This window comes from Pseudonocardia kujensis (assembly GCF_021283305.1).
In the GTDB taxonomy this organism is placed as follows: Bacteria; Actinomycetota; Actinomycetes; order Mycobacteriales; family Pseudonocardiaceae; genus Pseudonocardia; species Pseudonocardia kujensis.
The window spans coordinates 1-57,671 of the sequence record NZ_JAJSOK010000012.1; the positions used below are offsets into that span (position 1 = coordinate 1).

52 protein-coding genes and 1 pseudogene (1 of these 53 running past the window's edge) are annotated in these 57,671 nt (G+C 74.1%); 31 read left to right on the plus strand and 22 right to left on the minus strand.

The window, feature by feature from the left end:
• Positions 1-990, minus strand: a 990-nt coding sequence (locus LWC35_RS11035; protein WP_232869967.1) for an ABC transporter substrate-binding protein, incomplete at its 3' end; no start/stop codon positions are given.
• A 135-nt stretch (positions 991-1,125) separates the two neighbouring features.
• Between LWC35_RS11035 and LWC35_RS11040 the strand changes: the two genes are divergently transcribed.
• Positions 1,126-1,608 carry a MurR/RpiR family transcriptional regulator gene (locus tag LWC35_RS11040; protein WP_232869968.1) on the plus strand — a complete coding sequence of 161 codons (483 nt, stop codon included), beginning with the start codon at positions 1,126-1,128 and terminating at the stop codon, positions 1,606-1,608.
• Positions 1,609-1,618: 10 nt separating this feature from the next.
• Here the strand turns inward: LWC35_RS11040 and LWC35_RS11045 are convergent, their stop codons facing one another.
• Positions 1,619-2,557 carry a LysR family transcriptional regulator gene (locus LWC35_RS11045; protein ID WP_232869969.1) on the minus strand — a complete coding sequence of 313 codons (939 nt, stop codon included), beginning with the start codon at positions 2,555-2,557 and terminating at the stop codon, positions 1,619-1,621.
• 88 nt (positions 2,558-2,645) lie between these two features.
• On the opposite strand from LWC35_RS11045, the gene LWC35_RS11050 reads away from it, so the two are divergent.
• The 6 genes from LWC35_RS11050 to LWC35_RS11075 all read left to right on the plus strand — a co-directional run bounded on the left by LWC35_RS11050 (position 2,646) and on the right by LWC35_RS11075 (position 9,808).
• Complete coding sequence (locus LWC35_RS11050) at positions 2,646-3,374, plus strand: succinate dehydrogenase cytochrome b subunit (protein WP_232869970.1); 729 nt, start codon at positions 2,646-2,648, stop codon at positions 3,372-3,374.
• Between the two features lies 1 nt (position 3,375).
• The gene (locus tag LWC35_RS11055) at positions 3,376-5,319 is read left to right on the plus strand and encodes a fumarate reductase/succinate dehydrogenase flavoprotein subunit (RefSeq protein ID WP_232869971.1); all 1,944 of its coding nucleotides are present in this window, start codon (positions 3,376-3,378) and stop codon (positions 5,317-5,319) included.
• Positions 5,316-6,074 carry a succinate dehydrogenase/fumarate reductase iron-sulfur subunit gene (locus LWC35_RS11060; protein ID WP_232869972.1) on the plus strand — a complete coding sequence of 253 codons (759 nt, stop codon included), beginning with the start codon at positions 5,316-5,318 and terminating at the stop codon, positions 6,072-6,074. The genes LWC35_RS11055 and LWC35_RS11060 overlap by 4 nt, the downstream gene beginning before the upstream one ends.
• A gap of 223 nt (positions 6,075-6,297) precedes the next feature.
• Complete coding sequence (gene sdhC, locus LWC35_RS11065) at positions 6,298-7,110, plus strand: succinate dehydrogenase subunit SdhC (protein ID WP_232869973.1); 813 nt, start codon at positions 6,298-6,300, stop codon at positions 7,108-7,110.
• 5 nt (positions 7,111-7,115) lie between these two features.
• Positions 7,116-9,065: a fumarate reductase/succinate dehydrogenase flavoprotein subunit gene (locus tag LWC35_RS11070; protein WP_232869974.1), complete on the plus strand. Its 1,950-nt coding sequence runs from the start codon at positions 7,116-7,118 to the stop codon at positions 9,063-9,065.
• Positions 9,062-9,808: a succinate dehydrogenase/fumarate reductase iron-sulfur subunit gene (locus LWC35_RS11075; protein ID WP_232869975.1), complete on the plus strand. Its 747-nt coding sequence runs from the start codon at positions 9,062-9,064 to the stop codon at positions 9,806-9,808. Before LWC35_RS11070 ends, LWC35_RS11075 begins: the two co-directional genes overlap by 4 nt.
• Positions 9,809-9,839: 31 nt before the next feature.
• Here LWC35_RS11075 and LWC35_RS11080 read toward each other — a convergent pair whose 3' ends face one another.
• Together LWC35_RS11080 and LWC35_RS11085 are read right to left on the minus strand one after the other, a co-directional pair.
• Complete coding sequence (locus LWC35_RS11080) at positions 9,840-10,688, minus strand: chitosanase (RefSeq protein WP_232869976.1); 849 nt, start codon at positions 10,686-10,688, stop codon at positions 9,840-9,842.
• A 17-nt stretch (positions 10,689-10,705) separates the two neighbouring features.
• A complete protein-coding gene (locus tag LWC35_RS11085) occupies positions 10,706-11,068 on the minus strand; it encodes a hypothetical protein (RefSeq protein ID WP_232869977.1) in 363 nt (120 codons plus the stop codon).
• Between the two features lie 122 nt (positions 11,069-11,190).
• Here LWC35_RS11085 and LWC35_RS11090 point away from each other — a divergent pair, with 122 nt between their 5' ends.
• Positions 11,191-11,550, plus strand: a complete 360-nt coding sequence (locus LWC35_RS11090; protein WP_232869978.1) for a hypothetical protein — start codon at positions 11,191-11,193, stop codon at positions 11,548-11,550.
• Between the two features lie 115 nt (positions 11,551-11,665).
• Entirely contained in the window at positions 11,666-13,663 is a 1,998-nt protein-coding gene (locus tag LWC35_RS11095) for a S9 family peptidase (RefSeq protein WP_232869979.1), read from the plus strand.
• 20 nt (positions 13,664-13,683) lie between these two features.
• Here the strand turns inward: LWC35_RS11095 and LWC35_RS11100 are convergent, their stop codons facing one another.
• The 4 genes from LWC35_RS11100 to LWC35_RS11115 form a co-directional block, all read right to left on the minus strand.
• Complete coding sequence (locus tag LWC35_RS11100) at positions 13,684-14,502, minus strand: amino acid ABC transporter permease (RefSeq protein ID WP_232870092.1); 819 nt, start codon at positions 14,500-14,502, stop codon at positions 13,684-13,686.
• Positions 14,503-14,674: 172 nt separating this feature from the next.
• Entirely contained in the window at positions 14,675-15,322 is a 648-nt protein-coding gene (locus LWC35_RS11105) for an amino acid ABC transporter permease (protein WP_232869980.1), read from the minus strand.
• Between the two features lie 86 nt (positions 15,323-15,408).
• Complete coding sequence (locus LWC35_RS11110; protein ID WP_232869981.1) at positions 15,409-16,302, minus strand: glutamate ABC transporter substrate-binding protein; 894 nt, start codon at positions 16,300-16,302, stop codon at positions 15,409-15,411.
• Between the two features lie 30 nt (positions 16,303-16,332).
• Complete coding sequence (locus tag LWC35_RS11115; protein WP_232870093.1) at positions 16,333-17,061, minus strand: amino acid ABC transporter ATP-binding protein; 729 nt, start codon at positions 17,059-17,061, stop codon at positions 16,333-16,335.
• A 125-nt stretch (positions 17,062-17,186) separates the two neighbouring features.
• On the opposite strand from LWC35_RS11115, the gene LWC35_RS11120 reads away from it, so the two are divergent.
• From LWC35_RS11120 to LWC35_RS11130, 3 genes and pseudogenes are all read left to right on the plus strand, one after another.
• On the plus strand, positions 17,187-17,852 hold the full coding sequence (locus tag LWC35_RS11120; RefSeq protein ID WP_232869982.1) for a response regulator transcription factor: 666 nt from the start codon (positions 17,187-17,189) through the stop codon (positions 17,850-17,852).
• A gap of 27 nt (positions 17,853-17,879) precedes the next feature.
• Entirely contained in the window at positions 17,880-19,292 is a 1,413-nt protein-coding gene (locus tag LWC35_RS11125) for a sensor histidine kinase (RefSeq protein ID WP_232869983.1), read from the plus strand.
• Positions 19,293-19,349: 57 nt separating this feature from the next.
• Positions 19,350-20,309: pseudogene (locus LWC35_RS11130) on the plus strand (AMP-binding protein); the annotation flags it as partial.
• 1,464 nt (positions 20,310-21,773) lie between these two features.
• On the opposite strand, the gene LWC35_RS11135 reads toward LWC35_RS11130, so the two are convergent.
• From LWC35_RS11135 to LWC35_RS11150, 4 genes are all read right to left on the minus strand, one after another.
• Positions 21,774-22,781, minus strand: coding sequence for an ABC transporter ATP-binding protein (locus tag LWC35_RS11135; protein WP_232869984.1), 1,008 nt, complete (start codon positions 22,779-22,781; stop codon positions 21,774-21,776).
• Positions 22,778-24,319 (minus strand): ABC transporter permease, encoded by a 1,542-nt coding sequence (locus tag LWC35_RS11140; RefSeq protein ID WP_232869985.1) that lies wholly within the window; start codon positions 24,317-24,319, stop codon positions 22,778-22,780. Before LWC35_RS11140 ends, LWC35_RS11135 begins: the two co-directional genes overlap by 4 nt.
• Positions 24,316-25,344: an iron ABC transporter substrate-binding protein gene (locus LWC35_RS11145; RefSeq protein ID WP_232869986.1), complete on the minus strand. Its 1,029-nt coding sequence runs from the start codon at positions 25,342-25,344 to the stop codon at positions 24,316-24,318. The genes LWC35_RS11140 and LWC35_RS11145 overlap by 4 nt, the downstream gene beginning before the upstream one ends.
• A 100-nt stretch (positions 25,345-25,444) precedes the next feature.
• Positions 25,445-26,413, minus strand: coding sequence for a TAXI family TRAP transporter solute-binding subunit (locus LWC35_RS11150; RefSeq protein ID WP_232869987.1), 969 nt, complete (start codon positions 26,411-26,413; stop codon positions 25,445-25,447).
• A gap of 98 nt (positions 26,414-26,511) precedes the next feature.
• Between LWC35_RS11150 and miaB the strand changes: the two genes are divergently transcribed.
• Both miaB and LWC35_RS11160 read left to right on the plus strand, forming a co-directional pair.
• Positions 26,512-27,999 carry a tRNA (N6-isopentenyl adenosine(37)-C2)-methylthiotransferase MiaB gene (gene miaB, locus LWC35_RS11155; protein ID WP_232869988.1) on the plus strand — a complete coding sequence of 496 codons (1,488 nt, stop codon included), beginning with the start codon at positions 26,512-26,514 and terminating at the stop codon, positions 27,997-27,999.
• A 47-nt stretch (positions 28,000-28,046) separates the two neighbouring features.
• On the plus strand, positions 28,047-28,577 hold the full coding sequence (locus tag LWC35_RS11160) for an Rv2732c family membrane protein (RefSeq protein ID WP_232869989.1): 531 nt from the start codon (positions 28,047-28,049) through the stop codon (positions 28,575-28,577).
• A 261-nt stretch (positions 28,578-28,838) separates the two neighbouring features.
• Here the strand turns inward: LWC35_RS11160 and LWC35_RS11165 are convergent, their stop codons facing one another.
• Entirely contained in the window at positions 28,839-30,104 is a 1,266-nt protein-coding gene (locus tag LWC35_RS11165; RefSeq protein WP_232870094.1) for a DUF349 domain-containing protein, read from the minus strand.
• 685 nt (positions 30,105-30,789) lie between these two features.
• Between LWC35_RS11165 and LWC35_RS11170 the strand changes: the two genes are divergently transcribed.
• The 5 genes from LWC35_RS11170 (at position 30,790) to LWC35_RS11190 (ending at position 35,914) form a co-directional block, all read left to right on the plus strand.
• Positions 30,790-31,509, plus strand: a complete 720-nt coding sequence (locus tag LWC35_RS11170) for a class III extradiol dioxygenase subunit B-like domain-containing protein (RefSeq protein ID WP_232869990.1) — start codon at positions 30,790-30,792, stop codon at positions 31,507-31,509.
• Positions 31,506-32,405 carry a tRNA (adenosine(37)-N6)-dimethylallyltransferase MiaA gene (gene miaA / locus LWC35_RS11175; protein ID WP_232869991.1) on the plus strand — a complete coding sequence of 300 codons (900 nt, stop codon included), beginning with the start codon at positions 31,506-31,508 and terminating at the stop codon, positions 32,403-32,405. Before LWC35_RS11170 ends, miaA begins: the two co-directional genes overlap by 4 nt.
• Positions 32,406-32,474: 69 nt before the next feature.
• Positions 32,475-33,305, plus strand: coding sequence for a diaminopimelate epimerase (gene dapF / locus LWC35_RS11180; RefSeq protein ID WP_232869992.1), 831 nt, complete (start codon positions 32,475-32,477; stop codon positions 33,303-33,305).
• Between the two features lie 55 nt (positions 33,306-33,360).
• Entirely contained in the window at positions 33,361-34,881 is a 1,521-nt protein-coding gene (gene hflX, locus LWC35_RS11185) for a GTPase HflX (protein ID WP_232869993.1), read from the plus strand.
• Positions 34,832-35,914: an SMP-30/gluconolactonase/LRE family protein gene (locus tag LWC35_RS11190; protein WP_232869994.1), complete on the plus strand. Its 1,083-nt coding sequence runs from the start codon at positions 34,832-34,834 to the stop codon at positions 35,912-35,914. Before hflX ends, LWC35_RS11190 begins: the two co-directional genes overlap by 50 nt.
• Positions 35,915-35,947: 33 nt before the next feature.
• Here the strand turns inward: LWC35_RS11190 and lexA are convergent, their stop codons facing one another.
• A complete protein-coding gene (gene lexA / locus LWC35_RS11195; protein ID WP_232869995.1) occupies positions 35,948-36,670 on the minus strand; it encodes a transcriptional repressor LexA in 723 nt (240 codons plus the stop codon).
• An 848-nt stretch (positions 36,671-37,518) separates the two neighbouring features.
• Between lexA and LWC35_RS11200 the strand changes: the two genes are divergently transcribed.
• From LWC35_RS11200 to LWC35_RS11215, 4 genes are all read left to right on the plus strand, one after another.
• Entirely contained in the window at positions 37,519-38,052 is a 534-nt protein-coding gene (locus tag LWC35_RS11200) for a hypothetical protein (protein ID WP_232869996.1), read from the plus strand.
• Between the two features lie 594 nt (positions 38,053-38,646).
• The gene (locus LWC35_RS11205; protein WP_232869997.1) at positions 38,647-38,940 is read left to right on the plus strand and encodes a hypothetical protein; all 294 of its coding nucleotides are present in this window, start codon (positions 38,647-38,649) and stop codon (positions 38,938-38,940) included.
• A gap of 554 nt (positions 38,941-39,494) precedes the next feature.
• The gene (nrdR, locus tag LWC35_RS11210) at positions 39,495-39,998 is read left to right on the plus strand and encodes a transcriptional regulator NrdR (RefSeq protein ID WP_232869998.1); all 504 of its coding nucleotides are present in this window, start codon (positions 39,495-39,497) and stop codon (positions 39,996-39,998) included.
• 133 nt (positions 39,999-40,131) lie between these two features.
• Positions 40,132-43,044 (plus strand): vitamin B12-dependent ribonucleotide reductase, encoded by a 2,913-nt coding sequence (locus LWC35_RS11215; protein ID WP_232869999.1) that lies wholly within the window; start codon positions 40,132-40,134, stop codon positions 43,042-43,044.
• Between the two features lie 248 nt (positions 43,045-43,292).
• Here the strand turns inward: LWC35_RS11215 and LWC35_RS11220 are convergent, their stop codons facing one another.
• Positions 43,293-44,297: an alpha/beta fold hydrolase gene (locus LWC35_RS11220; protein ID WP_232870000.1), complete on the minus strand. Its 1,005-nt coding sequence runs from the start codon at positions 44,295-44,297 to the stop codon at positions 43,293-43,295.
• Between the two features lie 100 nt (positions 44,298-44,397).
• Between LWC35_RS11220 and LWC35_RS11225 the strand changes: the two genes are divergently transcribed.
• Positions 44,398-44,856: an NUDIX hydrolase gene (locus LWC35_RS11225; protein ID WP_232870001.1), complete on the plus strand. Its 459-nt coding sequence runs from the start codon at positions 44,398-44,400 to the stop codon at positions 44,854-44,856.
• A gap of 1,647 nt (positions 44,857-46,503) precedes the next feature.
• Here LWC35_RS11225 and LWC35_RS11230 read toward each other — a convergent pair.
• On the minus strand, positions 46,504-47,307 hold the full coding sequence (locus LWC35_RS11230; protein ID WP_232870002.1) for a transglutaminase-like domain-containing protein: 804 nt from the start codon (positions 47,305-47,307) through the stop codon (positions 46,504-46,506).
• Between the two features lie 76 nt (positions 47,308-47,383).
• Here LWC35_RS11230 and LWC35_RS11235 point away from each other — a divergent pair, with 76 nt between their 5' ends.
• Entirely contained in the window at positions 47,384-48,361 is a 978-nt protein-coding gene (locus tag LWC35_RS11235; protein WP_232870003.1) for a pirin family protein, read from the plus strand.
• A gap of 6 nt (positions 48,362-48,367) precedes the next feature.
• On the opposite strand, the gene LWC35_RS11240 is transcribed toward LWC35_RS11235, so the two are convergent.
• Entirely contained in the window at positions 48,368-48,580 is a 213-nt protein-coding gene (locus tag LWC35_RS11240; protein ID WP_232870004.1) for a helix-turn-helix domain-containing protein, read from the minus strand.
• Between the two features lie 235 nt (positions 48,581-48,815).
• On the opposite strand from LWC35_RS11240, the gene LWC35_RS11245 reads away from it, so the two are divergent.
• From LWC35_RS11245 to LWC35_RS11270, 6 genes are all read left to right on the plus strand, one after another.
• On the plus strand, positions 48,816-49,493 hold the full coding sequence (locus tag LWC35_RS11245) for a transglutaminase-like domain-containing protein (protein WP_232870005.1): 678 nt from the start codon (positions 48,816-48,818) through the stop codon (positions 49,491-49,493).
• A 154-nt stretch (positions 49,494-49,647) separates the two neighbouring features.
• The gene (locus tag LWC35_RS11250; protein WP_308194522.1) at positions 49,648-50,595 is read left to right on the plus strand and encodes an MBL fold metallo-hydrolase; all 948 of its coding nucleotides are present in this window, start codon (positions 49,648-49,650) and stop codon (positions 50,593-50,595) included.
• A gap of 68 nt (positions 50,596-50,663) precedes the next feature.
• Entirely contained in the window at positions 50,664-51,566 is a 903-nt protein-coding gene (locus tag LWC35_RS11255) for a hypothetical protein (protein WP_232870006.1), read from the plus strand.
• Between the two features lie 220 nt (positions 51,567-51,786).
• Positions 51,787-52,275: a DUF3145 domain-containing protein gene (locus LWC35_RS11260; RefSeq protein ID WP_232870007.1), complete on the plus strand. Its 489-nt coding sequence runs from the start codon at positions 51,787-51,789 to the stop codon at positions 52,273-52,275.
• A gap of 58 nt (positions 52,276-52,333) precedes the next feature.
• Positions 52,334-52,879, plus strand: a complete 546-nt coding sequence (locus LWC35_RS11265) for a hypothetical protein (protein WP_232870008.1) — start codon at positions 52,334-52,336, stop codon at positions 52,877-52,879.
• Between the two features lie 38 nt (positions 52,880-52,917).
• Complete coding sequence (locus LWC35_RS11270) at positions 52,918-53,379, plus strand: VOC family protein (protein WP_232870009.1); 462 nt, start codon at positions 52,918-52,920, stop codon at positions 53,377-53,379.
• A gap of 24 nt (positions 53,380-53,403) precedes the next feature.
• Here LWC35_RS11270 and LWC35_RS11275 read toward each other — a convergent pair whose 3' ends face one another.
• The 5 genes from LWC35_RS11275 to LWC35_RS11295 all read right to left on the minus strand — a co-directional run.
• A complete protein-coding gene (locus LWC35_RS11275; protein ID WP_232870010.1) occupies positions 53,404-54,642 on the minus strand; it encodes a beta-ketoacyl-[acyl-carrier-protein] synthase family protein in 1,239 nt (412 codons plus the stop codon).
• Positions 54,643-54,690: 48 nt separating this feature from the next.
• A complete protein-coding gene (locus LWC35_RS11280; RefSeq protein WP_037052399.1) occupies positions 54,691-54,933 on the minus strand; it encodes an acyl carrier protein in 243 nt (80 codons plus the stop codon).
• Positions 54,934-54,990: 57 nt separating this feature from the next.
• Positions 54,991-55,977 carry a beta-ketoacyl-ACP synthase III gene (locus LWC35_RS11285; protein ID WP_232870011.1) on the minus strand — a complete coding sequence of 329 codons (987 nt, stop codon included), beginning with the start codon at positions 55,975-55,977 and terminating at the stop codon, positions 54,991-54,993.
• On the minus strand, positions 55,974-56,903 hold the full coding sequence (locus LWC35_RS11290) for an ACP S-malonyltransferase (RefSeq protein ID WP_232870012.1): 930 nt from the start codon (positions 56,901-56,903) through the stop codon (positions 55,974-55,976). The genes LWC35_RS11285 and LWC35_RS11290 overlap by 4 nt, the downstream gene beginning before the upstream one ends.
• Before the next feature lie 151 nt (positions 56,904-57,054).
• On the minus strand, positions 57,055-57,671 hold the 3' portion of the coding sequence (locus tag LWC35_RS11295) for a PucR family transcriptional regulator (protein WP_443690203.1). 613 nt of this gene lie beyond the right edge of the window; only the last 617 of its 1,230 coding nucleotides appear in the window; its start codon lies beyond the right edge, outside the window; it ends in the stop codon at positions 57,055-57,057.

Here is a 57,671-nt window from a genome sequence, read left to right on the forward strand (position 1 = left end):
GGCCAGGTCGTCGAGCACGAGGCTCGCCCCGGTCGGGCCGAGCCCGAGGAACCAGACGCTGTCGTCGACCTGCTGGGCGTGGCCGGCCTGCACCGCGGGGATGCGGGACCACAGGTCGCCGTTGACCACGGCGTTCTCGCCGGTCGTCTCCGGGTCGCCGTAGCTGGAGTAGAAGATCCGGTCGCCCGCCGCCTGGTCGATCCGCTCCTCCGAGATCTCCGTGGCGAGCTCGTCGATGTCCTGCACCGGGGGCCGCGGGAGGCCGACGTCGTGCAGGATCACGCCGATGAACGACAGGTTCCCGTAGAGCCGGAGCCGGCCGGGCATGAACCGGACCAGCGAGATCGTCGGCGGGTCGCCGGCCAGCGCGGCGCGCACCTCGTCGGCGCGGCCCTGGTAGGCGTTGAGCAGGTCGACCGCCTTCTGCTCCTCGCCGAGGGCCGCCGCAGCCAGGCGCAGGTTCTCCTTCCACGGGAAGCCGGGCCGGATGCTCAGCACGGTGGGCGCGATGGCCGCGAGCCGGTCGTAGAGCTGGTCGACGCGCAGCTGGCTGCCGAGGATCAGGTCCGGCTTCAGCGCCGCGACCGCCTCCAGGTTCAGCGGGTCGAGCGTGCCGAGCCGGGCGGCGTCGCGCACCCTCGGCTCGAGGTACGACGGGACCTTGCCGTCGGGGCCGGCCAGGCCGACCGGCGTCACGCCGAGGGCGAGGACGTCGTCGAGCTCCCCGGTGTCCAGGACGACCACCCGGGCCGGCCGGGCCTCGATCCGGGTGGTCCCGCGGGCGTGCGTGACGGTGCGGGGGAACACGCCGGGGCCGACGTCGGCGCCCAGGGCCGCGGTGGCGGCGTCGGCGGTGGAGAACCGGGCGCCGCCGGTGGCGACGTCGACGTTGCCGGAGCTCGTCGGCGACGGCGCGGGCGCGGCGCACGCCGCGACGAGCCCGAACAGGAGCAGGAGCAGCAGCGCGCGGCGCAGGGCGTAGCAGGACATGGGACCTCTCCGTGGTGCGGGGGAGGTGGTGGGTGGTGGGCTGGGCCCGTGCGCGTCGGTCCCGGCCGTCGTCAGTTCGTGAACACTACAGTGAGCCTTGCCTATGCTGAAGTGAGCACGACAGAAGGCGGTGCGATGCCGGACTCGCTCGAGGCCCGGGTGCGGGCGGTGCGACTGACCGAGGCGGAGCAGCGCGTCGTCGACTACGTGCTTGCCCATCCGCGCCAGGCGATCCTGGCGACCGCCGGACAGATCGCGGCGGGCGCCGGCACCAGCGACGCGACGGTCGTGCGGACCGCCCGGGCGCTCGGCTTCGCGGGCCTACCGGAGCTGCGGCAGAGCCTCACCGACCGGGTCGTCGGCGCGACCGGGCCGGCGGCGCAGGTCCGGCGGGTGGCGGCGGACTCCTCGGCGGGGCTGCTCGAACGCGTCTTCGCCGAGGCCGCGGACCGCCTGGCGCGCACGGCCGCGGCGGTGGACGGGGCGGCGTTCGACGCGGCGGTGGCGCTGCTCGCCGGGGGGCCGGCAAGGCCGCCGCCGGCCGGGCAGCCGACGAGGCCACCGCTGGCCGGGCGGCCGACAACGCCGCCGCCGGCCGGGCCGCCGATCGAGCCGTAGACCCGGCTGCTCACTCCTCCGGCCGGTGCAGCACCTGGACGTCGGCGGACAGCCCGCCCGTCGCGGCGACCGAGCCGATGTAGGTCAGCAGGGTGTCGATGAAGGCCTGGGCGGCGTGGGTCGGGGCGATGTCGGTGCGCCGGGCGAGGGCGACCGTGCGGTACAGCGGCGGCGTGAGCACCGTCCGGCGCAGCCGCGGGCGGCCCGCGAACACCAGGTCCGGCACCACGGCGACGCCGGTACCGGCCTCGACGAGCCGGAGAACGGCGTCCATCTCGCCCCCTTCGACGGCGAACTTGGGGGTGACGCCGGCGGCACGGTAGGCGTCGAGCGTGACCTCGCGCAGGTCGTAGCCCTGCCGCACCATGACCAACGAGCGCCGGGACAGCTCGGCGACCGTCATCGACCCGCGGGACGAGGGCGGCCGACCGGAGCGGGGCGAGGCGACGGACAGCCGTTCGCGCAGGAGGGGCAGGGTGTGCAGCGCCGGATCGACACCGGAGGGCGGCACGATCACGAGGGCCACGTCCAGCGCGCCCCGCGCCAGGTCGCGCACCAGCGACTGCGAGCCGTTCTCGGCCAGCTCGAGGTGGATCTCCGGGTGCCGCTCGTGGAAGAGCCGCAGCACGTCGGCGAGCAGGCCGATGCACATCGAGGGCGTGGCGCCGACCCGCACGCGGCCCGTCCGCAACCCGACGAGCTCGGCGACCGAGGTGCGCGCCAGGTCCATGTCGGCGAGCATCCGACGGGCCAGCGGGAGCACCGCCTCGCCCGCGGGGGTCAGCGTGACGAGCTTCCCGCGGTTGACCAGCGGCGCCCCCAGATCGTCCTCCAGCGCCCTGAGCTGGCGGGAGAGTGTGGGCTGGGCTACACCGACGACATCGGCCGCCCGAGTGAAGCTGCGCACGTCGGCGACCGCCACGAAGTACGCAAGCTGCTGAAGTGTCACGTGTATAGCGTACGTGCATAGATCATGCCGATCTCATGCATTGGACGGCCCCCCTCCTGAGTAGTGCACTGGCCGCGTGGCGACACAGGTGTCTGACAGGGGCTCGGCGAAGGCCCCGGCAAGTTCCGCGGCGGCGCCCGCGCGGCCCAAGAGGCCGCGCATCCCCGCCGTCCTCCTCAAGTTCGTGATCGCGGTCAGCTCGGTCCTGCTGGTGCTGTACCTCGTCGTGCACATGCTCGGCAACCTGCAGATCTTCTTCGGGCCCGAGAACATCGACGGCTACGCGGTCTGGATCCGGACGATCCTCGAGCCGTTGCTGGGCAACGAGGGCTTCGTCTGGGTGATCCGGGTCGTCCTCACGGCGGCGGTCGTCGGGCACATCTGGGCCGCGACCGTGCTGGCGCTGCGGGCGAAGAGGGCGCGCCCCGTGAAGTACGCCGCCGGCAACAAGGTGAAGGGCAACTACACGACCCGCACCATGCGCTGGGGCGGCGTGATCGTGCTGCTGTTCATCATCTACCACATCCTCGACCTCACGACCGGGACGCTGAACCCCAACGGCGAGCACCTCGCGGTGTGGGACAACGTCCACGCGGACTTCGCCCCCGGCCGCTGGTACGTGACCATCTGGTACGTGATCGCGCTGCTGGCGATCTTCTTCCACCTGCGCCACGGGTTGTGGAGCGCCGTCCAGACCTTCGGTTGGAACAGCAACAAGCGCGAGCCGATCCTGAAGGCGATCGCCACGGGCTTCTCGGGCCTGCTGATCCTGGGCTTCCTGATCGTCCCGATCTCCGTCACCTTCGGATGGATCTGATATGAGCTACTCCGACTACAGCGTCGGCGCGCCGGTCGTCGACAAGGCCGCCCCCGACGGCCCGATCGAGACGCGGTGGGAGCGCCGCAAGTTCGGCGTCAAGCTGGTCAACCCGGCCAACAAGCGCAAGGTCAAGATCATCGTGGTGGGCACCGGCCTGGCCGGCGGCGCCGCGGCGGCGACCCTGGGCGAGGCCGGCTACCAGGTCACCTCGTTCTGCTACCAGGACAGCCCGCGGCGGGCGCACTCGATCGCCGCGCAGGGCGGCATCAACGCGGCGAAGAACTACCGCAACGACGGGGACAGCGTCTACCGGCTCTTCTACGACACCGTGAAGGGCGGCGACTTCCGTGCCCGGGAGTCGAACGTCCACCGGCTCGCCGAGATCAGCCGCCAGATCATCGACCAGTGCGTGGCGCAGGGCGTGCCGTTCGCCCGCGAGTACGGCGGCCTGCTCGACACCCGCTCGTTCGGCGGCGTGCAGGTCTCCCGCACCTTCTACGCCCGTGGCCAGACGGGCCAGCAGCTGCTGCTGGGCGCCTACCAGGCGCTCGAGCGCCAGGTCAACGCCGGCACCGTCACCATGTACCCGCGCCACGAGATGCTCGAGCTCGTCGTGGTCGAGGGCCGGGCGCGCGGCGTGGTCGTCCGGGACATGGTCACCGGCGAGATCGAGACGCACCTCGCCGACGCGGTGGTGCTCGCGACCGGCGGCTACGGCAACGTCTTCTACCTGTCGACGAACGCCAAGGGCTGCAACGTCACCGCCGCGTGGCGGGCGCACCGCAAGGGCGCGCTGTTCGCCAACCCGTGCTTCACCCAGATCCACCCGACGTGCATCCCGGTCTCCGGCGACCACCAGTCGAAGCTGACCCTGATGTCGGAGTCGCTGCGCAACGACGGCCGGGTGTGGGTGCCGAAGCAGATCGGCGACACCCGCGACCCGCGCGAGATCCCGCACGAGGAGCGCGACTACTTCCTCGAGCGCAAGTACCCGAGCTTCGGCAACCTGGTCCCGCGCGACATCGCGTCCCGCGCGGCCAAGGAGGTCTGCGACGAGAAGCGCGGGGTCGGCCCGTCGGGCCTGGGGGTCTACCTGGACTTCGACGACGCCATCCAGCGGCTCGGCCGCAAGGCCGTCGAGGCCAAGTACGGCAACCTCTTCGAGATGTACGAGCGGATCACCGGGGAGAACCCCTACGAGGTCCCGATGCGCATCTTCCCCGCCGTGCACTACACGATGGGCGGGCTGTGGGTCGACTACGACCTGCAGAGCACCATCCCGGGCCTGTACGTGGCCGGCGAGGCGAACTTCTCCGACCACGGCGCCAACCGGCTCGGCGCGTCCGCGCTGATGCAGGGCCTGTCCGACGGCTACTTCGTCCTCCCGGTCACGATCGGCGACTACCTGGCGTCGAACAAGCTGCCGGAGGTCACGCCCGACGCCCCCGAGGTCGTCGAGGCGGAGAAGGCGGTCCGGGACCGGATCGAGACGCTGCTGTCGATCAACGGCACCCGCACCGTCGACTCGTTCCACCGCGAGCTGGGCCACATCATGTGGGACTACTGCGGCATGGAGCGCACCGAGGACGGCCTGCGCAAGGCGCTGGAGCTGATCCCGGAGCTGCGGCGCGAGTTCTGGAACAACGTGAAGATCCCCGGTACCGGGGCGGAGCTCAACCAGAGCCTGGAGAAGGCCGGCCGCGTGGCCGACTTCCTCGAGCTCGGCGAGCTGATGTGCCTCGACGCCCTGCACCGCAGGGAGTCCTGCGGCGGTCACTTCCGCGGCGAGAGCCAGACCGAGGACGGCGAGGCCCAGCGTGACGACGAGAACTTCTCGTACGCCGCCGCCTGGGAGTACACGGGGCGCGGCTCGGCCCCGGTGCTGCACAAGGAAGAGCTCCTGTTCGAGTACGTCCACCCGACCCAGCGGAGCTACAAGTGAAGGTCAACCTGCGTGTCTGGCGGCAGCGCGACGCCGTCGACAAGGGCCGCATGGTCTCCTACGTCGTCGAGGACGCGAGCGAGGACATGTCGTTCCTCGAGCTGCTCGACGTGCTGAACGAGAAGCTGATCCTCTCGGGCGACGAGCCCGTCGCGTTCGACCACGACTGCCGCGAGGGCATCTGCGGCTCGTGCAGCATGGTCGTCGACGGGCACCCGCACGGGCCGGAGAAGGCCACCACGGTCTGCCAGCTGCACATGCGGAAGTTCAGCGACGGCGCCACCATCACCGTCGAGCCCTTCCGCGCCGGCGCGTTCCCGGTGATCAAGGACCTGGTCGTCGACCGGGGCGCCTTCGACAAGATCATCCAGGCCGGCGGCTACATCTCCGCCAACACCGGCTCGGCCCCGGAGGCGCACTCCACCCCGGTGCCGAAGTCCAACGCCGACCGCTCGTTCGCCGCGGCGAACTGCATCGGCTGCGGCGCCTGCGTGGCGGCCTGCCCGAACGGCTCGGCCTCGCTGTTCCTCGGCGCCAAGCTGACCCACCTCGGCGAGATGCCGCAGGGCCAGCCGGAGCGCTGGGAGCGCGTGGTCAACATGGTCGAGACGCACGACGACGCCGGCTTCGGCGGCTGCACCAACACCGGTGCCTGCGCCACGGCCTGCCCGAAGGAGATCCCGCTCGACGTGATCTCCCAGCTGAACCACGACTACCTCAAGGCGACGGTCGGCGGGCGGCGCAAGAAGGCCTGACACCCGCCCCGGAGCGGTTGGACAACTCCACACGCCGAGCCCGATTCCCCTGGTGGGGGTCGGGCTCGTCGTGCTGCGTGACGAACCCGACACGGACTGTGACGTCCGTCTCGGCTACCCATTTGTTCCCGACCTGACACCCCTCTGCTGTGACCTACGTCGTACGCTCCGCGTGATCCGCACTACAGGCAATGACGCCGGAGAAGACGGGGACTACGACGACGTGTCATCCACCACTGACATCGCCGATCAGCGGGCCGCTGGCCGGGCCCGGATCGCGGCACGGACGCTCCGCACGGACCGCTGGTGGCTCCCACCGTTGCTCAACCTGGTGGGGCTCGGCGCGTGGGTCATCTACGCGACCGTCCGGGCCTTCATGCAGGCGTGGTACTTCGTGCCGGAGTACAACTACCTGACGCCGTTCTACTCACCGTGCGTGTCGTACGGGTGCGTGGAGCAGGCGGCGCACTTCGGCCGCTTCGTGCCGGACGTGCCGTGGCTGCCGTTCGCGCTGGTCTCGCTGCCGTTCCTGCTGCTGTTCCGGCTGACCTGCTACTACTACCGCAAGGCCTACTACCGGGCCTTCTGGGGCAGCCCGCCGGCCTGCGCCGTGGCCGAGCCGCACGGCAAGTACACCGGCGAGACCCGCTTCCCGCTGATCCTGCAGAACCTGCACCGCTACTTCTTCTACATCGCGGCGATCATCTCGATCATCAACACCTACGACGCGATCCGGGCGTTCGTCAAGGCCGACGGCAGCTTCGGGCTGGGCCTGGGCAACATCATCCTGGTCGCGAACGTGGTGCTGCTCTGGGCCTACACGGTGTCGTGCCACTCGTGCCGCAGCATCGTCGGCGGCCGGCTCAACCATTTCTCCCGGCACCCGTTGCGCTACAAGGCCTGGACCTTCGTCACCAGGCTCAACGGCAAGCACATGCAGCTGGCGTGGACCACGCTGGCCAGCCTCGCGATCACGGACGCCTACATCATGTGCGTCTCCGCGGGCTGGATTCCCGACCTGCGGATCGTGGGGTGAACCGGATGACCGACCAGACCGACCGGACCGTCGAGCAGCACAGCTACGACGTCGTCGTCATCGGGGCCGGGGGCGCGGGCCTGCGCGCGGCGATCGAGGCGAGACTCCAGGGCAAGCGGGTCGCGATCATCTCGAAGTCGCTGTTCGGCAAGGCGCACACCGTGATGGCCGAGGGCGGGTGCGCGGCCGCGATGGGCAACGCGAACCCGAACGACAACTGGCAGGTCCACTACCGCGACACCATGCGCGGCGGGAAGTTCCTCAACAACTGGCGGATGGCCGAGCTGCACGCCAAGGAGGCGCCGGACCGCGTCTGGGAGCTCGAGACCTACGGCGCGCTGTTCGACCGCACCAAGGACGGCAAGATCAGCCAGCGCAACTTCGGCGGGCACACCTACCCGCGGCTGGCGCACGTCGGCGACCGGACCGGCCTGGAGCTGATCCGCACGCTGCAGCAGAAGATCGTGTCCCTGCAGCAGGACGACCACAAGGTCACCGGCGACTACCAGGCGAACCTGCGGGTCTTCCACGAGTGCACGATCACCGAGCTGTTCACCACGAGCTCGGGTCCGGGTGCCCCCGAGGAGGACCGTCGGATCGCGGGCTGCTTCGGCTACTTCCGCAACGACGGCCGCTTCGTGCGGTTCGACGCGCCGGCGATCGTGATGGCGACGGGCGGGGTCGGCAAGAGCTACCAGGTCACGTCGAACTCCTGGGAGTACACCGGCGACGGGCACGCCCTGGCCCTGCGCGCCGGCGCGACGCTGATCAACATGGAGTTCCTGCAGTTCCACCCGACGGGCATGGTCTGGCCGCCGTCGGTCAAGGGCATCCTCGTCACCGAGTCGGTCCGCGGCGACGGCGGCGTGCTCCGGAACTCCGAGGGCAAGCGGTTCATGTTCGACTACATCCCGGACGTGTTCAAGGAGCAGTACGCCACCTCCGAGGAGGAGGGCGACCGCTGGTACACCGATCCGGACAACAACCGCCGCCCGCCGGAGCTGCTCCCGCGCGACGAGGTCGCCCGGGCGATCAACTCCGAGGTGAAGGCCGGGCGGGGGAGCCCGCACGGCGGGGTGTTCCTGGACATCGCCTCGCGGCTCAAGCCCGAGGAGATCCTCAAGCGGCTGCCGTCGATGCACCACCAGTTCAAGGAGCTGGCCGACGTCGACATCACCAAGGAGCCGATGGAGGTCGGCCCGACCTGCCACTACGTGATGGGCGGGATCGAGGTCGACCCGGACAGCGGGATGAGCTCGGTGCCGGGCCTGTTCGCGGCCGGGGAGTGCTCGGGCGGCATGCACGGGTCGAACCGGCTGGGCGGCAACTCGCTGTCCGACCTGCTCGTCTTCGGGCGACGGTGCGGGCTGGGCGCGGCGGAGTACGTCGACACCCTGGGCGCGCCGCCGCAGGTCGCGTCCGGCGACGTCGAGGCGGCGATCGAGCGGGCCCTGCTGCCCTTCTCCAGCGCCACCGACGGCGGGGAGAACCCGTTCGTCGTGCAGCTGGAGCTGCAGAAGACCATGCACGAGCTCGTCGGGATCATCCGCAAGGCCGACGAGATGGAGATGGCGCTCAAGAAGCTCGAGGACATCGCGGCCCGCACCCGCACCGTCAGCGTGGAGGGCCACCGGGAGTTCAACCCGGGCTGGCACCTCGCCCTGGACCTGCGGAACATGCTGCTGGTCTCGCTGTGCGTGGGGAAGGCGGCGCTCGAGCGGCAGGAGAGCCGCGGCGGGCACACCCGGGACGACTTCCCGGTGATGGACTCCGACTGGCGGCACGTCCTGCTGGTCTGCCGGGGGCTCGGCGAGGACGACGTGGAGCTGACCCGCAAGGAGCAGGTACCCATGCGGCCGGAGCTGTTCGACCTCTTCGAGCTCGACGAACTGAAGAAGTACTACACCGGCGAGGAGCTCGGCGGCCACCGGGCCGGCCAGGGGGAGACCGCATGAGCCACTGGCACCACTTCAGGGTCTGGCGGGGCGACGCCGACGGCGGCGAGCTCGTCGACTACCCGGTGGAGGTCAACGAGGGCGAGGTCGTCCTCGACATCATCCACCGGCTGCAGCAGACCGAGGCGGGCGATCTCGCCGTGCGGTGGAACTGCAAGGCGGGCAAGTGCGGCTCGTGTTCGGCGGAGATCAACGGCCGGCCGCGGCTGATGTGCATGACGCGCATGTCGACCTTCGCCGACGACGAGGTCGTCACCGTGACGCCGCTGCGCACGTTCCCGGTGATCCGGGACCTGGTCACGGACGTCGAGTACAACTACGTCAAGGCCCGCGAGGTGCCCGCCTTCGCCCCGCCGGCCGGCGTGGCGCCCGGCGAGTACCGGATGCAGCAGGTCGACGTGGAGCGGAGCCAGGAGTTCCGCAAGTGCATCGAGTGCTACCTGTGCCAGAACACCTGCCACGCGGTGCGCGACCACGAGGAGAACAAGGCGGCCTTCTCCGGGCCGCGCTACCTCATGCGGATCGCCGAGCTGGACATGCACCCGCTCGACGCCGCCGACCGCCGCGACCTCGCGCAGGAGGAGCACGGCCTCGGCTACTGCAACATCACCAAGTGCTGCACCGAGGTCTGCCCCGAGCACATCAAGATCACCGACAACGCGATCATCCCGCTGAAGGAGCGGGTGGTGGACCGCAAGTACGACCCGGTGGTCTGGCTGGGCAACAAGCTGTTCCGCCGCTGACCGTCCCGTGGGCCGGCGGCTCCCCGCCGGCTCACGGCCGGGCGCCGCGCGGGTCCGGGTCGGTCGCCATGGTGAAGGCGTCGCCGTAGACCGACCACGAGAACGGGGTGGTCAAGCCGAGGTTCCCGGAGTCGAGGAGCCGGCCGAACATCGCGACCCGCCCGTCCGGTGGGTTGTCGCCCCACTCGGTCAGCACGGCGGAACGGCGGCCGAGGAAGGCGGCCAACCACACCGCCTCCGCGCCGCCGTCGACGGGCCGGGCGCCGGGTGTGCGGGACCGGATGTCGGTGAACGAGCCGTCGCCGGATCCGGCCTCGCCCGGTCCGTGATTGACGAGCGTGTCGTAGTAGAGCGCCCGGCCGAGCGGGCCGAGCCCGTCGGCGACCGCGGCCTCGAGGGCCGGGCGCCAGTAGACCTCGTCGCGGAGGTCCCGCTGGCACCGGCGGAACACCGGGTCGGTGCGCGCCGCCTGCACCCATGCGGTCAGGAAGGCCGGCCCGAGATGCCGGTCGGCGGCGACCGACGCGCCGGCGCCGTCGCGGCCGTAGGCGGCCTGGTCGACGGTCTCCCCGAACTCCGCGCACGCGCGCAGCCCGGGCAGGTACGGCGCCAGCGGGTTGCCGGTGGGCCGCGCGCCGGCGTAGCGCTCGACGAGCTCGAGCATGTCCGATGTCGCGGTGGTGAAGCCGACGAGGCCGCCGGTGTAGCCGCGACCGTCCCGGATGTCCTCGACGTACTCGTACTGGTCCCACCAGGCGACCGTCGAGTTCTCCGCGGTGGACGTCAGCCGGAAGGCCTTCTCGCGGACGACCGCGTCCCCGGCGGCCGGCTGCCCGGCGGCCGGGTCGCCGCCGCGCCCGAAGAGCCGTGACCAGCGCACGACCGCGTCCCGCCGCCCTACAGGCCCACCGAGCGGCGGATCTCCTCGAGCCTGTCCTTGGCCTTCTGCTCCCGCTCGGCGAACCGTTCGTCGGCCGTGCGGACGGCCTCGCTGTCGCCGGTGAGCTCCTGCCAGCCCGCGGCGGTCGCGGCGCGGCCCTCGATCTTGTCCCGGACGTAGTCGAGCGTGGGCACGCCCTGGTCGGTGTAGCCCGTGGCGGGCGGGGTGCCGGGTGCGGGCGGGGCGACGGGCACCGGCGCGGACCCGGTCTCCTCGGTCTCGACGATCTCCGCGTCGATCGGCTCGTCGGCCGCCTGCGGGGCGGCGGATCCGGCGGGTCCGGCGGGTTGGGCGGGGCGTGGGTCGTCGGGCCGGGTCATGTCGGTGCCTCCTGTCCGCGTCGTCCGTCCGCGGTGGAGCCCACGCTACGCGGCCCGCCGGCCCGTCGGATCCGGGTCGACCCCGATCCCGGGCCGGGGGCGGGGGAGGACATCCTTCGGGGGTGACGCGTGCGGTGCGGGAACTGGTGGTGGTCTACGACGTCGCCTGCCCGCACTGCTCCCGCATCGCCCGCGAGCTGCCGGACTGCGTGACCGTGAGGGTCAGGGTGCGGCCCTGCAGCGAGCCGCGGCTGGCGGAGATCTACCCCAACCTGCCCGCGGCGGTCGCGGGCTGTCGCACCCCGGCCGTCGGGGTGCTGCGCACCGACGGGCAGGTGCGCTGGTGGACCGGCATGTCCGGGGCCGTCGGGATCCTGCCCGTCCTGCGACCGGGCGAGCTGCGCCGCGCCGTGGGGCTGCTGCGCACGGCGCTGCGGACGCGGCGCCGTGCCCGGGAGCCCGACGGGCCCGGCGAACCGTGACGGAACGGCACCCCCACGACGGGACACCACCGCGGCCCAGGGGCGCCGCGACACCCCCGCCCCGTTCGCCGCGGGTGATCGCGAACCGTGGGTGCCGGGCACTAGCGTGGTCGACGTGACCTCCGCGCCCGCCGCCTCGCCGACCCCGGGCCACGACGGCCCGCCCGCCGTCCTGCCCTTCGGCTCCTGGCCGACCCCGATCACGTCCGAGCTCGTCGTCGAGGCCTCGGTGCGGCTGTCGGGCGCGCGGACGGACGGCGACGCGGTGATCTGGGCGGAGTCGCGGCCCACCGAGGGCGGTCGCACCCAGCTGGTCCGTCGCGCCCCCGACGGGAGCACCACCGACCTGCTGCCCGAGGGGTTCGACGCGCGCACCGGCGTCCACGAGTACGGCGGCGGCGCCTGGTGGGTGCGGGACGGGGTCGTCTGGTTCGCCAACTGGACCGACCAGCGGCTGTACCGGCTCGCCCCCGGCGGCGCGCCGGAACCGCTCACCCCCGAGCCGGCCTTCCCGCGGGCCGACCGCTACGCGGACGGGTTCGTCACGCGGGACGGCGCCGCGATCCTGGCGATCCGCGAGCGTCACGCGCCGGAGGGCGGCGCCGCGGCGGTCCGCAACGAGATCGTCCGGCTGGCGGCGGACCGGCCGTCGGAGCCCGAGGTCCTGGTCACCGGGCCGGACTTCGTGACCAGCCCGCGCCTGTCGCCCGACGGCGTGCGCCTGGTGTGGATCCAGTGGGACCACCCGTCCATGCCGTGGGACGACACGGTCCTGATGGGGCGCAACCTCGAGACCGGCGACGAGGCGGTCATCGCCGGCGGGCCGGGGGAGTCGGTCTCCGAGCCGCGCTGGCAGGCCGACGGCTCGCTGTGGTTCCTCTCCGACCGCACCGGCTGGTGGAACCTCTACCGCTGGCTGCCCGGGCACGACATCGAGCCGGTCGTGGTGCTCGACGCCGAGATCGGCGTCCCCGGCTGGCAGCTCGGCACCGCGCGCTACGCCGTGCTGCCGGGCGGGCGGGTCGTGTTCGCACGCTGGAGCAAGGGCTACGACGGGTTGGCCGTCCGGGAGCCGGACGGGGAGTTCACCGAGCTCGACCTGCCCTTCTCGGCCGTCGCCTCGGTGGTGCCGTACGGGGTCGGGAGCGTGCTCGTCGTCGCCGGGACGCCCACCGAGGAGCCCGGAGTGCACGTCGTGAGCATCGACGGCGACCTGGAGGCGCTGCACGCGCCTCGCGAGCTCGGCGTCGACGACGGCTTCCTCTCCGTCCCCGAGTCGATCTCCTTCCCGTCGGTGGACGGCGAGGGGGCACCGCGGACCGCGCACGCGCTCTACTACCCACCGGCCAACCCCGACGTCGCCGCGCCGGAGGGTGCCCTGCCCCCGCTGCTCGTCGTGATCCACGGCGGGCCGACCGCCGCGGCCGTGCCGGTGCTGTCGGTGGGCGTGCAGTACTGGACCAGCCGCGGGTTCGGCGTGGTCGACGTCAACTACGGCGGCTCCACCGGCTTCGGCCGCGCCTACCGGGAGCAGCTCAAGGGCGCGTGGGGGATCGTCGACGTCGCGGACTGCCTGGCCGCCGCGCGGTACCTCGCCGCGACGGGGCGGGTCGACGGCGACCGGCTGGCGATCCGCGGCGGCTCGGCCGGCGGGTACACCACCCTTGCCGCGCTCGCCCGCGAGGACACCCCCTTCTCCGCGGGGGCGGACCATTTCGGCGTCGCCGACCTGGAGGCGCTTGCGGCGGACACGCACAAGTTCGAGAGCCGCTACCTCGACGGGCTGGTGGGGCCGTACCCCGCGGCCCGGGAGGTGTACGTGGAGCGCTCGCCGATCCGGCACGTCGAGCTGTTCCACACCCCGCTGATCGTGCTGCAGGGCGCGGAGGACGCGATCGTCCCGCCGAACCAGTCGGAGGCGATCGTCGACGCCCTCCGCGCGCGCCACGTGCCCGTGGCCTACCTGCTGTTCCCGGGGGAGCAGCACGGCTTCCGGCGCTCGGAGAACATCCGCCGCGCCCTCGACGCCGAGCTGAGCTTCTACGCGCAGGTGTTCGGCTTCCCGCTGCCCGAGGCCGAGGGGATCGAGCCGGTGCGGGTGGAGAACCTCTGACGGGTCCTGACGCGGCGGCCTCACAGTGTCGCCGCGTACTCCTCCTCGCGCTCCGCCTCGTCGGCCGCCGCCGCACCGCCCCGCGGGCTCCTGCGCAGCCGCTTCTCCAGCAGCTTGGACAGCCCCGACAGGATCAGGCACATCGCGATGTAGATGACCGCGACCACCATCGCGACCTGCAGGATCGGGGCCCCGAGCTGGCCCTGGCTGCCGAGGAAGCGCGCCTGGTAGAGCAGCTCCTGGTACAGGATGATGAAGCCGAGCGCGGTGTCCTTGAGGACCACGACGAGCTGGCTGAGGATCGTCGGCAGCATCGCGCGCAGCGCCTGCGGCAGCAGCACGTTCGTCATGACCTGCGTCTTGCGCATGCCCAGCGCGTAGGCCGCCTCCGACTGCCCGCGCGGCAGCGCGCGCACGCCCGCCCGGAACACCTCGGCGAGCACCGAGCCGTTGTAGAGCATCAGGCCGAGCACCACGGCCCAGTAGGCCGAGATGTTCACGCCGAGACCGCGCGAGACGCCGAAGAACAGGATGAAGATCAGCACCAGCAGCGGGACGGCGCGGAAGAACTCCACGATCGTCGTCGAGAGCCGGCTGACCCACCGGTGGTCGGACATCCGGCCGGCCGCGAAGACCGCCCCGAACAGCAGTGACAGCACCGCGGCCGCGGCGAACGCCTTCAGCGTGTTCCCCAGCGCGCCGAGCAGCAGGTACTGGATGTTGACGTAGGTGATCCAGCTCCACAGGCGCGCGTCGAACTGCCCGGTGACCGCGAAGCGGTAGACCACGAACCCGATGATCCCCAGCACGACGACGGTGCCGACGACGCCGAGCAGCATGTTGCGGGCCCGGGCCCGGGGCCCGGGGATGTCGTAGAGGACGGCGGCGGTCACGAGGCGCTCCCGGTGTGCGGCGCGGACGGGGCGGGGCGGGGTCGGCTCATCGCGCGGGGACGCGGCGCGCTCGTCGCGCGGGGTCGCGGCGCGCTCGTCGCGCTGGGTCGACGCGCGCTCATCGCGCGGTGCTCCAGCGCCGGTCCAGGTTCCGCTGCAGCAGCGTCAGCGGCACGACCAGGATGAGGAAGCCGACGGCGACCCACAGCAGGCCGACGAAGACGTTGGCACCGCGCTCCGACAGCGCCTGGTAGATCCCGCCGGCCTCGGTGACCGAGAAGCCCGCGGCGATCGTGGTGTTCTTGAGCAGCGCGATCTGGATGTTGGCCAGCGGCGGGACGACGTTGCGCACCGCCTGCGGCAGCACGACCTGCGACAGCGTCTGGTTGAAGGTGAAGCCCAGGGCGCGGGAGGCCTCGGCCTGCCCGACCGGCACCGTGTTGACGCCGGACCGGATGACCTCGCAGACGAAGGCGGCCGTGTAGAGGATCAGGCCGATGCAGGCGCGGGTGAAGTAGGAGAGGTCGTAGATCTCCAGCCTCGGGTACGCGAAGGCGAAGAAGAAGATCACCAGCGTGAGCGGGGTGTTGCGCAGGATGTTGACGTACACCGTGCCGAACGCCCGCAGGATCGGCACGGGACTGACGCGCATCGCCGCCAGGATCGCCCCGAGGATCAGCGAGCCGATCGCCGACACGACGAACAGCTCGATGGTGCCGAGGAAGCCCCGGGCGTAGAGGTCGATGTTGTCCAGCAGGACGTTCACGGGGCCCACCCCTTTCCGGCGGAGCTCTCGGACGGAAGCCGCCGGCCGGGGCGGGCCTGGTCAGGTCCCGCCCCGGCCGGATCGGGTCAGTACCGCTGCAGCGCGGGCGGCGAGGCCGGCGAGCCGGACTTGCCGAGGGTGTTGTCGTAGATCTTCTGCCAGGTGCCGTCGTCGTAGGCGGTCTGCAGGATGTCGTTGATCTTGTTGCGCAGGGCGGCGTCGTCGTGGTTCAGCCCGATGCCGTACGGCTCGGTCGAGAAGGTCTCACCGACGACCTTGAGCTTGTCGGGCTGCTGCGCGGCGTAGCCCTTGAGGATCGCGTCGTCCGTGGTGACGGCGTCGACCTGCTTGGACAGCAGCTGGTCCACGCACTGCGTGTAGGTCTGGAACTCGACGATGTTCTCCGGCTCGGTCAGGCCCTGGTCCCGGACCCGCTGGATCGGCGTCGAGCCGGTCACCGAGCAGACCTTCTTGCCCTTGAGGGTGTCCTTGCCGGTGATCGCGGTCTCGTCGGCGCGGACGAGCAGGCCCTGCCCGGCGACGAAGTACGGGCCGGCGAACGACACGCGCTTCTTGCGGGCGTCGTTGATCGTGTAGGTGCCGACGTAGTAGTCGACCTCGCCGCGGGAGATCGCGTCCTCGCGGGCCGCGGACGGCACCGTCTTGTAGTCGATCTTGTCCGTGCCGAAGCCGAGCTTCGCGGCGACGAGCCGGGCGATCTCGATGTCGAAGCCGGAGTACTCGCCCGTGGTGGCGTCCTTGAAGCCCAGGCCGGGCTGGTCGTCCTTCACGCCGATGACGACGCGGCCACGCTGCTGCATGGCGGCGAACGTCGCCGAGTCGGGGACCTGGACTCCTGCCGCCGGGGCCTCGGAGACCACGGGACCGCCGGAGGAGCCGCCGGGGCTCCCCGACTGTCCGCAGGCGGTCAGGGTGAGGGCGGCCGCGGCCAGCCCCACCACGAGGGCACGCAACTTCATCGGAACTCCTGTCGTTCGAGGGGAGCGGCGTCAGTGGGTGAGGATCTTCCCGAGGAAGTCCTTGGCGCGGTCGCTCGACGGGTTGGTGAAGAAGTCGTCGGGGGTGGAGTCCTCGACGATCTCGCCGTCGGCCATGAAGACCACGCGGTGCGCGGCGCGGCGGGCGAAGCCCATCTCGTGGGTGACCACGAGCATCGTCATGCCGTCCTTGGCGAGACCGGTCATGACGTCGAGGACCTCCTGGACCATCTCGGGGTCCAGCGCGGAGGTCGGCTCGTCGAACAGCATGACCTTCGGGTCCATCGCGAGCGCGCGGGCGATCGCCACGCGCTGCTGCTGGCCGCCGGAGAGCTGCGCCGGGTACTTGTCCTTCTGGTTCGCGATGCCGACGCGCTCGAGCAGCCGGACCGCGTTCTTCTCGGCGGCCGCCTTGTCCTGCTTGCGCACCTTCAGCGGCGCGAGCATGACGTTCTCGAGCACGGTCTTGTGCGCGAACAGGTTGAAGCTCTGGAACACCATCCCGACGTCGGCCCGCAGGCCGGCGAGCGCCTTGCCCTCGGCGGGCAGCGCGCGGCCGTCGAGCTCGATGGTGCCGGAGTCGACCGGCTCCAGCCGGTTGATCGTGCGGCACAGTGTGGACTTGCCGGAGCCCGAGGGGCCCAGCACGACCACCACCTGACCGCGCTCGACCTCCAGGTTGATGTCCTTGAGCACGTGCAGCTCGCCGAAGTGCTTGTCCACCGCGGCCATGCGGATCATGGGGGTGTCGGTCACGGTCGGCCTCCAGGCATGGCGGGACGCTAGGACGATTCGGACAGGCGAGTCCACCACCTTGGGCAACCTTTAGGGTCTCTATCCAGTAACGACCCTCGGAGGGGAACCGCGTGCACATTCTGCTCGTGGAGGACGATGATCGCGTGGCGGCGGCGCTGCGCCCCGCCCTGCACCGGCACGGGATGACCACCACGCGGCTCGAACGCGGCCGTGGGGCGGTCGACCACCTGGCCGGTGTCGACGTCGTTCTCCTCGACCTCGGCCTGCCCGACGCCGACGGGGTCGACGTCTGCCGGGCGATCCGGCAGGCGAGTGACGTCCCCGTCATCGTGGTGACTGCACGGGGGGACGTCGAGGACAGGATCGTCGGCCTGCACTCCGGCGCCGACGACTACGTGGTCAAGCCCTACGACGTCGGCGAGCTGGTGGCGCGGATCCACGCCGTGCAGCGCCGCCGCGGCCCGAGCGAGGCCGAGCCCGCCGACCGGGTCGTCACGACGGACGACGGCGTGGCGATCGACCTCGGCCGGCACACCGTGACCGTCGACGGCACCGAGGTCACGTTGACCCGCAAGGAGTTCCAGGTGCTCGCGCTGCTCGCGGCCGCGCGCGGCACCGTCTGCACCCGCACCCGGATCGTCGCCGAGGTGTGGGGGCGGAGCTGGCCGGGCGCGAACCGGACCCTCGACGTGCACGTGGCGACCCTGCGCACCAAGCTCGGCCGGCCCGAGCTGGTCCAGACGGTGCGCGGCGTCGGGTACCGGCTCGGCGGCTGAGCGGGCCGGGGAGCGGGGGGCCGAGACGTGCGCACCCGGCTGCTCGTCATCGTCTGCGTGCTGGTCGGGCTGCTGGCGCTGGGGCTCGGCGTGCCGCTGGCCGTGTCGAACTCGCGCGCGGCGCAGCAGGAGCTGTTCATCGACCGGCTCACCGACACCATCTACTTCGCCTCGCGCGCGCAGCGCCCGATCACCGAGGACAGCGCGACCGGGCTGGCCGAGGAGCTCGCCCGCTACGACGAGGTCTACGGCGTGGCGGTCACCGTCGTCGACCGGGCCGGGCGGGTCGTCGCGGCCTCCCGGGCGGTGCCGCCGGTCCTCGATGCCGACGGCCAGCAGCGCGTCCAGGTCGCCCTGGCCAGCCGCCGCTCGGCCGCCCCGCCGCTGATCATGCCGTGGGACACCCGCCCGCTGGTGCTGGCCGAACCCGTCCTGGTCGACGGCGAGGTGCGCGGCGCGGCGGTCACGGTGTCCCCGACGGACGCCCTGCGCGCCGCCGAGATCCGGGTCTGGTCGCTGGTCGCGGCGCTGGTGCTGGCGGCGCTCGGGCTCGGTGTGCTGGTCGCGGTGCCGGTGACCCGGTGGATCCTGCGGCCGGTGCGCCGCCTCGACGAGGGCACCGGGCGCGTGACCCGCGCGGTGCTGGCCGGGCGGCCCGCCGCACCGGTGTCCGACGGGTCCGGCCCGCCCGAGCTGCGCCGGCTCACCCTGTCCTTCGACCGCATGGCGGAGTCGGTCGGCCAGGCGCTGTCCACCCAGCGCGCCTTCGTCGCGGACGCGAGTCACCAGCTGCGCAACCCGCTGACCGCGCTGCGCCTGCGGCTGTCCAACCTCGACGGACACGTCGGACGTGAGGCGGCGGAGGAGCACGTCGCCGCGCTGGAGGAGGCCGAGCGGCTCTCCGGGGTGCTCGACGGGCTGCTGGCCCTGGCCCGCGCCGAACGCGACGCCGGGGTCGACCGGGAGGCGGACACCCCGGTCGACGCGGCCGTCGAGGACCGGCTCGACGCCTGGCGCCCGCTCGCCGAGCACACCGGGCTGCGGCTGCTGCGCGGGGGCGTGCGCGGGCTGCGGGTGCGGATGGCGCCCGGCGGCATCGAGACCGTGCTCGACGCGCTGCTCGACAACGCCGTCAAGTTCACCCCGCCCGGCGGCACGGTCACCGTCACGGTGCGGCCCGTGCGCGGCGCGGACCCGCCCCTGGTCGACGTCGCGGTGCTGGACACCGGCCCCGGGATCCCGCCGGAGGAGCTCGAGCGGGCGACCGACCGGTTCTGGCGCTCGCCCGGCCAGAACAACGTCGACGGCTCCGGCCTGGGGCTCGCGATCGCCGCGCGGACCGTCGAGCTCGCAGGCGGGTCGCTCGTGCTGGAGCTGCCGCCGAACGGCGGGCTGAGGGTGGCCGCGCGGCTGCGGCGGGTCCTTCCGCCTGCGCTGTGACGAGGTCCGTCCGTCCGGTGTATTGCCAAGGGCAGGCTCACCACATCTGATGGAAGTATGACCGAAACGCCGGGGTTCGCCCGGGCCCTCGCGCGCCACGGCGGGCGCCCGGCCCTGCTCGTGCCCGGCGGGGAGTGCCTGAGCTACCGGGAGCTGGCGGCGCGGGCCGACGCCCGGGCCGCCGAGCTCGGGACCGGACGCCGGCTCGTCGCGGTGGTGGCCGGCCCCGGCGTCGAGCCGGTCGTCACCTACCTGGCGGCGCTGCGGACCGGTCACGTGCCGCTGCTGGTCGGCGACGACCCCGCGCGCTCCGAGCCGCTGCTCGCGGCGCACGACCCCGCCGTCGTCGTGCGGCCGGAAGGCGACGGCGTGCGGATCGAGGAGCGCGGGACGGGCCCGGAGCTGCACCCGGACCTCGCCCTGCTGCTGCCCACCTCGGGCACCACCGGCTCGCCGAAGCTCGTCCGGTTGTCCGCGCGCAACCTCGCGGCCAACGCCGAATCGATCGCCGGGTACCTGCCGATCCGGCCGGACGACCGGGCGCCGCTCACCCTGCCGCTGCAGTACTGCTACGGGCTCTCGGTCGTCAACAGCAACCTCGCGCGCGGCGCAGCGGTGGTGCTGCCGAGCCGATCGGTCGCCGAACCCGCGTTCTGGACCGAGTTCGCAGAGCTCGGCCTGACCAGCCTGCACGGCGTCCCGTACACGTTCGACCTGCTCGACGCGACGGGCTTCGCCGACCGCCCGCTCCCGTCGCTGCGGTACGTCACGCAGGCCGGCGGGCGGTGGGACCCGGCAGCGGTCGAGCGGTACGCGGCGCTCGGGGCGGAGCGCGGGTGGTCGCTCTACGTCATGTACGGGCAGACCGAGGCCACGGCCCGGATGGCCTACCTTCCGCCGGAGCGGGCGGCGACGGCGCCCTCGGCAGTGGGTGTGGCCGTGCCCGGGGGCACGCTCAGCATCGAGCGGCCGGGCCCGGACGGCGTCGGCGACCTGGTCTACCGCGGCGAGAACGTCATGCTCGGCTATGCGCGCAGCGGCGCCGACCTCGCCCTCGGCCGGACCGTCGATCGGCTCGAGACGGGCGACCGTGCCCGGCTGCGGCCCGACGGCCTGCTCGAGATCACCGGGCGCGCGGCGCGGTTCGTCAAGCCGTTCGGGCTGCGGGTCGACCTCGACGAGGTCGAGCGGATCCTCGCGGCGGCGGCCGTGGCGGGCGCGGCGACCGGCGACGACACCGGCCTGGCCGTCGCGGTGGTCCGCGGCGGCGACGCGACGGCAGTGGCCGACCTGCTCGCGCAGCGGCTCGGGCTGCCGCCGACCGCCGTCCGGGTCACCGAGGTCGACGCGCTCCCTCGGCTGCCCAACGGCAAGGTCGACCTCGCCGCGGTCGCCGCCGCGGCCGCCCCGAAGCAGGCGTCCGAGGGCACCGATCCGGTACGCCGGGCCTTCGCGGCGGTCTTCCCGGGCCGCACGATCGCCGACGGGGACACCTTCGTCGGGCTCGGTGGCGACTCGCTGCGGTACGTCCAGACGGCGCTGCGGCTGCAACGCGCGGTCGGTGCGCTGCCCCCGGACTGGCCGGAGCGCACGGTGGCGGACCTCGTCGCGCTCGCCGCGCCCGGTCGCGCGTCGCGGCGGTGGCTGCCGGTGGAGACCCCGGTCGTCCTGCGGGCGGTGGCGATCGTGCTGATCGTGGGCTCGCACGTGGGGCTGTTCCGGCTGCTGGGCGGCTCGCACGTGCTGCTGGCCGCGGCGGGGTGGGCGTTCGCGCGGTTCGCCCTGGCCCCGCCCCGGCCGTCGCGGACGATCCTGCGCACCGCCGGCCGGATCGCCGGACCGAGCGCGCTGTGGGTGGCCTGGCGCGCGACCGTCGCCGACGACGTCGACTGGTACAACACGCTGCTGCTCAACTACGTGGTCGACCCGGAGGCGTGGGGGTACTGGTTCGTCGAGACGCTGCCGCAGATCCTGCTGCTGATGGCGCTGCTGTTCGCGGTCCCCGCGGTACGGACGCTCGACCGGAGCCGGCCGTTCGCCCTGCCCGCGGCCGTGTACCTCGCCGGGTTGCTCGGCCGGTTCGTCGACGACGGCGCCAACGCCTTCTCCCTGCGCCAGATGAGCGTGCACACCGTGATCTGGCTGTTCGCGCTGGGCTGGGCCGCGCAGCGTGCCGCGACCGTGCGGCAGCGCGCCGCGGTGCTCGCCGGGCTCGCGGTCGCCGTGCCGATGATGTTCGCCCACGAGCCGCACCGGGCGGCCGTGGTGGCCGTCGGCACGGCGCTGCTGCTGGTGCCGACGCTGCCGGTGCCGCGGCCGCTCGTGCGGCTGTGCGGACTGCTCGCCGGAGCGTCGCTGGCGATCTACCTGACCCACTACGCGGTCATGACGGCGGTGACCGGGCTGCCGACGGCGCTCGTCGTGCTCGCCTGCCTGGTCGTCGGCGTCGTCGTGCAGGAGGCCCTCGGTCGGGCGGCCGCGTCAGTCCGGGTAGAAGCGCACCGGTCCGCGGACCTGCAGGCTCACCTCGCTGCCCGGCTCCGGGGTCTCCGGTTCGGCCGTGCGGCAGCGCAGCGTGGTGCCGCCGAGCTCGACGAGCACGGTGGCGTCGTGCCCGTGGAAGATCACCTCCCGGACGCGCGCCGGCCCGCCGGGGCGTAGCCGCAGCTGCTCGGGCCGGACCAGGAGCCGGCCGGGGCCGTCCGCGGCCGCCACCGGCAGCGCGCCCAGCACCGTCTCCGCGCAGCCGGCACGGGCGACCGCCGGCAGGACCACCGCCTCGCCGACGAAGGTGCCCACGCCGACGTCGGCCGGCGTGCCGTAGATCTCCCGCGGCGGGGCGACCTGCACGATCCGGCCGTCGCGCAGCAGCGCGACGAGGTCGGCGACGCCGAGCGCCTCCTGCTGGTCGTGCGTGACCAGGACCGCGGTGGTGCCGGCGGCCCGCAGCGCGGCGCGGACCTGCTCGCGGACCTCGGCCCGCAGCCCGGCGTCGAGGGCGCTGAAGGGCTCGTCGAGCAGCACCAGGGCGGGGTCCGGGGCGAGGGCCCGGGCCAGCGCGACCCGCTGCTGTTGGCCCCCGGAGAGCTCCTGCGGCATGCGGTCGGCGAGGTCGGCGAGCCCGACCAGGTCCAGCAGCTCGCGCACCCGGGGGCCGCGGCGGGCGGCCCGGTCGAGCCCGAACCCGACGTTCGCGGCCACCGACAGGTGCGCGAACAGCGACCCGTCCTGGGGGACCAGTCCGACGCGACGGCGCTCCGGCGGAACCTCGACGCCCGGCCCGGCGACGACGCGGTCCCCGAGCCGGATCTCGCCGGCGTCGAGCGGGTGGAAGCCGGCCACACAGCGCAGCAGGGTCGTCTTGCCGCTGCCGGAGCCGCCGAGCACCGCCACCAGCGCGCCCGCGGGGACCGCCAGGTCCACCCCGTGCAGGACCCGCACGCCGGGATGGCCCGCGTGCACGCCCGCGACCGCGAGCCCGGCGCTCACCGGTGCACCGCCCGGTCGAGCAGCGCCGCCGCGACCGCCGAGACCAGCACGAGCACCACGGCGTACGGCGCCGCGGCCGCGAACGCGCCCGCCCCGGTGTGGCTCCACAGCTGCACCGCGAGGGTGTCCGTGCCGGTCGGCCGCAGCATCAGGGTCACCGGCAGCTCCTTGACCACGGTGAGGAACACGAGCGCCGCGCCGGCGACCGTGCCGGGCAGCGCCCGGGGGAGGGTGACGCGCGCGAACGCCGTTGCGCGGCCGCAGCCGAGCGAGCGGGCGACCTCCTCGTGACCCACGGGCGCGGCCGCGACCGCGGTCCGGACGGCGCCGACCGCCAGTGGGAGGAACAGCACGGCGTACCCGACGACGAGCAGCGGCAGTTCCTGGTAGATCTCCGGGACCAGCCGGATCCCGACGAAGACCAGGGCGAGCCCGACCGTCACGCCGGGCAGCGCGTGCCCGGCGTAGGCCGCGGTCTCGACGGCGGTGACCATGCGGCCGCGGTGCCGGGCGGCGAGGATCCCCACCGGCAGCGCGAGCAGGGTGGTCAGGGCCGCGCCGAGCCCGGCGACCTGCAGGGTCGCCCCCGCGGCGCTCCCGAGCGCGGGCCAGTCGACCCCGGCCGACGTGCCCGCCACGGTCCAGCGCAGCAGGCTCACCGCGGGCACCCCGAGCGCCGCGGCGGCGACGGCCACCACCGCCAGCAGCGCGACCGGCCGCCAGGCGCCCAGTCGCACCGGCACCGGCGGGCGCGGGGTGCCGCGGCCGACCCAGCCGGCGGCGCGACCGCGGGCGCGGAACTCACCCCAGGTCAACAGCGCGGCGAGGACCACGAGGACGCAGCCGAGCACCGCCGCGGGCGTGCGGTCGAAGGTGGCCCGGTAGCTCGTGTAGATGCCGAGCGTGAAGGTCTCGTAGCGCATCAGCGAGACCGCGCCGAAGTCGCTGAGCACGTAGAGCGCGACGAGCAGCCCGGCCGCCGCCGCCGTCGGGCGGACCCGGCGCAGCGTGACCGCCAGCAGGACCCGGCCCGGGCCGCGGCCGAGCGAGCGGGCGACCTCCTCCAGGCCGCCGTCGGACACGAGCAGCGCGGCCGCGACCGGCAGCAGCACGTACGGGTAGCTGACCAGGGTGAGCACCAGGAACGCGCCGGGGAAGCCCGCCAGCCCGGGCCACTCCGCGATCCACGTGAATCCGGCGACGTACGACGGGACGGCCAGCGGCAGCGCCAGGACCGCGGCCCACACCCGGCGGCCGGGCAGGTCGGTGCGGGCCACCAGCCAGGCCAGCCCGCAGCCGAGGACGAGGCAGGCCGCCGTGACCGAGCCCGCGAGCAGCACGCTGCGGGTCAGCAGCTCGCCGGTCCGCGGCCGGGCCAGGATCCCGGCAACCGTGCCGGGACCCGCCTCCAGGGCACGGACGCCGAGATAGAGCAGCGGGACGCAGGCCAGTACGCCGGTGACCGCGGCGCCGGCGAGCAGGGCCCGGGGCGCGGCCCCCGCCCGGGGGGCGGACCGCGTCGGCGGGGGCGCGGTCACGCCAGACCGGTCTCCTGCAGCAGCGTCAGCGACTGCTGCAGCGACGCGAGATCGGACAGGTCGATGTCCGGCGGCTGCAGCTGGTCGAGCGGCCGCAGCGTGTGCCGGGCGGACGTGACCCCCGCGCGGACCGGGTACTCGGCCGTCTCGTCGGCGAAGTACTGCTGGGCCTCGGGGGAGACCAGGAACTCGACGGCGCGACGGGCCATCTCCTGCTGCGCGGTCCCGGCGACCACCCCGGCGCCGGCCACGTTGACCAGGCCGAGCGGGTCCCCGCCCGGGACGTAGTGGACACGGGCCGGGACGGCCTGCTCGCCCACCTCGGCCACGCGCTCGTACCAGTAGTAGTGGTTGGACAGACCGAGGGCGATCTGCCCGGCGTTCACGGCGTCGAGGATCTGGATGTTGTTGTCGAACCGGACCGGCTGGTTCGCCGCGAAGGCCTGCAGCCAGGCCCGGGCACCCTCCTCGCCGCGCAGCACCCGGACCCCTGTCACGAAGGCCTGCCAGGAGGCGTTGGTCGGGGCGTAGCCGATCTTCCCGCGCCACCGCGGGTCGGTCACGTCGTCGAGCGTGGCGGGGAGGTCCGCCTCGGGGACCTGCCGCGGGTCGTAGAACAGCACGCGGGAGCGGGCCGAGGTCGCGACCCAGCTGCCGTCGTCCGCGCGGTAGGCCGCCGGGACGGCGTCGAGGGCCGCGGGCGGCAGCGGCTCCAGGCGGTTCGCGTCGTCGAGCGCGCCGAGGGCGCCCGCGTCCTGGGAGAAGAACACGTCCGCCTCGGTGCCGGCGCCCTCCTCCAGCAGCTGGGCGGCGAGCTCGGCGCTCCCGCCGTAGCGCACCTCGACGGTCCCGCCGACCCGCTCCTCCAGCTTGTCGAGCAGCCCGCCCACGAGCTGCTCGTTGCGGCCCGAGTAGATCGTCAGGTCCGGGGAGCTCCCGCAGGCGGTCAGCGGGGCGACGACGACGACCGCGGCGAGTGCGGCGACGGCGACTCGGACGCAGCGGGGAACGCGGGGGCGCGGCACGGGCGGCTCCTCTGTCGGCGGGCGGTGCCGCCCGGGTGAAAGGGAGCATAGCCTTGTTTGGGACGAACTTTGCCTTCCCTTTACGGGCTGGTTGCCGACGTCACGCGCCCTTGGCGTCGCGGTAGAAGCGCTCGGCGCCGGGGTGGAGCGGGACGGGTTGGGTGCCGATCGCCGCGCGGGCGTCGATGGTCAGGGCGGCCGGGCTCGTCGCGGCGAGCCGGGCCTGCTCGGCGAAGATCGTCCCGACGAGGGCGCCGGCGAGGTCGTCGTCGAGCGAGGCGGGGACCAGGAGCAGGTTCCGCACGAGCAGGGTGGCCACCGGCTCGCCGATGTCGTACGCGGAGGCCGGCACCGTGCCCGAGGAGTACACGGGATAGCGCGCCCGGACCGCCTCGAGCACGTCGGTCAGATCCAGCAACCGGATCGGGGTGGTCGCGGCGAGGTCCGAGACGCCCGCCGTCGGCACGCCGCCGAACCAGAAGAAGGCCTCGATCGTCCCGTCTCGCAGCGCCGCAGTGGAGTCCGACAGGCCGAGTTGGCGGGCGTCGACGTCGCGGTCCGGGTCCACGCCCGCGCTCTCCAGCAGCCGGCGGGACGCGGCGTAGTAGCCCGAGGTCGGCGGCCCGATCGACACCGCGCGTCCGCGCAGGTCCGCGACCCGCCGGGCGGGCGAGTCGCGGCGCACGACGACGTGCAGCGCGTCGTCGTAGATCCGGGCCAGGGCGCGCGGCGCCCGGGGATCGCCGGGGGCGAGGCCGGCCAGCCGTTCCGCGGCCGTGTCGACCTGGCTGAACACGACGTCGGCGGTGCCGCCCGCCAGGCGGTCGAGGTTGTCGACCGAGCCCGCCGTCGTGAGGACCGTCGGTGCGGCGGCGAGGCCGAGATGTTCGCGCCAGACCTCGGCGAGCGTGCCGGCGAGCCGGAAGTACACGCCCGAGGCCACGCCCGCGGCGATCGACAACCGGCGCCCGGAGAAGTCGGAGCCGCAGGCGCCCAGGCCGGGCAGCACGGCGAGGGCGGCGAGCACGCGCAGCACCGTCCGTCGGTCGAACCGGCCCGCGGGCTCCATCGCCGCATCGTGCCGGACCGGCGCCGGTGCTGTCGTCCCGGGCCGCTGCTGTCGTCCCCGGGGCCGGTGCGCCGGCCGGACAGGCATACCCTCGTGGCGTGACCCGCAGCTACACCATCCGCACCTACGGGTGCCAGATGAACGTGCACGACTCCGAGCGGATGGCCGGTCTGCTGGAGTCCGCGGGGTATGCGCGCGCCGAGGACCCGGCGCGGGCCGACGTCGTCGTGTTCAACACGTGCGCCGTCCGCGAGAACGCGGACAACAAGCTCTACGGCAACCTCGGCCACCTGCGCCCGGCCAAGACGGCCAACCCCGACATGCAGATCGCCGTCGGCGGCTGCCTCGCGCAGAAGGACCGGGACACGATCACGAAGAAGGCCCCGTGGGTCGACGTCGTGTTCGGCACGCACAACGTCGGGTCCCTGCCCGCGCTGCTCGAGCGCGCCCGGCACAACCGCGCGGCCGAGGTGGAGATCCTCGAGTCGCTCGAGGTCTTCCCGTCGACGCTGCCCGCGCGCCGCGAGTCCGCCTACGCCGGCTGGGTCTCGATCTCCGTGGGCTGCAACAACACCTGCACCTTCTGCATCGTCCCGTCCCTGCGCGGCAAGGAGCGCGACCGGCGGCCGGGGGACATCCTCGCCGAGGTGCAGGCGCTCGCCGCCGACGGCGTGCTCGAGGTGACCCTGCTGGGGCAGAACGTCAACGCCTACGGCTCGGAGTTCGGCGACCGCGGCGCGTTCGCGAAGCTGCTGCGTTCCTGTGGGACCGTCGAAGGGCTCGAGCGGGTGCGCTTCACCTCGCCGCACCCGCGGGACTTCACCTCGGACGTCATCGCCGCCATGGCCGAGACGCCCAACGTCTGCCCGCAGCTGCACATGCCGCTGCAGTCCGGCTCGGACCGCGTGCTGCGCGCGATGCGGCGGTCCTACCGCTCCGAGCGGTTCCTCGGGATCCTCGACGAGGTGCGGGCCTCGATCCCCGACGCCGCGGTGTCCACCGACATCATCGTCGGCTTCCCGGGCGAGACCGAGGAGGACTTCGCGCAGACCCTCGAGGTGGTGCGCCGCGCCCGGTTCGCGCAGGCCTTCACGTTCCAGTACTCGCAGCGCCCCGGCACCCCGGCGGCCGAGCTGCCCGACCAGCTGCCCAAGGCCGTCGTCCAGGAGCGGTACGAGCGGCTGGTGGCCCTGCAGGAGCAGATCTCCTGGGAGGAGAACCGCGCGCTCGAGGGCCGCGAGGTCGAGGTGCTCGTCAGCACCGGCGAGGGCCGCAAGGACGGCGCCACCCGACGGATGAGCGGGCGGGCCCGGGACGGCCGCCTGGTGCACTTCGCGCCGGGGCGGGACGGCATCCGGGCGGGGGACCTGGTCACCGTGCGGGTCGGCTACGGGGCGCCGCACCACCTCGTCGCCGACGACGGGGTGGTGGACCACCGCCGCACGCGCGCGGGCGACGCGCACGAGGCCGGGCAGCGTCCGGGTTCCTCGCCCGCCCGCCCGGCGCCCACCGGGCTGGGCCTGCCGGGCTTCGGGAAGCCTGCGGCCGAGCCGGTCGCGGTCGGGTGCGGGGCGCAGCAGTCGTGAGCGAGGGAGCGCGGGCGACCGCGCCCGAGGGACGGACGGAGCGGACGATGAGCGACGAGCGGGCCTCGGGCGGGGACCGGCAGGGACCGGGCGCCGGCCGGGCGCCGTGGGACCGGGAGGCCGATCCCCGGCTGTCGGCCCTGGAGACCGAGCTCGCCGGGGTGGCCCGGCGGGTGGAGCGGAAGATCGACCCGGGGGTGGCCGCGCTGGTCGCCGCGATCGGCACGCTCGCCGTCGTCGGGGCGCTGCTGCTGCCCTGGGTGGCCGGCGCCACGGGTTGGCAGCTGTTGGTCGGTGCGGAGTCGGCCGGCCCGCTGCCGCGGCTGTTCACCTTCACCGCCACCGCGTTCGGCCTGGTCACCTCGGCACTCGCGCTGACCACCCGCTACTGGGCCTTGGCCTGGGTCTCCGCGGTCGGCTGCGGGATCTCGCTGGTCAACGGCGTGTGGGCGGTGTGGAGCCGGCAGACCGTCGCGCCCGAGGGAGTGCAGGGCCCGGGCCCCGGCCTGATCCTCGCGGTGCTCGGGGTGGCGCTGCTGACCTTCACCTGGGCCCGCATCTCCCTCCAGCGCCGCTGAGCGAGCCGAGATCACGCTCCCGGCGGACGGAGCTCCGCAGACCGAGGCCGAGTCCGCCGAGATCGTGATCACGCCCGGCGAAGCGCCTGGCGAACCTCGCCGATCACAGCCTGAGGGCGGCGGGTCGGGTCGTGCCGGGTTCACGGCCCGCACGTAGCCGTCACACCGGAGAACGCTCCGACTGCGTCGCGAGCGCGAAGCATGATCACGGTCGGGGCGGACCTGGTCTCGCCAGGCGATGCTCGGCCCGCCGGGTCGTGATCAGCGGTCCTGGACCGACTGCTCCGCGGTCTCCAACCACTCCCGCCACTGCGCCGCCTGGGACTCCGCCTGCTCCGCCCGGCGCCTGTCGCCGGAGGCGCGGGCCTTCTCGGCCTGGGCCTCGAACTGGGCCACGCGGTCGCGGAACTGCGCGACGCGCGCCTCGGCCTCGGGGTCGGTGCGCCGCCACTGCCGGTCGGCCGCCTCGCGGACGGACTCCTCGACGGCCCGCAGGCGCTGCTCCAGCGGCCGCATGTCGTCGCGCGGGACCTTGCCGATCTCCTCCCAGCGCTCCTGGATGTGGCGCAGCGCGATCCGGGCGGCGTCGGGGTCCGAGGTGTCGATCTTCTCGGCCTCGTCGAGCAGCGAACGCTTGGCGTCGGCGTTCGCCGCGAACTCCGAGTCGCGCTCGGCGAAGACGGCCGAGCGGCGCGAGAAGAAGGTGTCCTGGGCGCTGCGGAAGCGATGCCAGAGGGCGTCGTCGGCGTCCTTCTGGGCGCGGCCGGCCGCCTTCCACTCCGTCATCAGGTCGCGGTAGCGGGCGGCGGTGGGGCCCCAGTCCTCGGACTCCGAGAGCGCCTCGGCCTCCGCGACCAGCTCCTCCTTGCGCGCCTTGGCCCCGGCCCGCTGCCGGTCGAGGTCGGCGAAGTGCGAGCCGCGGCGCCGGTTGAAGGCCTCCCGGGCGCGGGAGAAGCGCTTCCAGAGCGCCTCGTCCGTCTTGCGGTCGATGCCCTTGATCGTGCGCCACTCGTCGAGGATCGCCTTGTAGCGGTCCCCGGCCTGCTTCCACTGGGTGGACTCGGCGGCCATGCTCTCGGCCTCGGCGACCAGGTCCTCCTTGCGGGCGATCGCGGCGTGCCGCTGCTCGTCGCGCGCGGTGCGGGCGCTGGCGACCGCGTCCTCGGCCATCCCGACGAGCTCGTCGAGTCGCTTGCGCAGCCCGTCGAGGTCACCGACGACGGCGGCCTCGTCGAGCCCGTCCCGCAGGGCCTTCGCGCTGGTCAGGGCGTGCTTCGGATCCCCGCCGCCGGTGGCGAGCCGGGAGACGAGCAGCTCGGCCTCGGCGAGCAGGTCGTCGAAGCGGCGGGCGAAGTGGGCGAGGCCCTCGTCGGGGGCGCCGGCCTGCCAGGACCCGACCCGGCGCTCGCCCTCGGCGGTGCGGACGAAGACCGCACCCTCGGCGTCCACCCGGCCCCAGCGGGACGGGTGGTCCGAAGCCGTGGCGACGGGCGAGGGCTCGACGGGCGGGGCGGCGGGCCGGGCCACCGGTGCGGGCTGCGCCGGGCGGGCACCGGGGGGCGGGCCCGGCCGCGGGCCGGGCTTCGCGCCGGGCGGCGGCCCGGGCTTGGGCGGGCCGGGCTTCGGGGGTGCGGGCTTGGGAGCGGCGGGCGGTGCCGCCGCGGGCGGGGCGGGAGGCGGCGGCTCCACCGACCGCGGCTGTGCGGGCTCCGGTGCCGTGTCCGGGGTGGGGGACGTGGGCTCGGCCGCCTCTGCGGCGGCCGCTGCTGCGGCCGTCTCCGAGGCGGATCGCTCCGTCGGCTCCGGCTGCTCCGCCTGTTCGGCCGCCGCTTCCGGGCCCGGTCGGGACGTGTCCTGGGTGTCCGAAGCGGGAGTGCTCGCGGCGGTACCGGGCAGACCCTCCCGCTGCGTCTCGTCCGTGTGCTCGTCCGACACCGTCGTCCTCCCTCGTTCGGGCCCGCCACGAAGCGGGCGCCCCGCCGTCGAACGCCGGGGCCGTGCACGAACCGGCCGGTCGCGACGCGCGACCACCGGTCGGCGGAATTCAAACAGGTCGGGCGGGCGCACGGAACCGCCGCGACCCGGACGAGACCGCGGACGGCCGCCTGAGCGCGCCGAGTCGCGGAGCGCGCCACTCTGCGGTCCCCAGCGGGCACGCAGGGTGACCGGAGGGTGGCGGCGGGGCCGCCGGGCCCGCACTACTGTCGGTCGCGTGCTCTCGCTGGTCGTCGTGCTCCCGCACCCCCCGCTCCTCGTCCCGGAACTGGCCGCCGGGGCGGCGGGGGAGACCGCGGAGCTGCGCGCGGCGGTGCGCTCGGCCGCGAGCCGGCTCGCGGAGGCGGCGCCGGAGTGGATCGCCGTGGGAGCCGACGCGGGCGGCCGCCGGACCGTCCCGCCCGCGACCGCCGGGACGTTCGCGGGCTTCGGCCGGGACGTCCGGGTCGTGCTCGGTCCCGGGGCGGGCGCGCCGGATCCGGAGCTCCCGCTTCCCCTCCTCGTCGCCGGCTGGGTCGCCGGCGGGACCGGACGCGCCCTGCACGTCCGCGGCGAGCTGGTCGCCGACGACGCCCCCACCGCCGACTGCCTCCGGCTCGGGCGGGAGCTGGCCGCCGAGGCCGACGCCGTCGACGGCCCGGTCGGGCTGCTGATCGTCGGCGACGGCGCGGCCACCCACACGGAGAAGGCCCCCGGCCATCTCGACGAGCGGGCCGGCCCGTTCGACGCCGGCGTCGCGAAGGCCCTCGAGCACGGCGACCCCGCCCCCCTGGCCGCCCTCGACCCCGGGCTCGCCGCCGAGCTGTGGGCCGCCGGCCGGGCCCCGTGGCAGGTCCTGGCCGGGGCCGCGGAGGACCGGGACTGGCGCGGCGAGCTGCTGTACTCCGCGGCGCCCTACGGCGTGGCCTACCACGTGGCGGTCTGGACACCGGCATGACGAGGCTCGTCGCCGTCGTCGGGCCGACCGCGACGGGCAAGTCCGACCTGGGGCTGGACCTGGCCGAGGCGCTGGGCGGCGAGGTCGTCAACGCCGACGCGATGCAGCTCTACCGGGGGCTCGACATCGGCACCGCGAAGCTCCCGGTCGGCGAGCGTCGCGGCGTCCCGCACCACCTCCTCGACGTCCTCGACGTCACCGAGGCCGCCTCGGTCGCCGTCTACCAGCGGGAGGCGCGCGCCACGATCGAGGGGCTGCTCGCCGCCGGCCGCACGCCGGTCCTGGTCGGCGGGTCCGGGCTGTACGTCCAGGCCGTGGTCGACGAGCTGGAGTTCCCGGGCACCGACCCCGCGGTCCGCCGCCGCTGGGAGGCCGAGCTCGCCGCCGTCGGGGCGCCGGCCCTGCACCGCAGGCTGGCCGAGGTCGATCCCACCGCCGCACAGAACGTCCTCCCGAGCAACGGCCGCCGGATCGTCCGGGCGCTGGAGGTCATCGAGCTGACCGGGCACCCCTTCCGGGCCACGCTCCCGGGGCAGCGCACGCCCCGGTACGACGCCGTGCTGATCGGGGTCGACCGGGAGACCGCGGAGCTCGACGAGCGGGTCGCCCGCCGCGTGGAGCTGATGATGGCCGCCGGGCTGGTCGAGGAGACCCGCGGGCTGCTGGAGAAGGGCCTGCGGGAGGGCCGGACGGCATCCCGGGCCCTCGGTTACCAGCAGGTCGTCGCCGCCCTCGACGGCGAGTACGACCTGGCGACGGCCGCCGAGGAGACCGTCCGCGCCACCCGTCGGTTCGTGCGCCGGCAGCGCTCCTGGTTCCGCCGCGACCCCCGCATCCACTGGCTCGACGGCGCGGACCCGGAACTGTCGGCGCTGGCTCGTAGGCTGGTCACGTGAGCGAGCGCCGGCGAGCGAACCACGGACACCGCAGTGACGCGAGCGGCCGAGCGTCTGCGAGGACGAGCGGTGAGTGACGGCATCCCCTTCTCGAAGGGCCACGGCACGCAGAACGACTTCGTCGTGCTGCCCGACCCCGAGGGCGCCCTCGACCTCACGCCGGAGCGGGTCGCCGCGCTGTGCGACCGGCGGCGCGGGCTCGGGGCGGACGGGGTGCTGCGCGTGGTCCGGTCGGCCGCGTTGGGCGTCGACGGGCCCGAGTGGTTCATGGACTACCGCAACGCGGACGGGTCGGTGGCCGAGATGTGCGGCAACGGCGTGCGCGTCTTCGCCCGGTACCTGCAGCACGCGGGCTGGTTCCGCGGCGGGGAGCTGCCGCTGGGCACGCGGGCGGGCGTCAAGGTCGTCACGCTCGAGGGGGACCGGGTCGCCGTGGAGATGGGCCGGGCGCTGGTCGGCCCCGAGAGCGCCGCGACGGTCGGCGGGCGGGAGTTCCCGGGCGTGGCGGTCGACGTCGGGAACCCGCACCTCGCGTGCGTCACCGACACCGACCTCGCCGCCCTGGACCTGACCGTGCCGCCGGGGCGGGACGAGGCGCTGTTCCCGAACGGGGCCAACGTCGAGTTCGTCGCGCCCGCACGCGGCGACGCGCCGGTGGCGATGCGCGTGCACGAGCGCGGGGTGGGGGAGACCCGGTCCTGCGGCACCGGCACGGTGGCGGCCGTCGTGGCCTCGCTGCGCGCGGCCGGGCGCGGGGAGGGCCGGTTGCCCGTCGACACCCCCGGCGGTCGGCTGGAGGTCACGGTCCGCGAGGGCGGGGCGTCGACCGTCCTGCACGGTCCGGCGGTCCTGGTCGCGCACGGTGAACTGGATCGATCGTGGTGGGAGACCGCCGGGTGACGCGCGGGAAACGGTCCGACGCGACGACCCGAAACGTGGGACACTCGACCTCACGATGACTCAATCCCCCCTGCGCTACACGCCTGCCGACGATGCTCTCGACCCCTCGCGGGGTGAGATGGAGCTGGAGGAACGGTCCTCGCTCCGGCGGGTCGCGGGTCTGTCGACCGAACTCACCGACATCACCGAGGTCGAGTACCGGCAGCTGCGGCTCGAGCGGGTCGTGCTGGTCGGGGTCTGGACCGAGGGCAGCTCCGAGCAGGCCAACGCCTCGCTCGTCGAGCTGGCCCGGCTCGCCGAGACCGCCGGCTCCCAGGTCATGGACGGCCTGGTGCAGCGGCGGAGCAAGCCCGATCCCGCGACCTTCATCGGCTCCGGCAAGGTCGACGAGCTGTCCGTCGCCGTGCAGGCCGCCGGCGCCGACACCGTGATCTGCGACGGCGAGCTCTCGCCCGGCCAGCTGCGCCAGCTGGAGGACAAGCTCAAGGTCAAGGTGATCGACCGGACCGCCCTGATCCTCGACATCTTCGCCCAACACGCCCGCTCGCGCGACGGCAAGGCCCAGGTCGAGCTGGCCCAGCTGTCCTACCTCCTGCCGCGCCTGCGCGGCTGGGGTGAGGCGCTGTCCCGGCAGGTCGGTGGCCGCGCCGCCGGCGGTGTGGGTATCGGTGGCCGTGGTCCCGGTGAGACCAAGATCGAGCTGGACCGCAGGCGCATCCGCCACCGCATGTCCAAGCTGCGCCGCGAGATCGCCGCGATGAGCCGGGTGCGCGACACCCAGCGCGGCTCCCGCCGCCGCAGCGACGTGCCGAGCGTCGCGATCGTCGGCTACACCAACGCCGGCAAGTCCTCGCTGCTCAACGCGCTGACCGATGCCGGTGTCCTGGTCGAGGACGCGCTGTTCGCCACCCTGGACCCCACCACCCGCCGCGCGGAGACGCCGGACGGGCGCACCTACACCCTCACCGACACGGTCGGGTTCGTCCGGCACCTGCCACACCAGCTCGTGGAGGCCTTCCGCTCCACGCTGGAGGAGGCCGGCCAGGCCGACCTGCTGGTCCACGTCGTCGACGCCTCGGACCCGCTGCCCGAGGACCAGATCGCCGCGGTGCGCAAGGTCCTGGTCGAGATCGGCGAGGAGCAGGGCGGGACCATGCCGCCGGAACTGCTCGTCGTCAACAAGACCGATGCGGCCGGCGACCTCGCGCTCGCCCGGCTGCGGCACCTGCTGCCCGACGCGGTGTTCGTCTCGGCCCACCGGGGCGACGGGGTGGCCCGGCTCAAGGCCTGCATCGCCGAGCGGCTCCCGCGGCCCGAGGTCGACCTCGAGCTGCTCGTGCCCTACACCGAGGGCGGGCTGGTCGCGCGGCTGCACTCGGACGGCGAGGTGCTCGCCTCCGAGCACACCCCGGAGGGCACGCGCCTGCACGTCCGGGTCCGGCCCGAGCTCGCCGTCGCGGCCGTGCCGTTCGCGATCGGGGGGACCGGGCCGTCCTCCGCAGAGGGCGAGGCGGCCGGTCCGCGGAGTGCGAACGACGCCGTGCCGGCCGGAGCGCGCGTCGCTACGCGCGGCTGAACGCACCGGCGTTCTCGGCGCCGTCCTCCTGCTGACGCTGCTGCTCGCCACCCCGGCGGGCGCGGCGCCGGCCGCACCCGAGGACCGCTGCACGGTCACCGACCGCCGCCTCCTCGAGCTCTCGGGGCTGGCCGTCGACGCCGGCGGCGGGATCTGGGCGATGAGCGACGGCGGCAGCCGGGTCGCGATCCACCGGCTCGACCCGGGCACCTGCGCGGTCCTCGGGACCCGCACCGCGGCCCTGGACCCGTACGACGCCGAGGACCTCGCGATCGCGCCCGACGGCGCGTTCTGGGTCGCCGACACCGGGGACAACGACCGGGCCCGGGACACGGTGGCCCTCCTCGTGCTGCCGCCCGACGGCGCGGCCCGGCTGCACCGGCTGACCTACCCCGACGGCCCGCACGACGCCGAGGCCGTGCTGATCGGCGCCGACGGCGTGCCCGTGCTCGTCACCAAGGAGGTCACCGGCACCGCCGGGGTCTACCGGCCCGCGGGCCCGCTCGCCGAGCCCGGCCCCACGCCGTTGATGCGCGCCGGCTCGGCCGGCTTCCCGCGGTCCGAGACCCGCGGCGGCCCCATCGGCGCCCTCGGTGCCTTCACCGTGACCAGTGGGGCGACGAGCGCCGATCGCGAGGTCGTCGCCCTCCGCACCTACACCGACGCCTGGCTCTACCGCGTGCCGCCGTCCGGCGACCTGGTGGCCGCGCTGCAGGGCACGCCCCTGCAGGTTCCGCTGCCGGACGAGCCCCAGGGCGAGGCGCTCGCGTTCCTCCCCGACGGCACGTTGCTCTCCGGGTCCGAGACCCGCGGTCTGGACCGCGGCCGGCTCCGCGCGGTGCCCGGCGCCGTCGAGGCGACCCTCGCCGCCGCACCGCCGGAGCCCACGGCCGCACCGCCCCCTCCGGCGACCCCGCCGGAACCCGCCCCGGACTGGCTGCCCGCGGCGATCGGGGGTGGGATCGCGGTCTTGCTGCTGGGCCTTGCCGCGGGCGCGATGGCCCTGCACGGGCGGCGCCGCTCTCGCGTGTGACGAGCCCGTCGAGGCTGCCTGACGGGCCGCCCGTCAGAGCCGGCGGAGCACCGCGACGACGCGGCCCAGGATGGTCGCCTCGTTACCGTCGATCGGCTCGTAGGCCGGGTTGGCCGGCATCAGCCAGACCTGCCCGTCGGCGCGCTTGAAGGTCTTGACCGTGGCCTCGCCGTCGATCATCGCCGCGACGATCTCGCCCTGCTCGGCCACCGGCTGCTGGCGCACGACGACCCAGTCGCCGTCCGTGATCGCGGCCTCGACCATCGAGTCACCCTTGACGTTGAGCAGGAACAGCGTGCCCTCGCCGACGATCTCGCGCGGCAGCGGGAACACGCTCTCCACCGCCTGCTCGGCCAGGATCGGGCCACCGGCGGCGATGTTGCCCAGCAGGGGCACGAACGCCGGCGCCGGCCGCTCGGCGCGGACCTCGGAGGCGTCGGAGCCGTCCGAGTCCTCCTCCGGGCTGCGCACGTCGACCGCGCGGGTCCGGTTGGGGTCGCGCCGCAGGTACCCCTTGCGCTCCAGCGTGCGGAGCTGGTGGTGCACCGACGACGTGGAGGTCAGCCCCACCGCGTCGCCGATCTCCCGGACACTCGGCGGGTAGCCGAAGCGCTCCACCCAGTCCCGGATCACCTCGAGCACCTTGCGCTGCCGAGGGGTGAGGCCCACCGGGTCCGCCGGCGGGTCCGGGAAGGCGCGCACCTGTCCGGGCTCCCGGCCGGTTCCGCCGGCTCCGCCGGACTCGTCCCGTGCCATCTGCCTGCCGCCTCCTCGTGTGCCTGTCTCGTGCTCCGTCCCCGGGCCCGTCCCGGCCGCGGGGCCTGATCCGCTGCCCGGCTCCCGCGCGTCGCCGGTGCCCTCGGCCGGTCGCCCCGGAGTCCGTGCCCGTTCCGCCGGGCCGTACTCCCGGGGAGCCGGACCGGGCGCCGGGCGGGCCGGTGCCGGTCGGTGACCCGGACGGCCCGTCCGGCGAAGCCGGCCGGTCCGTCGGGAACGGACGGTAGCCCGGATCCGGCCGATCGCCAAACACATGTTCGAACGACACGCCGATCGTGTCGGCGCGGACTCGTGACGCGGGGTCGCGGCGGTGGTAGAACCTCGCACGGTTGTTCGAATCGAACATGTGTGCGAGAGTCGGCCGCTGAGCGGCGCGGACGAGGCGGAAGGGGTCTGCCGTGAACGGCGCGGGGATCGCGGAGGACGTGGTGGACGGACCGGCGGCGGCCGCGGGCGCGAGCGGGCGGGGCGGCGGGGGCGGCGTCGGCGTGTCGCGCGGGCGCGACTCGGTCGACGAGCGCCGGGCCGCCGCCGGCCGGGCCGGCCGGGTCCCGCCGGCGCGCGAACGGGGGACCGGCATGGACGGGGAACGCGAGGCAGGGCCGTCCCGGGGGCCGCGGCCGGTGCGACCCGCTCGCACCTCCCGCCGCGCCCGGCGTCCGGCGCAAGCTCCGGGCAGTGGCGTGGAGGCGGCTCGGGAGCCGGTCGTGCGGACGGGACGGGCGTCGTCGTGGGCCGTCGACCCGGCGCCCTGCTCCCACGGGCACGCCGCGCCCGTGCGGGGTGGCTCGCTCCGAGGAGTCGAGGCGGGAGAGTCCGCTTCTGCCGTGAGGGTGCCAGGGAGCGCTCTGCGGGCGCTGCGGATCGGCGGTTCCGCCATGCGGACCCCGGAGGCCGAGGCGCTGCGCGGGTCCGACGCCGCCGTGCGGGCCCGTGGAGCCCACGTGGGCGCCTGGCGGGTGTCCGGCCCTGCCATGGTGGTGGGCGGCGCGCCTCGGACGTTCCGCACGCCCGTGCGCGTGCCGACCGGCAGGATCTCGGCGGCGCGGCACCGGATGCGGCGCGCCGTGGCGGTCGTCGCCCTCGCCCTGGCCTCCGCCGCCGTCGTGGTCGGGCTCGGGCTCGTGGCCGGGGCAGCGGGGGACGCCCACGTCCGCGCGGCCGTGCCGGCGGGGGCCGTCCAGGTGGCCGTCGAGCCGGGGGAGTCGATCTGGGACGTTGCACGGCGGACGGTCCCCGGCGCCGGCCCGGCCGGCGCCGGCGGTACCGCCGCCGTCGTCGAGCGCATCGCGGCGGACAACGCGCTGCCCGTGGACGCGGCGCCGCTGCCCACCGGGCTCGTGCTGCGCGTCCCGGCCTGACGCCCGGGGCTCGTCGTCCGATCGGTGACGCCGGTCACGGCGGGCACCGGTTCTTGTCGGTGGTGGTTGATAGGAATCGCACACGCGTTCGACCGGTGGTCCGGGCATCCGGCTCGGGTGGGGTCGGCGCAGTGGTGGGAGGTCGTCATGGATCCCAGGAGTGCAGTACTGGTCGGGGAGCCGAGGGAAGTGTCGGGCGAGGTGCCGACCGGCGCGGTGCCCGCCGGGCCGTCCGGGCTGCCCGCCGGCTCGTCGAGCGGCGCGCGAGCCGGCGTGCCGGGCGAGCGGCGGGCCGGCACGCACCCGGGGGTCCGTCCGCGTCCCCGCCCGGCGGGCCGCGCCGCGGCCGCTCGGGAGCCCGGCGGCCGGACCGCCGCCGGCCGCGACTGTGCGGACCGCGACCTCGCGGGCCGTCATTCCGGTGGCCGCGACTCCGCCGTCCGTCCGTACGGTGGCCGCAACCTCGGCCGTGACGCCGGTGACCGCGAGGTCGGCCGGGGACCCGGCGGTCCCGCTTTCGGTGAGGCAGCCGACCGCGGGCACGCTCTCCGGGGTCGCCCCACCGGTTCGCCGGCGCGCGTCGTCGGAGCCTACGTGTCGGGGGCCCGGGCCCGCCTGGTCCGTCCGGCCGACGGCCCCGCCGTGGTCCCGGGCTGCCACCCCGTCGTCCGGCCCCGGCCCGCCGTGGCCGACTCGCGGTGCGTCCCGGCGCCCCGCCTGCGCCCGTCCCGGCTCTCGCGCTACGAGCGGACCGGTGGGGCCCGCAGGCTCGCCGGCGAGGCCCGCACCGGCCTGCTCGACCGGGTTCTGGCGGTCGCCGCGGTGGCGCTGGCGTCGGCCACGGTCGTCGTCGGTCTCGGTCTGCTCGCCGACCTCGTCGCGCGATGAGCTCGCCGCCCGGCGAGGGCGGCCGGGGAGCCCGGACGGCGCCACCGGCAGGCCGGAGGACCGAGGGTGACGAAGTCCCCGCGGCGTCCGGAGTGGAGTCGCCGGTGGATCCGCCGGGGTCGGTGATGCGTCCTGTGGGTGGCGTGCGTCTCCTCTCGGGCACGGTGAGTGCCGGTGCCGTCGACACGCCGAGGAGGTCGACACGCCGGGCCACGACCGTCGACGCGTTCCCCGCAGTTCACCGGCGTGTCGCCGATGCGGCGAACGGTCGCGGTCCCGTACTCCGTCCGATCGGCACCCACGCAGGCGTGCAGGAACCGGGCGTGACCTGCGGGCCGTCACGGGGTGTCGCCACCCGGCCACCGGGGCACCCGGGGACGGGCCGGCCACGGCGCTCGTGAGAGGTTCCTTCCCGATCGGGGGAAGTCCGCACGACCCACCGCACGGAGATGGCGCGACCCCTACATGTTGTGGTTACATCCGTGTTGTTCGCCCACAGATTGGGTTCGGCGCAGGCCGAGTCGTCGGGCGCGTCGAGGTCGGGGGAGGTCCGGATGCGGTGCCCGTTCTGCCGTCACACGGACTGCAAGGTGATCGACTCCCGTGAGGTCGACGAGGGCGCGGCGACCCGTCGCCGGCGCTCCTGCCAGGCCTGTGGGAAGCGCTTCACCACCGTCGAGGAGCCGGTGCTCGCGGTGTTGAAGCGCAGTGGCGTCACGGAGCCGTTCAGCCGCGACAAGGTCGTGAGCGGCGTGCGCCGGGCCTGCCAGGGCCGACCGGTCGACGAGGACGCGTTGCAGAAGCTCGCGCACCGCGTCGAGGAGGCCGTCCGGGCGGGCGGGACCGCAGAGATCCCCAGCCACGAGGTGGGGCTGGCGATCCTCGGTCCGTTGAAGGAGCTCGACGAGGTGGCGTACCTGCGCTTCGCGAGCGTCTACCGCTCCTTCTCGTCCATCGAGGACTTCGAGAAGGAGATCGCCGATCTGCGCAGGGCGGCTGCCGGGGAAGCAGTCGACCGGCGGGACCGGGCCGGGAGGAACGCGGGACCGACCGGGTAGGGGGTCCGAGGGACCCGTGGGGCCGACCCGGACTACGGAAGTCGAGCCGACCCCGATCTCGCAGGCAGGACACCCGCCGTCGCCCCAGCCGGCGGAGGGTGCAGCACATGGTCGGATGCGAATGAGGGAGAGCATGACGGAGACCGTCGGGGCGGAGTCCGCCGGAAGCACCGCGAGCACGCCCGGTGCCGGTGCCAAGGGCTCCGCGGGGGGAACGGGCCGCGGCCGGCCCGCGAAGGCCGGCAAGCAGGGTGTCAGGCGGGGCCTGACCGTCGAGCGGCTCCACACGACTCCCGGGGTCCACCCGTACGACGAGGTGACCTGGGAGCGTCGCGACGTCGTCATGACGAACTGGCGCGACGGCAGTGTGAACTTCGAGCAGCGGGGCGTCGAGTTCCCCGACTTCTGGTCGATGAACGCCACCAACATCGTGACCAGCAAGTACTTCCGCGGCGCGGTCGGCTCCCCGCAGCGCGAGTCCAGCCTGCGCACCCTGATCGACCGGGTCGTCGGCAGCTACCACCGCGCCGGCGTGGAGCACGGCTACTTCGCCACGGACTCCGACGCCGAGATCTTCGCCGAGGAGCTGACCTGGATGCTTCTGCACCAGGTGTTCAGCTTCAACTCGCCGGTGTGGTTCAACGTCGGCACCGCCTCGCCGCAGCAGGTCAGCGCCTGCTTCATCCTCGCGGTCGACGACACCATGGAGTCGATCCTGAACTGGTACCGCGAGGAGGGCCTGATCTTCAAGGGCGGCTCCGGCGCGGGCCTCAACCTCTCGCGCATCCGGTCGTCGAAGGAGCTGCTGTCCTCCGGCGGCACCGCCTCCGGCCCGGTCTCCTTCATGCGCGGCGCGGACGCCTCGGCCGGCACCATCAAGTCCGGCGGCGCCACCCGGCGGGCCGCGAAGATGGTCGTGCTCGACGTCGACCACCCCGACATCGAGGAGTTCGTCCAGACCAAGGCCAAGGAGGAGGCGAAGATCCGCGTCCTGCGCGACGCGGGCTTCGACATGGACCTGGGCGGCTCCGACATCACGTCGGTGCAGTACCAGAACGCCAACAACTCCGTCCGCGTCACGGACGAGTTCATGCACGCGGTCGAGGGCGGCACCGACTTCGGGCTCCGCTCCCGCACCACCGGCGAGATCATCGAGCGTACGGACGCCCGGACGCTGTTCCGCGGCATCGCCCAGGCCGCCTGGGAGTGCGCCGACCCGGGCCTGCAGTACGACGACACCATCAACGACTGGCACACCTGCCCCGAGTCGGGCCGGATCAGCGCGTCGAACCCGTGCTCGGAGTACATGCACCTGGACAACTCCAGCTGCAACCTGGCCTCGCTGAACCTGCTCAAGTTCCTCGGCGAGGACGGCCGGTTCGACGCGCCGCGCTTCGCCAAGGCCGTCGAGCTGATCATCACGGCCATGGACATCTCGATCTGCTTCGCGGACTTCCCGACGGAGCCGATCGCGGACACCACGCGCAAGTTCCGGCAGCTGGGCATCGGCTACGCCAACCTCGGCGCGCTGCTCATGGCGACCGGGCACGCGTACGACTCCGAGGGCGGCCGCTCGCTCGCCGCGTCGATCACCTCGCTGATGACCGGCGCCGCCTACAAACGGTCCGCCGAGCTCGCCGGTGTCGTCGGTCCGTACGAGGGCTACGCCCGCAACGCGGAGTCGCACCAGCGCGTCATGCGCAAGCACGCCGCCGCCAACGACGGCTACCGCACCTTCCCGGCCAGCACCGCCATCCAGAAGCTGGCCACCCTCACCTGGAAGGACGCGCTGGCCACCGGCGAGAAGAACGGCTGGCGCAACGCCCAGGCCTCCGTGCTGGCCCCGACCGGCACCATCGGTCTGATGATGGACTGCGACACGACCGGCATCGAGCCGGACCTGGCGCTGGTCAAGTTCAAGAAGCTGGTCGGCGGCGGCTCCATGCAGATCGTCAACCAGACCGTGCGGCGGGCGCTCGACCAGCTCGGCTACCAGGCCGAGCAGGCCGAGGCGATCGTCGAGTACGTGGCCGAGCACGGGCACGTCGTCGACGCGCCGGGCATGAAGCCGGAGCACTACGAGGTCTTCGACTGCGCCATGGGCGAGCGCTCGATCGCGCCGATGGGGCACGTCCGGATGATGGCCGCGGTGCAGCCGTTCCTCTCGGGCGCCATCTCGAAGACGGTCAACATGCCCGAGGCCGCGTCGGTCGACGACGTGGAGAAGATCTACCTCGAGGGCTGGCGGCTCGGCCTCAAGGCGCTCGCGATCTACCGCGACAACTGCAAGGTCGGCCAGCCGCTCTCCGCCGGCAAGAAGGCGAGGTCGTCCTCGGAGAGCGAGAAGGCCGAGGCCGAGCCGCAGGTGGTCGTCGAGCAGCGGCCGATCCGCAAGCGGCTGCCGAAGAAGCGCCCGAGCCAGACCGTGTCCTTCACGGTCGCCGGGGCCGAGGGCTACCTGACCGCCGGCTCCTACCCGGACGACGGGCTGGGCGAGATCTTCGTCAAGCTCGGCAAGCAGGGCTCGACCCTGGCCGGTGTCATGGACGCCTTCTCCATGTCGATCTCGGTCGGCCTGCAGTACGGCATCCCGCTGGAGTTCTACGTCTCGAAGTTCTCCAACCTGCGCTTCGAGCCGGCGGGCATGACGGACGACCCGGACGTCCGGATCGCCACCTCGGTGCTGGACTACCTGTTCCGCCGCCTGGCGCTGGACTACCTGCCCTACGAGAAGCGCGCCCAGCTGGGCATCTTCTCCGCGGCGGAGCGGGCGTCGCAGGTGGAGCAGGACTACGGCTCGGGCCCGATCGACACCGATGTGGACCTCGACGCCGTTCGGTCCAGCGTGGACATCACGCCGCCGTCGACCGAACCGGCCGGTGTGGACCCGGCGCCGGTCGAGGTCGGCAGCTCCACCGAGCTGCTCGAGCTGCGGCTGGGCAAGGCGGCCGACGCGCCGCTCTGCCTCACCTGCGGCACCAAGATGCGCCCGGCGGGCTCCTGCTACCTCTGCGAGGGCTGCGGCTCCACCAGCGGCTGCAGCTGAGCCGCCGCTGACGGACGGCCCCGCCCCCGCGCTCCGGGAGCGGGGCCGTCCGCATCTCCCGCACCATGGAACCAACGTGCGATTCCTCGGGCGTCGGACACGCATTATGGAACCATAACGCGAAATCTCGGGCATTCTTATCGCACTATGGAACCATAATGCGCAATCCGGCGCCCTCTGGACGCGTTATGGAGCCATAATGCGCTATCTGAACTCTTCCGAGCGCGTCAGGGATCCGTACTGAGCTTTCAGGTGGCGGATCGCTGGGCCGAGGGTTCGGCGGAGGCGACGGTGTCCGGGGTGGCGCGTAGGAGCTGGCGCCACTGCTCCGGGCTCCAACGCGCGGGTTCGGTGCCGGCGAGGAACTCCTCGAGCAGGCCGACGAACCGGCGCGGGTCGGTGTGGAACGGGAAGTGTCCGGCGTCGGGGAAGATCTCCAGTCGGCTGCCGGGCATGGCCTCGTGGGCGCGCCGCCCGTGCGCGACCGGCACGATCGCGTCGCGCGCGCCCCAGATCAGCAGCGTGGGCATGCCGCGGGTGAGGTAGCAGCGGTCGAGCATGGTCACGACCTGGCCGCGCCAGTCGACGACCGCGCGCAGGGTCCGGATGAACGCCGCGCGGGCGGTCGCGTCGGGCAGGGCGTCGATCACCCGCAGCATGTCGGGCGCGTCGGTTCCCAGCCCCGTGCCGAGTACCCGCAGGGCCTCGACGACCGCCCCCACCTGCCAGCGCATGGTCGGCAGCCGCAGCGCGTGGAGAGCGGCGGTCGCGCCGGGCAAGGTCATGGCCCGCAGCACCGGGTTGACCTCGGGTCCGGCGCCGCCGCTGCCGACCAGCACGAGCCGCTCGGTGCGGTCGGGGAACTGGTAGGCGAACTGCATCGCGACGCCGCCGCCGAGCGAGTGCCCGACGAGCGTCGCGCGGCGGATCCCGAGCACGCCGAGCAGGTCGCGGACGCCGTTGGCGTAGGCGGCGACCGAGTAGTCCGCCCGCGGCTTGTCCGAACGGCCGTGGCCGAGCAGGTCGGGCGCGATCACGAGATGACGCCGCGCCAGCGCCGGGACGACGGTCTCCCAGGTCGTCGAGCTGTCACCGATCCCGTGGATCAGCACGACGGCCGGACCCGACCCCGCGACGCGGAAGGCGCGCCGGTAGCCGTGGACGGTGCGGAAGCGCAGGTCGGCGTCGCGCGGCGGGACGGCCCCGAGGCGGCCACCGCTGGTGCGGAGGCCTGGGCGAGCCGTTCCGGCCATGGCGTCACCTCCCGCGAGCTCGCGTCGGTGCGTGACGCTAGGCGCGCGGCATTGCCACCGTGTTGCACCCGTGTGCCGCGTCCGGATCTACGGTGAGGTGGTGAGTCCGCGCTACCAGCTCGTGCCCGCCGCCTACGTCGTGCTGTGCCGTGAGCCGAACGAGATCCTGCTCCAGCTCCGGCAGAACACCGGGTTCCGCGACGGCTTCTGGGCGACGGCCGCGGCCGGGCACGTCGAGAAGGGCGAGTCGGTGCTGGAGGCGGCGGTGCGGGAGGCCCGGGAGGAGTTGGGCGTCGAGATCGCGCCTGTGGACCTCCAGCCGTTGACCGCGATGCACCGCACCGAGGCCACGGGTGACCCGATCGACGAGCGCGTCGACTTCTTCTTCACCTGCCGCCGGTGGACCGGCACGCCGCGGCTGGTCGAGCGCGCCAAGGCCGCTGACCTCCGCTGGTTCCCGCTCGACGCCCTACCCGATCCCGTCGTCGCCCACGAGCGCGAGGTGTTCGAGGCCCTCCGCGCCGGGGGACCGCCGACGATCACGACGCACGGGTTCTGACGGGTCCCACGCCTCCGCAGCGCCGCGGCCCGCTCGCCGACCCGGACCTCCAGAACCCGGGTGAGCTCGTCGAGCCCCGGCCGGCGGATCAGCGGCCCGGGCCCGCGGCGTGGTCGCCCCGCGCCGCACGAGGGCGACCGACTCGGTGATCCCGTGCACGCCCCAGGCGTCGAGGAGGCCGTCGTGTCCGATGGCCGCGACGAACCGCCGGGGGAGACCCGCGTGGCGTCGAGCTCCACGACGGGACGGCGGGCCGACGCGGTGAGCGCCGCGTACTCGGCCGCGCGCAGGGTGCAGCCGCGCAGGGCGAGCAGGCCGGATCCGGGGACGGGTTCGCGCCGGACGTCGGCCCGGCGCGGGTAGCGGCCTCTTGGTGACGACGTCGACGAGCGTCGGGCACAGCCGGCGCACCTGTTCGGGGTCGGTGATCTCGGGTCCGGTGAGCTCGCGGCCCGCGGCGGACACGGACAGGACGGCGTCGGCGCCCGCGACGAGCGGTAGTGCCGCGGGGGCACGGCCGTCCACACCGGACACACCGAGGGTGTCGACGAGCACGAGCCGGCCTCGTCGCCCTGCGGCGGCTGGCCGACTCCTGCCGGGAGGGCCGCCGTCGGCTCGTCGGGGCTGCCGGCACCGTCGTCGACATGGCCCTCTCGGCCTCCCGTGAACCGGTGCGGGTCACCGCCGCCGACGGTCGATGCCGCCGCACTCGACGCGGTGTCCGGTTCTCGCCACCATGCGGGAAACGGACGCGGAATCGTTCGACTTCGTCGTCGGCGACGCCGCTAGCCCACCGAGCGTTGTCGGAGGCGTTCGGCCGTCCGATCGTGGTGCCGTCGGAGCCCGGGCGCCGCGGCCGCCCGCGCGGCCCCCGGGATCGCGGCCCGGCGGGCCGAGTCGCTCCTCTCCCCGCAGCCGCTCTCTCCGCGCAGCCCCACTCTCCCCACGCCGCAGCTCCCGACTTGCGTGTCCCTTCGTCCCGACTCGCGGGGTCGGAGACCGGGTAGCTGTGGCCGGCGGCCGCCCGGTGGAACGGTTCCCGCGCGCCGGCACACGCACGAGGACGGCGGCCACCTCGGACGCAGGGACGACCGGGGGCGCACCGCCGGCCACGCCGTCCGATCGGGACGTTGGTCCCGGCGCGCGCCACCGCGGTCGTCGTCGCCCTCGGTGGTGGTCACGCCGTCGCCGGGCTCGGCGACGGCGGGAACGGCCCCGCTGCAGCCGCCCTCACTCCGAGCCACGGACCCCGCTGGAGAGCGCGGCCGACGGACGCGGTGCACGAACGGCGCAGGAGCGATCCGTGTAGGCCCTTCCGCATGCGCAACCATGGTCACGCATCGTGGAGTGGGACGGTCGATGAACGACCCCTCCGTCCAGACTCGACGATCATGCCACGGCGTGGCCTCGCAGACGGTGACCCCATACGACGGCCTCGTGCGCGCCCCGGACCTGGCGAACCCGGTCCGCCTCGGCCTCCACGACGCCGGTCTCGGCTCGCGCCGTTCATGATCATCGGTCGGCTGCGTCCGCGGTGGTCACGACGGCCGTAGCGGCGCCGCACCACCGACCACCCGGCTCCGCCGCGGGCACGATCGCCACCTCCGCGCATCCGCATCTCACCCCGCACCCCGGCGGGACCGGCCCTCACCCCAGCTCCAGCACCGCGGCGGGGTCCTCCTTCGGCAGCTCGTCGACCACCGCCATGACCTGCATCGACGTCAACGTGACGGCGCCGTGGTGCGTGGTGAGGAAGGCGGTGTCGGCGGCGTCGCGCCCGGTGTGGATCCGCAGCATCGACGCCCGCGGGGCGAGGCCGGTCGCGTCGACCACGACCCACCGCGACCCCGTCCACGCCTCGACGACCGCGTGGAAGTCCATCGGGAACAGGCCCGGGGCGTACACGGCGACGAGCCGCGCGGGAACGTCGAGTGCCCGCAGCAGCGCGACGACGAGATGGGCGTAGTCCCGGCAGACGCCCTCGCCGAGCAGGAGGGTGTCGACGGCGTCGTCCGTCGGCTTGCTCGAACCGCCCACGTAGGCGAGCCGCTCCCGCACCCACGCGGTCACGGCGGCGATCCGCGCCTCGGCGCCCTCGACCGTGCCGAACTCGCGGGTGGCGGTGGCCAGCAGCCGGTCCGACGGGCAGTACCGGCTCGGCCGCAACGCCAGCAGCCGGTCCATCTCCGGGGCCAGCGGCGGCACCAGCACCTCCCGCCGCCCCTCGACCTGCGCGACGTACTCCACCACCAGCTCGCCGGGCGCGCAGTCGAGCACGTGCGTGCGGCCGCCGTGGCCGGCGTCGAGCTCCCGCGGCGGGTCGAGGACGGTGTCGTCGAGCGTGAGGGTGAGGCGCTCGGAGGTCGCGCCGCCGGCGACGGCGATCTGCAACGCCATCAGCGCGGGCTCGGAGACGGTCAGCTGGAGCCGGGCGGTCACGTCGCGTCGCACCGCGGGAGTCTGTCAGGCCGGTGTGACGCGGGCATGTCGGTGCGTGCCCGTATCGTCACGTTCGGGGGGTGGTCGGATGAGCGACGTGACAGCCGATCCGCGGGTCACGGTGTGCGAGTCGCGGGCGACCGGCGGGCCGGTGAGCGAGCTGCTGGAGCCGCGCCGGGTGCAGCTGGGGGAGAGCACCGAGGTCCGCCGGCTGCTGCCCGGCCTGGGTCGGCGGATGGTCGGGGCGTGGTGCTTCGTCGACCACTACGGGCCGGACGAGATCGCGGCCGAGCCGGGCATGCAGGTCGCCCCGCACCCGCACATCGGCCTGCAGACGGTGAGCTGGTTGCTCGAGGGCGAGGTGCACCACCGGGACTCCCTGGGCAGCGACGTGCTGGTCCGGCCCGGCGAGCTCGGGCTGATGACGGCGGGTCGCGGCATCGCGCACTCCGAGCAGTCCCCGGACCCGCACTCCCCGTTCCTGCACGGTGCGCAGCTCTGGGTGGCGCTGCCGGGGGAGGAGCGCACGGTCGCGCCGCGCTTCGAGCACCATGCCGATCTGCCGCAGGTCACCACGCACGGCCTGCGCGCCACCGTCCTGCTCGGCGAGCTCGGTGGAGCGCGGTCCCCGGGCCGGGTGCACAGCCCGATCGTGGGGGTCGACGTCCGGCTGGCGGCCGGGGCGACCACCGCGCTGCCGTTGGAGCCGGACTTCGAGCACGCGGTGCTCACCGTGTCGGGCGCCCCCGAGGTCGACGGCCGCGTCCTGGGTCCCGGCACCCTGCTCTACCTGGGCACCGGTCGCCGGGAGGTCCCGTTGCGGGCCGAGCCGGAGAGCCGGTTCCTGCTGCTCGGGGGCGAGCCGTTCGCCGAGCAGCTGGTCATGTGGTGGAACTTCGTGGGGCGCAGCGGCGAGGAGGTCGCCGCGGCGCGGGCCCAGTGGCAGGCGGAGATCGTCGGGGGCGCCGACCACCGCTTCGGCGCCGTCCCCGGGTACGAGGGCCTGCCCCTCGCCGCGCCCGCGCTCCCGTCGACCCCGCTGAAGCCGCGGGGCCGCGAGCGCTGAGGCGGGTCAGCCCGCCTCGTACCGCGCCGCGGCGATGAGCTCCTCCACCGCGCCCTTCTGCACGCGGAAGGACCGGCCGAAGCGCACCGCGGGCAGCTCGCCGCTGTGCACGAGGCGGTAGACGGTCATCTTCGACACGCGCATCCGCTCCGCCACCTCGGCCACGGTGAGGAACGGAGCGCCGATCACGTCCGGGTGGTCCCGATCCTCTGTAGCCATGCCGTGCGCCCCTCCGCCCTGTCGGCGCCGGCCCACGTCCGGGCCTGCGCGCTCACCTGTGGTGTTCCTGTGCGGAACCCTAGACGACCCAGCGTCACCGTCCGGGTGGTTACGGGTGTCCCGAACGAGTGGAAACGGTCGATCCGGGCACTCGTCGTCACTGTTGATCGACGCAGCGTGCGCAGCGGCCGTCGTCACACGAGGCGACCGGGGTCGAGCGCCTACGCTGCGAGGGGTGAGCGCCAGTGTTGATGCCGCCCCGGACCCCGTCCTCGCCGAACACCTCGCGCCCGCGGGCTTCGTCGACTCCGACTCGCCCGAGGTCCGTGCCTTCGCCGCCCGGGCCGCGACGGATCCCGTCGAGGTCGCGGCGCGGCTGTTCGAGGCCGTCCGCGACGAGATCTGGTACGACCCGCACCACCTCTCCACCGATCCCGCCGACTACCGGGCGAGCGCGGTGGCCGTCGCGCCGAGCAGCTGGTGCGTGCCCAAGGCGGTCCTGCTGACGGCCGCGGCGCGGGCCTGCGGGATCCCGGCCCGGCTGGGGTTCGCCGACGTCCGCAACCACCTCACGACGCCGCGGCTGCGTGCGCGGATGGGCTCGGACGTCTTCGTCTTCCACGGCTACACGGACCTGCACGTCGAGGGCCGCTGGGTGAAGGCCACCCCGGCGTTCAACGCCGAGCTGTGCGCCCGCTTCGGCGTCTCGCCCATCCCGTTCGACGGCCGCACGGACGCGCTCATGCACGAGTTCTCCGGCGACGGCAGCCGCTACATGGAGTACGTGCACCACCGCGGCGTGTTCACCGACCTGCCGCTCGACCTCATCCTCACCACCTTCGACGAGTTCTACGGGCGGGGACGGATGACCGGTGGCGCGCAAGGTGCGGAACCCGACACCTTCGTCCGGTGAGAGATGAACGATCGTTCGACTAGTATTCGGCGGGTGGTAGCTCCGACCGTCACCGACGACGACCCGAGCCTCTCCGGCGGCGACTGGACCGAGTCCGGCGTGTTCCGCGTGGCGGAGGGCGTACCGGATCCCCCTCCCGCTCCCGAACGACGGCCTGCGCGCGGTCAACGTCCACGCCGTCGCCGACGAGCGCGGGGGCGACCCCGGCTGGACGCTCGTCGACGCCGGGTGGGCGCTCGAGGAGTCCCGCGAGCTGCTCGGGCAGGCCCTGCGGGCCCTGGGCTCGGACCTGCGCGAGGTGCGCCGGTTCCTGGTCACGCACTCGCACCGCGACCACTACACGCAGGCCGTCACCGTCCGGCGCGAGTTCGGCGCCGAGGTCCTGATCGGGGCCGGTGAGCGGGTCAACCTGGAACGGGTGATCGATCCCGACCACGCGGAGTCGCAGAACTCCGTGCCGCGGCTGCGCCGGGCCGGGGCGGCGGAGCTCGCCGCCGCGATGGAGCGCGCCGGCCGCGACCACGTCCGCGACATGAACGGCTGGCTCCTGCCGGACGGGTACCTCGAGGACCGGTCGAAGGTCGTCGTCGGGGAGTCCCGGACCCTCGAGGTGATCGAGACGCCCGGACACACCCGTGGGCACGTCGTGTTCGCCGACGAGGCGAACGACCTTCTCTTCGCCGGCGACCACGTCCTGCCGCGGATCACCCCGTCGATCGGCCTGGAGCCGGTGCCGACGGCCAGCCCGCTGTCGGCCTTCCTCGCGTCCCTGCAGCTCGTCCGGGAGCGTCCGGACGCGGCGCTGCTGCCGGCGCACGGACCGGTCGGACGGCGGGTGCACGAGCGCGTCGACGAGCTGCTGGCGCATCACGGAGCCCGGCTCGACGCCTCGCTCGCGGCCGTGCGCGAGGGCCGACACACCCCGTACCTGGTGGCGCAGGCGCTGCCGTGGACGCGGCGCAACCACGCGCTCGCCGACCTCGACCGGTGGAACGCGATGCTCGCGATCCTCGAGACCCAGCACCATCTCGAGGTGCTGGTGGAACGCGGTGCACTCACTCGGACGGAGCAGGAGGGCGTGCTGCACTACTCGCTCGCCTGAGCCGAAAGGGGTAGGACACGCCGGACCCGTTGGGCCACTCGGCGTAACTCACGTCGTACGCTCCGTGCATGCTCTCGATGCGGGGCGTGCTCGGCGGCCTGGTGACGACCTCGCTCGCCGCGAGCCTCGCCGTCGGCGCGGGCGCGGGGAGCGACACCGCCGCGCCGGTGGCCGGGCCCGTGCCGATCTGCGCCGAGGTGGGGCCGTACGTGCCGCCGCCGCCGGAGAGCGTCGGCACCCCGGCCGGCGTGCGGCTCTGCCCGGTCCGTGCCGCGCTCGTGATCCGGACGCCCGGCGCCGTGCTCGACGGGCTCGACCTCGTCGGCAGCGTGGTGGTCGCGGCGCCGGACGTGGTCGTCCGGCGCAGCCGCATCACCGGCGACGGCACCGGTGCGGCCGGGATCCGGACCCTCGACGGCGGCTCGGTGCGGATCGAGGACACCACGCTGACCGGTGCGTTCACCGACGCCGCCGTCGACGGGCCGGACTGGGTCGCCGAGCGCATCGAGATGACCGCGGTCCGCGCCGACGGCGCCCGGCTCGGCCCGGGTGCCACCCTGCGGAACAGCTGGCTGCACGATTTCGCCCCCCGGCCCGACCGCCCGGTCGACGCGATCGCCCTCGCCGCCCCGGAGGGCGACGTCCTGGTCGAGGCCAACCGGATCCGGCTCGGTACCGGGCCCGGTCTCGGCAGTGCCGTGCTGGTCGACCCCGCCGAGCCGGCGCGGCACGAGAGCGCCGGCGACCACGAGCGTCGGGTCGAGCGGGCGGGGCCGGTGGTCATCCGCGACAACGAGCTGGGCGGCGGCCGGTACACGCTGCGGCGCGACGCGGCCGCCGCGCCGCTCGCCGTCCTGCGCATCACGGGCAACCGCTTCCACCGCGACGCCGGAGCCGCGCCACTGCGGGTCCGAGGGGCCGCGGAGCTGCGGGACAACGTCTTCGTCGACGGGGGAGAGGTGCGGCGATGATCGCGGGGACTGCGAGGTCGCCCCTAGTCGATCGACACTCCCGGATGTGTGCGACACGCCGCAGCCACCGATCGGTGCTGGCAGACGCGAGCGGGATCGGGCAGAGTGATCACGCACAGTTCCATCCCGTCCGGGCCGAAGGACCCGGAACGCCGGCCGACGCCGACGACCGTGGACGTAGGGGAAGACGATCCACGTCTGTCAGAAGCGGAGGTCTGCAGTGAGCACACGCGGCGTGGTCCACGTCCACTCGTCGCCGACTGCGGTCTGCCCGCACGTCGAGTGGGCGGTGTCGGGCGTCCTCGGAACACGGGTGACGCTCCAGTGGAGCGCGCAGCCGGCCGTACCCGGTCAGCTGCGCGCGGAGTTCAGCTGGACGGGACCCGTGGGGAGCGGCGGCGCGCTCGCCGGTGCCCTCCGGGCGTGGCCGATGCTGCGCTTCGAGGTCACCGAGGAGCCCAGCACGGGCGTCGACGGCCAGCGGTTCTGCCACGTCCCGGGGCTGGGGTTGTGGACGGGCCGGATGAGCGCCAACGGCGACGTGCTCCTGGGCGAGGACCAGCTCCGCACGATCATCGCGGACGGGCCGGCGTCGATGCTCCCCGCACGGATCTCCGACGCCCTGGGTGAAGCCTGGGACGCCGAGCTCGAGGCCTGCCGTTTCGCCGGCGACGGCGCTCCGGTCACCTGGTTGCACCAGGTCGGCTGACCGTTCCGGCCGTCGTGTCTGCTCCGTCCGGAGCAGCGCACTGGGGCAGACTGTCCCCGTGCGGAATGCGGTGGCGGTCGCGACGGCGGGAGCGCTCGCGCTGGTAGTGGTCGCGGCGGCGGCCGCGGCCTGGCTGATCGGGGGACGGGCGTTCGAGGCGGGGGCGCCCACGGACGCACCCGAACCGGTCCCGGGGACGGGGGCCGGCCCCTCGAGCGTCGAGCTGAGCCTCGACGCCCTCGGTCATCCCCAGCACCTCGCCGTGCGCGAGCGGCTGCAGGCCTACTTCGACGCCGTCAACGCCCACGACCACGCCGCGTGGGCGCTCACCGTGACCCCCGAGCGGCTCGCCGCGCAGCCGGCGGAGACGTGGTTGGCGGGCGTGCGCAGCACGCAGGACGGCACCATTCGCGTGGACCGGATCGAGGACGCCCCGGACGGGGTGCGGGCGCTGGTGCGCTTCACGAGCACCCAGGACGTCGCCGACGCGCCGGCGGACCTGAGGGTGGGCCGGATCTGTTGGCGCAGCACGCTGCCGATGACGGGGGCCGGCCTCGCGATCGGGGCCGGCACCCCGGGCAGCACACTCTCCCAGCCCTGCTGACGACCGATTCTGTCGGTGGCGGCTGCCAAGGTGTACGCATGAGCCGCCACATCCAGGTGACCTTCGACGCGCACGACCCGCGCGCGCTCTCGTCGTTCTGGCGCGAGGTGCTGGGCTACGTCCATCCCGGCCCGCCCGGGATCGAGCTGCCGGAGGGCGCCGACCCGCTGGCGGCGTGGGAGGAGTTCCTCGCGCGGATCGGGGTGCCGGAGGACCAGCGCAACTCGAGATCGGCGATCGAGGACCCGGCCGGGCAGGGTCCGCGGCTGTTCTTCCAGCAGGTGCCGGAGGACAAGGCCGCCAAGAACCGCGTGCACCTCGACGTCCGGGCCGCTCCCGGTCTGCAGGGCGAGGAGCGAATGGCGGCGCTGGAGGCCGAGTGCGACCGGTTGGTCGCACTCGGCGCCACGCGACTGCGCCGCTCGGAGCCCGCGCCCCCGATGAGCGCGGGCTTCCTCGTGCTGGCCGATCCCGAGGGCAACGAGTTCTGCCTCGACTGAGGTAGCCGCCCGGAGCCCGCCCGTCTACTTCGTGAACAGGAGGCTGGCGTTGTGTCCGCCGAACCCGAAGGAGTTGTTGACCGCCGCGGTGAGCTCCATCTTCCGCGGCTCGCCCGCCACGACGTCGAGGTCCACCTTCGGGTCCTTGTCCTCCAGGTTCAGCGTGGCCGGGATGATCCCGTCCCGCACCGAGAGCAGGGCGATCAGGCCCTCGACCGCGCCGGCCCCGCCGACCAGGTGCCCCATGGACGCCTTCGGTGCGGTGAGCACCGGGTGGTCGCCGAGCGCCTTCTTGATCGCGTTCGCCTCGCCCACGTCGCCGACCACGGTGGAGGTCGCGTGGCAGTTCACGTGCCCGACGTCCGAGGGCTCCAGGCCCGCGGTCCGCACCGCGTTGAGCATCGCCCGGCCCTGCCCGCCGCCCTCGGGGTCCGGCCCCGTGATGTGGTAGGCGTCCGAGGTCAGGCCGATGCCGGCCAGGGTGCCGTGGACCGTGGCACCCCGGGCCTCGGCGAACTCGCGCCGCTCGAGGACCAGCACGCCCGCGCCCTCGCCGAGCACGAACCCGTCCCGGCCGGTGTCGAAGGGCCGGGACGCCTCCTGCGGTGCGTCGTTGCGCTGCGAGAGGGTGCGCGCCTGGACGAACCCGGCCACGGTGATCGGCGCGATGCAGGCCTCCGCACCGCCCGCCACCACGACGTCGACCTCGCCCGCCTTGAGCAGTCGCCACGCCCACGCCATCGCCTCGGCGCCGGTCGCGCAGGCGGACGCGGGCGAGTGGACCCCGCCCTTCGCGCCGATCTCCAGCGAGATCAGCGCGGCGGGCCCGTTCGGCATCAGCATCGGCACGACCAGCGGCGAGACCTTGCGCAGGCCGTCGGACTCCAGCAGGTCGTCCTGGTCCAGCAGGGTGGTCACGCCACCGATGCCGGTGCCGACGATCACCGCCAACCGGGTCGGGTCGACCTTCGGGTCCTCGCCCTTCTCGACGGCGAGGCCCGCGTGCGCCCACGCCTCCCGCGCCGCCACCATCGCGACCTGCTCGGCGCGGTCCATCCGGCGGGCCTGCACACGCGGCAGGACCTCGGTGGGTTCCACGGCGAGCTGCGCGGAGATCTTCACGGGCAGGTCGTGCTTCTCCACCCACTCACCGGTGGTGTGCCCCACGCCGGACTTGCCGGCGAGCAGGGCGTCCCAGGTGGAGGCGGCGTCCCCGCCGAGCGGGGTCGTCGCGCCGTAGCCGGTGACGACGACGTCGGTCATGGAAGGCCTTTCTGGCGAGCGGGCGGTGCGGCGGGAGGACCGCCGGGCTTACTGGTTCTTCTCGATGTACGAGACGGCGTCGCCGACGGTCTTGAGCTCGGCGAGCTGGTCGTCCGGGATCTTCACGCCGAACTTGTCCTCCGCCTGCACGGCGATCTCGACCATGGACAGCGAGTCGATGTCGAGGTCGTCGACGAAGGACTTCTCGGCGGTCACCTCGGCGGTGTCGATGCCGGCGACCTCCTCGACGATCTCGGCGAGGCCGGACAGGATCTCGGCGGTGTCAGCCACGGGCGTGCTCCTCATTCTGTGGGGTGGAACTCGGGTGGATCTCGGTCAGGGGACAGCTCACGGGACGCGCACGACCTGGCCGGCGTACGACAGTCCCGCGCCGAAGCCTACGAGGAGGGCGATCTCGCCGGAACGGATCCTCCCCGCGGCGCGCATGTGGTCGAGCGCCATCGGGATCGACGCGGACGAGGTGTTGCCCGAGTGGACGATGTCGTCGGCCACGCGCATGTCCTCGCGGGCGCCCTCCTTGCGGAGCTTCTTGGCCACCGCCTCGACGATCCGCAAGTTCGCCTGGTGGGGCACCAGCACGTCGATGTCGGCGGGGGTCAGACCGGCCTTGGCGATCGCGTCGAGCGCCACCGGGGCGATCCGGGTGGTGGCCCACCGGAAGACCGTCTGGCCCTCCTGGTGCAGCTTGTTCGTGCTCTCCTCGAGGATCCGGATCACGGTGGCCATGTCGCCGGCGGAGCCCCACGACACCGGGCCCACGCCGATCTCGTCCTCGTCGCGTGCGCCGGTGACCACGGCCGCGCCGGCTGCGTCGGCGAAGATGATGCAGGTCGAGCGGTCGTCCCAGTCGACCCAGTCGGAGAGCTTCTCCGCGCCGATCACCAGGACGTTGCGTGCCGAGCCGGCCCGGATCAGGTCGGCGGCGGCGGCCAGGCCGTAGCAGAACCCGGCGCAGGCGGCGTTGAGGTCGAAGGCGGCGGGCGCGCTGATCCCGATCCGCTCCGCGGTCTGCGCCGCGGCGTTGGGGATCGGCGCTGTCATCGTGCAGGTGGCCACGATGACCGTGTCGATGTCGGCGGTGGTCAGGCCGGAGTCCTTCAGCGCCCGCGAGCCGGCCTCCACGGCCATGTCGACCAGCGACTCGTCCTGGGCCACACGGCGCTCCACGATGCCCACGCGGTCGCGGATCCACTGGTCGTCGGTCTCCACGCGCCGGGCGAGGTCGTCGTTGGTCACGACGTGCTCGGGCTGGGAGCTGCCGAGCCCGACGATGCGCGCCCCCGGGACGGACGGCGGGAGCCGGAACGTCGTCATGCGTGCTCCTCGATGAGCGCGACGGCCTTGTCCAGGTCGTCGGGGGTCTTCAGCGCCAGGGTCTTGACGCCCTTGAGGTCACGGCGGACCAACCCCACCAGGGTGCCCGCCGGTGGCAGTTCCAACACCGCCGTCACGCCCAGTTCGCCGAGCGTCGCCATGCAGGAGTCCCAGCGGACCGGCCGGGTAACCTGCGCGACGAGCAGGTCGAGGGCGGCGGCGCCGCCCTTGACCACCGAGCCGTCGGAGTTGGTCAGCAGCGGGCGCGCCGGGTCCCCGGGGCTGAGCTCGGCCGCGGCGGCGCGCACGGCGTCCTCGGCCGGGGCCATGAAACGGGTGTGGAACGCACCGGCGACCGGCAGCACCGCGGCGCGGCGGGCGCCCTCCGGTGGCTCCTTCTCCAGCGCCTCGATCGCGGCCTGCGGGCCGGCGGCCACGATCTGCCCGGCGCCGTTGCGGTTCGCGGGGTCCAGGCCCAGGGCCTCGAGCCGCGCCAGCACCACGGATTCCTCGCCGCCGAGGACGGCGGCCATGCCCGTCGGCTCCAACGCGCAGGCGTCGGCCATGGCGCGGCCCCGGATCGCGGCCAGGCGCACGGCCTCGTCGGAGGTGAGCACGCCGGCGATCGCGGCGGCGGCGAGCTCGCCGACCGAGTGGCCCGCAGTGGGCGCGGAGGCGGGGAGGGAGGTGGGGACCGCATCGGCGAGCCGGGCGGCGGCGAGCAGCGCGTTCACGACGACCAGCGGCTGGGTCACCGCGGTGTCCTTGATCTCGTCGGCGTCGGCGGTGGTGCCGAGGCGGGCGAGGTCGAGTCCGGTGGCCTCGGACCAGGCGGCCACCGTCTCCGCGGCCGCGGGGTCCTCCAGCCAGGGCGCGAGCATGCCGGGGGACTGCGACCCCTGACCGGGCGCGAGCAAGGCGATCACAGCGCTACAGCCAACACTGCGCCGCCCGGGAACGGAACACCGGCACCCACCACGTTGACCGCCGCGATTTGTGGGGTTCCTCCAATGCGCGGCACGCTACCCGCCGGTCACCTCCGTGCGCGTCCGACGCGGTGTGGAGGGTCCGGCCAGGTCAGGGCATGATCGCGGGCGCGGGGACGTCCGCGAGCCGGCCCGCCAGCAGGGCGGTGCGGAGCACCAGGGCGTCCCGCGGGTCCGCGGGGGCGCGTCCGGTGAGTTCACTCACGCGCCGGAGCCGGTACCGGACCGTGTTGGGGTGCACGAACAGCGCGCGGGCGCACGCCTCGAGGGCGCCGCCACCCTCCAGATAGGCCGCGAGCGTGCGCAGGAGCTCCCCGCCGGCCGCCTCGAGCGGCGTCACGACGGACTCGACGAGCAGCCGCAGCGCCGCCGGGTCCCCGGACACCGCGCGCTCGGGGAGGAGGTCGTCGGCGTCGACGGGCCGGGGCGCGGCGGGCCAGCCGGGGGCGGCGCGCAGCCCGGCGAGGGCGTCGCGGGCGGAGACGTGCGCCGCCGCGAGGTTCGGCGCCCGCGGCCCGACGACGACCGGCCCCGGCCCGAAGTCCGCCACCAGCGAGGCGATCGGGTGGGCGCCGCCGCGCGGCCGGTCGTCGGGCGCGATGCGGCCGCGCGGCTCGGTGAGCAGCAGGACCAACCGGCTGCCCTGCACCCCGACCAGCACGGAGCGCCCCAGGCGGGTGGCGTGCCGGCGGATCCCGGACAGGCTCT

Excerpts from the sequence above, each read along its gene's own strand:
- LWC35_RS11040 (WP_232869968.1), top strand. The coding sequence starts at position 1,126 with ATGCCGGACTCGCTCGAGGCCCGGGTGCGGGCGGTGCGACTGACCGAG.
- LWC35_RS11055 (WP_232869971.1), top strand. The coding sequence starts at position 3,376 with ATGAGCTACTCCGACTACAGCGTCGGCGCGCCGGTCGTCGACAAGGCC.
- LWC35_RS11070 (WP_232869974.1), top strand. The coding sequence starts at position 7,116 with ATGACCGACCAGACCGACCGGACCGTCGAGCAGCACAGCTACGACGTC.
- LWC35_RS11075 (WP_232869975.1), top strand. The coding sequence starts at position 9,062 with ATGAGCCACTGGCACCACTTCAGGGTCTGGCGGGGCGACGCCGACGGC.
- LWC35_RS11085 (WP_232869977.1), bottom strand. The coding sequence starts at position 11,068 with ATGACCCGGCCCGACGACCCACGCCCCGCCCAACCCGCCGGACCCGCC.
- LWC35_RS11100 (WP_232870092.1), bottom strand. The coding sequence starts at position 14,502 with ATGCTGCTCGGCGTCGTCGGCACCGTCGTCGTGCTGGGGATCATCGGG.
- LWC35_RS11110 (WP_232869981.1), bottom strand. The coding sequence starts at position 16,302 with ATGAAGTTGCGTGCCCTCGTGGTGGGGCTGGCCGCGGCCGCCCTCACC.
- LWC35_RS11115 (WP_232870093.1), bottom strand. The coding sequence starts at position 17,061 with ATGATCCGCATGGCCGCGGTGGACAAGCACTTCGGCGAGCTGCACGTG.
- LWC35_RS11150 (WP_232869987.1), bottom strand. The coding sequence starts at position 26,413 with ATGGAGCCCGCGGGCCGGTTCGACCGACGGACGGTGCTGCGCGTGCTC.
- LWC35_RS11160 (WP_232869989.1), top strand. The coding sequence starts at position 28,047 with ATGAGCGACGAGCGGGCCTCGGGCGGGGACCGGCAGGGACCGGGCGCC.
- miaA (WP_232869991.1), top strand. The coding sequence starts at position 31,506 with ATGACGAGGCTCGTCGCCGTCGTCGGGCCGACCGCGACGGGCAAGTCC.
- hflX (WP_232869993.1), top strand. The coding sequence starts at position 33,361 with ATGACTCAATCCCCCCTGCGCTACACGCCTGCCGACGATGCTCTCGAC.
- lexA (WP_232869995.1), bottom strand. The coding sequence starts at position 36,670 with ATGGCACGGGACGAGTCCGGCGGAGCCGGCGGAACCGGCCGGGAGCCC.
- nrdR (WP_232869998.1), top strand. The coding sequence starts at position 39,495 with ATGCGGTGCCCGTTCTGCCGTCACACGGACTGCAAGGTGATCGACTCC.
- LWC35_RS11215 (WP_232869999.1), top strand. The coding sequence starts at position 40,132 with ATGACGGAGACCGTCGGGGCGGAGTCCGCCGGAAGCACCGCGAGCACG.
- LWC35_RS11220 (WP_232870000.1), bottom strand. The coding sequence starts at position 44,297 with ATGGCCGGAACGGCTCGCCCAGGCCTCCGCACCAGCGGTGGCCGCCTC.
- LWC35_RS11235 (WP_232870003.1), top strand. The coding sequence starts at position 47,384 with ATGAGCGACGTGACAGCCGATCCGCGGGTCACGGTGTGCGAGTCGCGG.
- LWC35_RS11240 (WP_232870004.1), bottom strand. The coding sequence starts at position 48,580 with ATGGCTACAGAGGATCGGGACCACCCGGACGTGATCGGCGCTCCGTTC.
- LWC35_RS11255 (WP_232870006.1), top strand. The coding sequence starts at position 50,664 with ATGCTCTCGATGCGGGGCGTGCTCGGCGGCCTGGTGACGACCTCGCTC.
- LWC35_RS11270 (WP_232870009.1), top strand. The coding sequence starts at position 52,918 with ATGAGCCGCCACATCCAGGTGACCTTCGACGCGCACGACCCGCGCGCG.
- LWC35_RS11275 (WP_232870010.1), bottom strand. The coding sequence starts at position 54,642 with ATGACCGACGTCGTCGTCACCGGCTACGGCGCGACGACCCCGCTCGGC.
- LWC35_RS11285 (WP_232870011.1), bottom strand. The coding sequence starts at position 55,977 with ATGACGACGTTCCGGCTCCCGCCGTCCGTCCCGGGGGCGCGCATCGTC.